Source organism: Flavobacterium sp. RHBU_3 (assembly GCF_046613565.1).
Taxonomy (GTDB): domain Bacteria; phylum Bacteroidota; class Bacteroidia; order Flavobacteriales; family Flavobacteriaceae; genus Flavobacterium.
In genome coordinates this window covers 345,282-402,952 of record NZ_JBKJHC010000003.1, presented here as the reverse complement: position 1 = coordinate 402,952, position 57,671 = coordinate 345,282, and the positions used below count along the sequence as shown (strand labels likewise).

General features: G+C 42.0%; 53 protein-coding genes and 1 tRNA gene (2 of these 54 cut by a window edge). 28 read left to right on the top strand and 26 right to left on the bottom strand.

Translation table 11 applies throughout. From position 1 onward, the window contains the following. The 6 genes in view from ACLI1A_RS06130 to ACLI1A_RS06105 are tightly spaced (at most 15 nt apart) and all read left to right on the top strand, a layout consistent with a single transcriptional unit that may run on beyond the window. Window positions 1-228: the end of a class I SAM-dependent methyltransferase gene (locus ACLI1A_RS06130; protein ID WP_411407175.1), read on the top strand. 1,149 nt of this gene lie to the left of the window's left edge; only the last 228 of its 1,377 coding nucleotides appear in the window; the start codon falls outside the window, past its left edge; it ends in the stop codon at window positions 226-228. Window positions 229-234: 6 nt separating this feature from the next. Then, on the top strand, window positions 235-1,695 hold the full coding sequence (locus tag ACLI1A_RS06125; RefSeq protein ID WP_411407173.1) for a hypothetical protein: 1,461 nt from the start codon (window positions 235-237) through the stop codon (window positions 1,693-1,695). A 3-nt stretch (window positions 1,696-1,698) separates the two neighbouring features. Continuing rightward, window positions 1,699-2,658 (top strand): GNAT family N-acetyltransferase, encoded by a 960-nt coding sequence (locus tag ACLI1A_RS06120; RefSeq protein ID WP_411407171.1) that lies wholly within the window; start codon window positions 1,699-1,701, stop codon window positions 2,656-2,658. A gap of 15 nt (window positions 2,659-2,673) precedes the next feature. Then, complete coding sequence (locus ACLI1A_RS06115; protein WP_411407169.1) at window positions 2,674-3,945, top strand: O-antigen translocase; 1,272 nt, start codon at window positions 2,674-2,676, stop codon at window positions 3,943-3,945. Continuing rightward, window positions 3,945-5,357, top strand: coding sequence for an MBOAT family O-acyltransferase (locus tag ACLI1A_RS06110; RefSeq protein ID WP_411407167.1), 1,413 nt, complete (start codon window positions 3,945-3,947; stop codon window positions 5,355-5,357). The genes ACLI1A_RS06115 and ACLI1A_RS06110 overlap by 1 nt, the downstream gene beginning before the upstream one ends. Window position 5,358: 1 nt before the next feature. Beyond that, window positions 5,359-6,294, top strand: a complete 936-nt coding sequence (locus ACLI1A_RS06105; protein WP_411407165.1) for a hypothetical protein — start codon at window positions 5,359-5,361, stop codon at window positions 6,292-6,294. On the opposite strand, the gene ACLI1A_RS06100 is transcribed toward ACLI1A_RS06105, so the two are convergent. Beyond that, window positions 6,263-7,414, bottom strand: a complete 1,152-nt coding sequence (locus ACLI1A_RS06100) for a glycosyltransferase (protein ID WP_411407163.1) — start codon at window positions 7,412-7,414, stop codon at window positions 6,263-6,265. The two genes, ACLI1A_RS06105 and ACLI1A_RS06100, sit on opposite strands and share 32 nt — an antisense overlap. Before the next feature lie 56 nt (window positions 7,415-7,470). Here ACLI1A_RS06100 and ACLI1A_RS06095 point away from each other — a divergent pair, with 56 nt between their 5' ends. The 3 genes from ACLI1A_RS06095 to ACLI1A_RS06085 are packed head-to-tail and all read left to right on the top strand — an operon-like array spanning window position 7,471 to window position 9,786. After that, window positions 7,471-8,283, top strand: a complete 813-nt coding sequence (locus ACLI1A_RS06095) for a glycosyltransferase (RefSeq protein WP_411407221.1) — start codon at window positions 7,471-7,473, stop codon at window positions 8,281-8,283. Continuing rightward, a complete protein-coding gene (locus tag ACLI1A_RS06090; RefSeq protein ID WP_411407161.1) occupies window positions 8,276-8,686 on the top strand; it encodes a sugar 3,4-ketoisomerase in 411 nt (136 codons plus the stop codon). The genes ACLI1A_RS06095 and ACLI1A_RS06090 overlap by 8 nt, the downstream gene beginning before the upstream one ends. Further along, window positions 8,683-9,786, top strand: coding sequence for a glycosyltransferase (locus ACLI1A_RS06085; RefSeq protein ID WP_411407159.1), 1,104 nt, complete (start codon window positions 8,683-8,685; stop codon window positions 9,784-9,786). The genes ACLI1A_RS06090 and ACLI1A_RS06085 overlap by 4 nt, the downstream gene beginning before the upstream one ends. On the opposite strand, the gene ACLI1A_RS06080 is transcribed toward ACLI1A_RS06085, so the two are convergent. From ACLI1A_RS06080 to ACLI1A_RS06070, 3 genes are read right to left on the bottom strand one after another with little or no spacing between them, the layout of a single operon-like run. Continuing rightward, window positions 9,769-10,644 carry a glycosyltransferase family 2 protein gene (locus ACLI1A_RS06080; protein WP_411407157.1) on the bottom strand — a complete coding sequence of 292 codons (876 nt, stop codon included), beginning with the start codon at window positions 10,642-10,644 and terminating at the stop codon, window positions 9,769-9,771. The genes ACLI1A_RS06085 and ACLI1A_RS06080 overlap by 18 nt on opposite strands. Further along, window positions 10,641-11,963, bottom strand: a complete 1,323-nt coding sequence (locus tag ACLI1A_RS06075; protein WP_411407155.1) for a hypothetical protein — start codon at window positions 11,961-11,963, stop codon at window positions 10,641-10,643. Before ACLI1A_RS06075 ends, ACLI1A_RS06080 begins: the two co-directional genes overlap by 4 nt. A gap of 9 nt (window positions 11,964-11,972) precedes the next feature. Next, on the bottom strand, window positions 11,973-12,656 hold the full coding sequence (locus ACLI1A_RS06070; RefSeq protein ID WP_411407153.1) for a cell division ATP-binding protein FtsE: 684 nt from the start codon (window positions 12,654-12,656) through the stop codon (window positions 11,973-11,975). Between the two features lie 272 nt (window positions 12,657-12,928). Between ACLI1A_RS06070 and ACLI1A_RS06065 the strand changes: the two genes are divergently transcribed. The 10 genes from ACLI1A_RS06065 (at window position 12,929) to ACLI1A_RS06020 (ending at window position 28,614) form a co-directional block, all read left to right on the top strand. Further along, window positions 12,929-15,943, top strand: coding sequence for a tetratricopeptide repeat protein (locus ACLI1A_RS06065; RefSeq protein ID WP_411407151.1), 3,015 nt, complete (start codon window positions 12,929-12,931; stop codon window positions 15,941-15,943). A gap of 15 nt (window positions 15,944-15,958) precedes the next feature. Further along, window positions 15,959-17,707 (top strand): TonB-dependent receptor, encoded by a 1,749-nt coding sequence (locus tag ACLI1A_RS06060; protein WP_411407149.1) that lies wholly within the window; start codon window positions 15,959-15,961, stop codon window positions 17,705-17,707. A 145-nt stretch (window positions 17,708-17,852) separates the two neighbouring features. Then, window positions 17,853-18,305, top strand: coding sequence for a hypothetical protein (locus ACLI1A_RS06055; RefSeq protein WP_411407147.1), 453 nt, complete (start codon window positions 17,853-17,855; stop codon window positions 18,303-18,305). Window positions 18,306-18,525: 220 nt separating this feature from the next. Then, window positions 18,526-20,142, top strand: a complete 1,617-nt coding sequence (gene asnB, locus ACLI1A_RS06050) for an asparagine synthase B (RefSeq protein ID WP_411407145.1) — start codon at window positions 18,526-18,528, stop codon at window positions 20,140-20,142. A gap of 227 nt (window positions 20,143-20,369) precedes the next feature. After that, entirely contained in the window at window positions 20,370-22,310 is a 1,941-nt protein-coding gene (gyrB, locus tag ACLI1A_RS06045) for a DNA topoisomerase (ATP-hydrolyzing) subunit B (RefSeq protein WP_411407143.1), read from the top strand. Continuing rightward, entirely contained in the window at window positions 22,291-23,331 is a 1,041-nt protein-coding gene (locus ACLI1A_RS06040; protein ID WP_411407141.1) for a DUF6588 family protein, read from the top strand. Before gyrB ends, ACLI1A_RS06040 begins: the two co-directional genes overlap by 20 nt. 180 nt (window positions 23,332-23,511) lie before the next feature. Then, window positions 23,512-26,472 (top strand): protein translocase subunit SecDF, encoded by a 2,961-nt coding sequence (secDF, locus tag ACLI1A_RS06035; RefSeq protein ID WP_411407139.1) that lies wholly within the window; start codon window positions 23,512-23,514, stop codon window positions 26,470-26,472. A 148-nt stretch (window positions 26,473-26,620) separates the two neighbouring features. Then, window positions 26,621-27,325: a MotA/TolQ/ExbB proton channel family protein gene (locus ACLI1A_RS06030; RefSeq protein WP_411407137.1), complete on the top strand. Its 705-nt coding sequence runs from the start codon at window positions 26,621-26,623 to the stop codon at window positions 27,323-27,325. Next, window positions 27,322-27,714, top strand: a complete 393-nt coding sequence (locus tag ACLI1A_RS06025) for an ExbD/TolR family protein (protein WP_411407135.1) — start codon at window positions 27,322-27,324, stop codon at window positions 27,712-27,714. Before ACLI1A_RS06030 ends, ACLI1A_RS06025 begins: the two co-directional genes overlap by 4 nt. Window positions 27,715-27,723: 9 nt before the next feature. Continuing rightward, window positions 27,724-28,614: an energy transducer TonB gene (locus ACLI1A_RS06020; RefSeq protein WP_411407134.1), complete on the top strand. Its 891-nt coding sequence runs from the start codon at window positions 27,724-27,726 to the stop codon at window positions 28,612-28,614. 28 nt (window positions 28,615-28,642) lie between these two features. Here the strand turns inward: ACLI1A_RS06020 and ACLI1A_RS06015 are convergent, their stop codons facing one another. The 7 genes from ACLI1A_RS06015 to udk form a co-directional block, all read right to left on the bottom strand. Further along, window positions 28,643-28,990, bottom strand: coding sequence for an iron chaperone (locus tag ACLI1A_RS06015; RefSeq protein WP_411407132.1), 348 nt, complete (start codon window positions 28,988-28,990; stop codon window positions 28,643-28,645). A gap of 2 nt (window positions 28,991-28,992) precedes the next feature. Further along, complete coding sequence (locus ACLI1A_RS06010) at window positions 28,993-30,366, bottom strand: methylmalonyl-CoA mutase family protein (RefSeq protein ID WP_411407130.1); 1,374 nt, start codon at window positions 30,364-30,366, stop codon at window positions 28,993-28,995. A 5-nt stretch (window positions 30,367-30,371) separates the two neighbouring features. Continuing rightward, window positions 30,372-30,665, bottom strand: a complete 294-nt coding sequence (locus ACLI1A_RS06005; RefSeq protein ID WP_411407128.1) for a type II toxin-antitoxin system RelE/ParE family toxin — start codon at window positions 30,663-30,665, stop codon at window positions 30,372-30,374. After that, entirely contained in the window at window positions 30,655-30,885 is a 231-nt protein-coding gene (locus tag ACLI1A_RS06000) for a hypothetical protein (protein ID WP_411407126.1), read from the bottom strand. The genes ACLI1A_RS06005 and ACLI1A_RS06000 overlap by 11 nt, the downstream gene beginning before the upstream one ends. Before the next feature lie 44 nt (window positions 30,886-30,929). Beyond that, window positions 30,930-32,306, bottom strand: coding sequence for a methylmalonyl-CoA mutase subunit beta (locus ACLI1A_RS05995; protein ID WP_411407124.1), 1,377 nt, complete (start codon window positions 32,304-32,306; stop codon window positions 30,930-30,932). Window positions 32,307-32,316: 10 nt separating this feature from the next. Beyond that, window positions 32,317-32,667, bottom strand: a complete 351-nt coding sequence (locus tag ACLI1A_RS05990) for an FtsB family cell division protein (RefSeq protein WP_411407122.1) — start codon at window positions 32,665-32,667, stop codon at window positions 32,317-32,319. Between the two features lie 101 nt (window positions 32,668-32,768). Continuing rightward, the gene (gene udk / locus ACLI1A_RS05985) at window positions 32,769-33,377 is read right to left on the bottom strand and encodes a uridine kinase (RefSeq protein WP_411407120.1); all 609 of its coding nucleotides are present in this window, start codon (window positions 33,375-33,377) and stop codon (window positions 32,769-32,771) included. Window positions 33,378-33,501: 124 nt separating this feature from the next. Here udk and ACLI1A_RS05980 point away from each other — a divergent pair, with 124 nt between their 5' ends. Beyond that, window positions 33,502-35,052 (top strand): alpha-amylase family glycosyl hydrolase, encoded by a 1,551-nt coding sequence (locus ACLI1A_RS05980; protein WP_411407118.1) that lies wholly within the window; start codon window positions 33,502-33,504, stop codon window positions 35,050-35,052. A gap of 206 nt (window positions 35,053-35,258) precedes the next feature. Here ACLI1A_RS05980 and ACLI1A_RS05975 read toward each other — a convergent pair whose 3' ends face one another. Together ACLI1A_RS05975 and ACLI1A_RS05970 are read right to left on the bottom strand one after the other, a co-directional pair. Next, complete coding sequence (locus tag ACLI1A_RS05975; protein WP_411407116.1) at window positions 35,259-35,558, bottom strand: GIY-YIG nuclease family protein; 300 nt, start codon at window positions 35,556-35,558, stop codon at window positions 35,259-35,261. A gap of 218 nt (window positions 35,559-35,776) precedes the next feature. Beyond that, on the bottom strand, window positions 35,777-36,820 hold the full coding sequence (locus ACLI1A_RS05970) for an aldo/keto reductase (protein WP_411407114.1): 1,044 nt from the start codon (window positions 36,818-36,820) through the stop codon (window positions 35,777-35,779). 354 nt (window positions 36,821-37,174) lie between these two features. Between ACLI1A_RS05970 and ACLI1A_RS05965 the strand changes: the two genes are divergently transcribed. Further along, complete coding sequence (locus ACLI1A_RS05965) at window positions 37,175-40,219, top strand: T9SS type A sorting domain-containing protein (protein WP_411407112.1); 3,045 nt, start codon at window positions 37,175-37,177, stop codon at window positions 40,217-40,219. Between the two features lie 175 nt (window positions 40,220-40,394). Here the strand turns inward: ACLI1A_RS05965 and ACLI1A_RS05960 are convergent, their stop codons facing one another. From ACLI1A_RS05960 to ACLI1A_RS05945, 4 genes are all read right to left on the bottom strand, one after another. Then, the gene (locus ACLI1A_RS05960) at window positions 40,395-41,987 is read right to left on the bottom strand and encodes a peptide chain release factor 3 (protein ID WP_411407110.1); all 1,593 of its coding nucleotides are present in this window, start codon (window positions 41,985-41,987) and stop codon (window positions 40,395-40,397) included. 176 nt (window positions 41,988-42,163) lie between these two features. Further along, complete coding sequence (locus ACLI1A_RS05955; protein ID WP_411407108.1) at window positions 42,164-42,394, bottom strand: hypothetical protein; 231 nt, start codon at window positions 42,392-42,394, stop codon at window positions 42,164-42,166. Between the two features lie 273 nt (window positions 42,395-42,667). Beyond that, window positions 42,668-43,291 (bottom strand): hypothetical protein, encoded by a 624-nt coding sequence (locus tag ACLI1A_RS05950; protein ID WP_411407106.1) that lies wholly within the window; start codon window positions 43,289-43,291, stop codon window positions 42,668-42,670. A 163-nt stretch (window positions 43,292-43,454) separates the two neighbouring features. Further along, the gene (locus ACLI1A_RS05945) at window positions 43,455-43,625 is read right to left on the bottom strand and encodes a hypothetical protein (RefSeq protein ID WP_411407104.1); all 171 of its coding nucleotides are present in this window, start codon (window positions 43,623-43,625) and stop codon (window positions 43,455-43,457) included. A gap of 199 nt (window positions 43,626-43,824) precedes the next feature. Here ACLI1A_RS05945 and ACLI1A_RS05940 point away from each other — a divergent pair, with 199 nt between their 5' ends. The 5 genes from ACLI1A_RS05940 to ACLI1A_RS05920 all read left to right on the top strand — a co-directional run bounded on the left by ACLI1A_RS05940 (window position 43,825) and on the right by ACLI1A_RS05920 (window position 48,351). Further along, on the top strand, window positions 43,825-44,364 hold the full coding sequence (locus ACLI1A_RS05940; protein WP_411407102.1) for an AAA family ATPase: 540 nt from the start codon (window positions 43,825-43,827) through the stop codon (window positions 44,362-44,364). Between the two features lies 1 nt (window position 44,365). After that, window positions 44,366-46,258 (top strand): ATP-dependent DNA helicase RecQ, encoded by a 1,893-nt coding sequence (locus ACLI1A_RS05935; protein ID WP_411407100.1) that lies wholly within the window; start codon window positions 44,366-44,368, stop codon window positions 46,256-46,258. Continuing rightward, window positions 46,258-47,205 (top strand): methionyl-tRNA formyltransferase, encoded by a 948-nt coding sequence (gene fmt / locus ACLI1A_RS05930; protein WP_411407098.1) that lies wholly within the window; start codon window positions 46,258-46,260, stop codon window positions 47,203-47,205. The genes ACLI1A_RS05935 and fmt overlap by 1 nt, the downstream gene beginning before the upstream one ends. A gap of 191 nt (window positions 47,206-47,396) precedes the next feature. Further along, window positions 47,397-47,672: an HU family DNA-binding protein gene (locus ACLI1A_RS05925; RefSeq protein ID WP_411407096.1), complete on the top strand. Its 276-nt coding sequence runs from the start codon at window positions 47,397-47,399 to the stop codon at window positions 47,670-47,672. 118 nt (window positions 47,673-47,790) lie between these two features. Then, window positions 47,791-48,351 carry a YqgE/AlgH family protein gene (locus ACLI1A_RS05920; protein ID WP_411407094.1) on the top strand — a complete coding sequence of 187 codons (561 nt, stop codon included), beginning with the start codon at window positions 47,791-47,793 and terminating at the stop codon, window positions 48,349-48,351. A gap of 10 nt (window positions 48,352-48,361) precedes the next feature. On the opposite strand, the gene ACLI1A_RS05915 is transcribed toward ACLI1A_RS05920, so the two are convergent. Both ACLI1A_RS05915 and ACLI1A_RS05910 read right to left on the bottom strand, forming a co-directional pair. Further along, window positions 48,362-49,201: an aminotransferase class IV gene (locus tag ACLI1A_RS05915; protein ID WP_411407092.1), complete on the bottom strand. Its 840-nt coding sequence runs from the start codon at window positions 49,199-49,201 to the stop codon at window positions 48,362-48,364. Window positions 49,202-49,255: 54 nt separating this feature from the next. Continuing rightward, complete coding sequence (locus ACLI1A_RS05910) at window positions 49,256-49,648, bottom strand: START-like domain-containing protein (protein WP_411407090.1); 393 nt, start codon at window positions 49,646-49,648, stop codon at window positions 49,256-49,258. Between the two features lie 159 nt (window positions 49,649-49,807). Between ACLI1A_RS05910 and ACLI1A_RS05905 the strand changes: the two genes are divergently transcribed. Then, window positions 49,808-49,881: transfer RNA gene (locus ACLI1A_RS05905), tRNA-Met, on the top strand. A 111-nt stretch (window positions 49,882-49,992) separates the two neighbouring features. On the opposite strand, the gene ACLI1A_RS05900 is transcribed toward ACLI1A_RS05905, so the two are convergent. The 6 genes from ACLI1A_RS05900 to ACLI1A_RS05875 form a co-directional block, all read right to left on the bottom strand. Beyond that, window positions 49,993-50,754: a LytR/AlgR family response regulator transcription factor gene (locus tag ACLI1A_RS05900; RefSeq protein ID WP_411407088.1), complete on the bottom strand. Its 762-nt coding sequence runs from the start codon at window positions 50,752-50,754 to the stop codon at window positions 49,993-49,995. A 111-nt stretch (window positions 50,755-50,865) separates the two neighbouring features. After that, a complete protein-coding gene (locus tag ACLI1A_RS05895; protein WP_411407086.1) occupies window positions 50,866-51,897 on the bottom strand; it encodes a sensor histidine kinase in 1,032 nt (343 codons plus the stop codon). Continuing rightward, window positions 51,890-53,107, bottom strand: a complete 1,218-nt coding sequence (locus ACLI1A_RS05890; protein WP_411407084.1) for an ABC transporter permease — start codon at window positions 53,105-53,107, stop codon at window positions 51,890-51,892. The genes ACLI1A_RS05895 and ACLI1A_RS05890 overlap by 8 nt, the downstream gene beginning before the upstream one ends. Window positions 53,108-53,128: 21 nt before the next feature. Beyond that, window positions 53,129-53,875 carry an ABC transporter ATP-binding protein gene (locus ACLI1A_RS05885; RefSeq protein ID WP_411407082.1) on the bottom strand — a complete coding sequence of 249 codons (747 nt, stop codon included), beginning with the start codon at window positions 53,873-53,875 and terminating at the stop codon, window positions 53,129-53,131. 144 nt (window positions 53,876-54,019) lie between these two features. Further along, window positions 54,020-55,240, bottom strand: coding sequence for an efflux RND transporter periplasmic adaptor subunit (locus ACLI1A_RS05880; protein ID WP_411407080.1), 1,221 nt, complete (start codon window positions 55,238-55,240; stop codon window positions 54,020-54,022). 6 nt (window positions 55,241-55,246) lie between these two features. Beyond that, the gene (locus tag ACLI1A_RS05875) at window positions 55,247-56,560 is read right to left on the bottom strand and encodes a TolC family protein (protein ID WP_411407078.1); all 1,314 of its coding nucleotides are present in this window, start codon (window positions 56,558-56,560) and stop codon (window positions 55,247-55,249) included. 360 nt (window positions 56,561-56,920) lie between these two features. On the opposite strand from ACLI1A_RS05875, the gene ACLI1A_RS05870 reads away from it, so the two are divergent. After that, the gene (locus ACLI1A_RS05870) at window positions 56,921-57,154 is read left to right on the top strand and encodes a hypothetical protein (protein ID WP_411407076.1); all 234 of its coding nucleotides are present in this window, start codon (window positions 56,921-56,923) and stop codon (window positions 57,152-57,154) included. 63 nt (window positions 57,155-57,217) lie between these two features. Here ACLI1A_RS05870 and ACLI1A_RS05865 read toward each other — a convergent pair whose 3' ends face one another. Then, on the bottom strand, window positions 57,218-57,671 hold the final stretch of the coding sequence (locus tag ACLI1A_RS05865; RefSeq protein ID WP_411407074.1) for a cytochrome-c peroxidase. It continues 563 nt past the right edge of the window; 454 of the gene's 1,017 nt are visible here — the last part of the coding sequence; its start codon lies beyond the right edge, outside the window; the stop codon is at window positions 57,218-57,220.

Here is a 57,671-nt window from a genome sequence, read left to right as displayed (position 1 = left end):
TCAGCTAAATACTTTGCTTCGCTTTCGCCTTATCTTATAATTGAATTCCCTGATAGAGAAGATTCATGGGTTACTTTCCTGCTGGACAGCAAGCGTGAGTTTAAAGAGCATTTCAGCTATTATAACCTTGATAATTTTGAGAAAGCCTATACTGAATGTTTTAGTATTGAAGACAAAATAGCCATACCTGGTACCCACCGTACCTTGTACCTTTTAAAACGACACTAACCCATTATGGAAAAAATACGGCAAAAACTCCTGGCATTTATCAGCAGTCCTAAAGATGGAATATTGCTGAGCGGAATAGCTATAGGGGTATATATGCTACTGTATTATTACTCTAAAAACTTTGGGCTGGCTTCGTCATGGGAACAACTGGGAGTATTTATAGCGTATTATTTTGTAGTGCCTACAGTAGTGTTACTTTTAGGTTACAGATTGTTTACATTGCCTACACTTTTAGGTTACAGAAAGCACTACCTGTTTATAGCGGTACCTCTTATCGTTGTGCTTTTTTTGTTGCAGCTAATTATTGCCGGACCACGACGCAAAAGTTTTTTTTTAGGGCTTGCCATTGTGCTTCTTTTCGCGGGAGCAAAAAAGTTTGCCCGCTACCATAAACTTTTTATAGTACTGCTTTTTGTAATGGCGGCCTGCAGCCTGCCTACATTCTTTGGTAACATTTATAATTATGCCACTGCTTCAGATGCGTGGAGAAAATTACCCGATGACCTAGAGCAGGTACAATTTAAAACGAAACCAAACATCTACTACATACAGCCCGATGGCTACGCAAGTCCTGCAAACCTGAAGGATGCTAATTATAATTTTGATAATAAGAATTTTGAGCAATTCCTTTCGGTAGAAGGTTTTACCGTATACCCAGATTTCAGGTCGAATTATAACTCTACGCTGTTATCTAATACGTCGGCATTTAGTATGCGCCATCATTATGCCCGCCAGGATATAGAAGACTTTTGGGCAAGGCGTATTATAGTAGGGGATAACCCGGTATTACATATTTTAAAAAACAACGGCTATACCACCCACTTCGTTACCGAAAAGCCTTACCTTATTATGAACAGGCCAAAGCTGGGTTACGACACTTGTAACTTTACTTATAACGAATTACCGTATCTTAAAGATGCTATGGGGCTTGAAAGGGATGTTTTTAAATCGTTAAAAGAAGTGAAGCCCACTGTGGGACCGCAGTTTTATTTTATAGAAAAAATGACCCCAAGCCACGTCTCGGTTTTTAGTAAAAGGGGGAAGGCTTCGGAAAAGGAATGGTATCTGGAGCGTTTGCAGAAAACAAATATATGGCTCATGCAAGTGGTGTCTTATATTGAGAAAAAAGACCCTGATGCATTGATAATTATTGGTGCAGACCATGGCGGCTTTGTAGGCTTTGACCATACATTGCAAAGCATGACACTTACAAAAGATCCACTGCTGGTAAAGAGCATCTTTGGCAGCATGATGGCTATAAAATGGGGGAATGAAAAAGCCCGGGAATATGATGGCAAGCTGCATACGTCTGTTAATCTTTTCAGGATTATATTTGCATATCTGTCTCAGGATAAAAAATATCTTAACCACACCGAAGCCAACGATAGTTATGTGCTTACCCATAGTCCCGGCGGACTTTACAAATACATAAACGACAAGGGTGAGGTGGTTTTACAAAAACAATAAGGCATGTATCGCATAGTACGCTACAGTAAAGAATATTACCATTTGTGGAACGAATTTGTTGCCGCTTCAAAAAACGGCACATTTTTGTTCCATCGTGATTTTATGGAATATCATGCCGACCGTTTTACGGATCATTCTCTCCTAATATTTGATGGTGAAAAACTCGTAGGGCTTCTGCCTGCAAATATTGAGGAAGATGTATTGTACTCGCACAGGGGGCTCACCTATGGAGGGTTGGTTTTACCCTTAGAAACCCGTCAGGAACGTGTGCTGGGTATCTTTAAGGCGTTACTGGAATATTGTAACAATATAGGCATTACAAAAATTTTACTGAAATGCATTCCCTATATCTATCATAAAAAGCCGGCACAGGAAATGGAGTATGCATTATTCTTAGCTAATGCTAACCTTTTACGGCGCGATACGCTTTCGGTTATAGAAAGTCCTGATAAAGCAGTTTTTACTACAAATAAAAATCAAAGTATTCAGAAAGGAATAAAACATAATCTTGAAGTACAGGAAACAGAAGATTTTGAAGGCTTTTGGAACACCATACTAATACCTAACCTTGAGGTTCGTCATCAGGCAAAACCTGTTCATACTGCCTTGGAAATGAAGCTTCTTAAAGACAGCTTCCCACAAAATATAAGACAATTTAATGTTTTTCAACAAGGAAAACTGGTAGCAGGGAGTACCGTTTTTGTTACCGATACTGTGGTTCATGTACAGTACATATCCGGAAATGACGAAAAGAATGTGTTGGGTAGTATAGATTTTCTATTTTCTGTATTAATAAAAGATATTTTTAGGGAGAGTAAGTATTTTGATTTTGGCTCTTCTAATGAGGATGGTGGCAGGTTTCTTAATGGAGGCCTTTCGTTTTGGAAAGAATCGTTTGGGGCTTCATCCGTAACTCACGATTTTTATGACGTAGCTACAGAAAATTTTGTATTGTTGCCATAACTTAAACAAACCCTATTGAGCATACTCAAAAAAATATCGGGTAATCAGCTGGTGCGATTGTCGTCGTTAAACTCCGTTAGTGTGCTTACGCGTATAGCCGGAGGCTTTTTGGCGAGTAAAATGCTGGCCACGCTGGGGCCGGCAGGTATGTCGCTTACCGGTGGGTTACGAAATGTGCTGGGATTTACCGATGTTTTTTCTATCCTGGGTATGCAAACCGGTATTGTAAAATACAGTGCCGAATATGAAGAGGATAAAAAAGAACTTTCGTATGTCCTGTCTACCGTTTTTGTTACGGTACTTGTAGCAGTAGCCTTTTTTGCACTGGTACTCTTTATTCCTGCTGCTTTTTGGAGCAAATGGGCTTTTAACGGTACTGCTCAGTACGCCTGGGTATTTCGAGTTCTGGCTGCGGCATTGCCACTTTATACCGGCAGTATTTTACTAACTGCTGTTTTAAATGGGCTGGGTAAATACAAAAGGGTTATTCTTATCAATATTTTTGGTAATACTATTGGGGTAACAATGTCGGCAGTGCTTATATGGTTCTTTAAGATAGAAGGTGCTTTTTTAGGGCTTATCTTTAGCCCTGTCGTTGTATTTTTTCTGGCTATTTATCCTTTTTATAAAAAGTTAGGAGGCTTTAGCTTAATTCGGTTCTCTAATTTTAAGCCTGATATGCTAAATAAGTTGTCGGCTTATAGTTTTATGGGCATATTTACTTCCCTGCTTAGTATCGCAGTTTATATTAACCTCCGTAACCATATTTCAGAAACTGTAGGTATGGAACAATCCGGCTATTGGGAGGGCATAAACCGTATATCGTCCTTCTACCTGATGTTTGCTGTTACATTGCAAAGCGTTTATCTGTTTCCTATGTTGTCTAAAGCCAAGACCGATGGAGAGATAAAAAAACTTTGGCACAGCTTTTATAAAATTGTTATACCTGTTTTTGCTTTTGGCTTACTTGTTATGTACATATTGCGGGGACTGGTGATTAAAACAATATTTTCAGAAGCTTTTTTACCCATGGAAAGCCTCTTTGTGTGGCAGTTATTGGGCGATTTGTTTAAGGTAGCGTCGCAAATTTTAGCTCAGGAAATATTGGCACGTAGGCTTATAAAACAGTATTTTATTACTGAGGTAATGTCTTTTAGTATATTTTATTTTGCAGGTATTTACCTTGTAAACCATTTTGCCGCAGAAGGTGCTGTTATGGCACATTGTCTCACGTATTTTGTATACTTCATTTATATGGTTGTTTATTTTAGTAAAAAAATATTCTAATGCTGTTTAATTCAATCGATTTCCCTTTTTTTATGGCGCTGGTATTTACCGGTTACTGGTTTATTTTTAAAAAGAGAGAACAGCAAAACGTATTTTTACTGGTAGCCAGCTATTTTTTTTATGCCTGCTGGGACTCGCGGTTTTTGTTTTTACTGTTATTTTCTACAGCACTTGATTATGCTACGGGACACCTGATATTTACTGCACAGCAAAACCGTAAAAAGCTATGGCTTACAATAAGCATAGTCATTAACCTTGGGTTTCTCTTCTTTTTTAAATACTATAATTTCTTTGCAGAGTCATTTTCGCAGGCCTTTACTTTTTTTGGTTACAAAATTTCTCCGTTATCACTTTCCATAGTGCTGCCGGTAGGTATTTCGTTTTATACTTTCCATGGGCTTTCTTATGTAATAGATATTTTCAAAGGTCGCATAGAACCCGAACGTAATTTTGGCACGTATGCATTGTTTGTCTCTTATTTTCCATTATTAGTTGCCGGGCCTATAGAGCGTGCCACGCATTTACTTCCGCAATTACTTAAACCACGTGTTTTTAGTTACGAGTTAGCCACCGATGGTTTGAGGCAGTTTTTGTGGGGATTGTTTAAAAAAGTGGTAATAGCTAATAACTGTGCCCACTACGCTGATAAAGTTTTTGTAGAGGGGCATCCGTATAATGGCAGTAGCTTGGCGCTGGGAGTTTTCTTTTTTTCTATCCAGATTTATGCCGATTTTTCGGGATATACTGATATGGCCTCGGGGGTGTCTAAGCTTTTGGGTATAAATTTGCTGCGCAATTTTAATTATCCTTATTTCGCTACAGATATTGCCGACTTTTGGAGAAGATGGCATATTTCGCTTTCTTCCTGGTTTAGGGATTATGTGTATATTCCGCTGGGAGGCTCCAGAGGAAGTGTGTTAAAACAATTACGAAATGTATTTGTCATCTTCCTGCTTAGTGGTTTTTGGCATGGCGCAAACAGCACCTACATAATATGGGGTTTTGTGCATGCCTGCCTTTTTATAACATTATTGCTTATGAACAGAAACCGGGCATCAGTAGGCAGTGTACCGCAATTACAAAACCTTGGCAGTATAGTGTTTACATTTGCACAGGTTTGTTTTGCGTGGGTGTTTTTTCGGGCAGAAAGCTTTACACAGGCAGTAACAATTTTAAAAGGAATTTTTTCGGCATCGTTGTTTTCTATGCCTGAGTTTTTACCAAAAAAACTATTGGTAATTATAGCTGCTTTTATAGTTGTCGACTGGCTGGGTCGCAGGGATGAATATCCTTTGGCTTCATTGCATAAGATTATGCCTGCATATGCACGGATAGGAGTATACTACGCTTTAATTGTAGTTGTTTTGTTGTTTATGGAATACGAGGCGCAGTTTATTTATTTCCAATTTTAGCATGAAAAAGTTTTTAAGAAAATCGACCCTTTTTTTATTACCATTCATACTGCTATGGGGGGCTATAGAGTGTATGTACCGCTTTGTGCCAAACAATTATTCTGAAAAATACAAGGGACTCATAGAATACAATAATGCTGAGGTGTACCTGTTAGGGAATTCACATGCTTTTTACGGTCTGCATCCTGAATATATGAAAAATAATGCATATAACGCCAGCAATATAAGTCAGCCATTACTCATTGATAAACTGATTTTTGATCAATATATCAGTAAAAATAAAGATGTGAAAGCCTTGGTGTTGCTGGTTGATTATTTTACATTGGGTGAGCGCCCTGTAGACGACCCCGAACTAATGTGGAGGCGTTATTTTTACAGGCATTTTTACAAGCTTGATGTACCCGGTATAAATTCATTAAACCCTCAAAATTATAGCCTTGCACTTTCGGTACGTTTTAACCTTACACAGGAGAATATTAAAATGTACCGAGCCAAAGGTACTTTGGCTGAGTGTGCAGGTAATGGTGCCGCCATGCACTATGGTACCAGTACTGAGTTTAGCAATCCGCACATGGGTGAGGTAATTGTAGAAAAGCACACGACGAAAGATGTAGTGCTAAAAGAAAATACGCTATTACTGGAGCAACTGATAACATCGGCAAAACAAAAAGGTATTAAGGTATTACTGGTTACTATGCCGGTATCAGACCATTATAGGGCTTATGCCGATGCTGCGCGCCTGAGAAAGATACAAGAAGTTTGTCATAGAATGGAACGCTTTGATAACGTAAAATACCTTTACCTGTTTGAAGACAAACGTTTCTCTAACACCGATTTTTACGACGTAGACCATTTGAATAGTGTGGGAGCAAAAAAATGTTCGGTAATTGTAGACAGTACGCTTACTACCTTGTTGACTGCTCCGTCCACACACTAACATATTTCTCTGCTACTTTTACATAGTTGTGTTCCTGTTCTATAAAATCTTTTGCTCTTTTGCCTATCGCGGTAATTTCAGCAGGATTTTCTATGAGGTAACTAAGGCTTGTAACCAAGGAATCTACATTAGGCAGTGCATTAATGTTTACAGGTTCGGTTAAGTTGTAGTGAGCATAAAATTCGGTTTCGGCACCGGTAAAAACCACTTTGCCTTTTGCCATGGCTTCCAGGGCGTTGTATCCCTGATCATACGCATACACCTGGTCCAGTAAAATATGGGCGCGGTTATACAGGTTTATATACTCCTGGTACGGCACGTTTTCGGTAACTATAATTTCAACTTTATCAGCATATTTTTTCCGGATTTGTTCCAAAGCCTGTTCAAAAAAAGTGATCCCTTTCTTTACGTAACTCAGCCTGTTTATCCCTAAAAATATAATCACCTTATCCTTAACTTCAGGCTGGTTAGGGGTAATCTTATCGGTATTAACAGGATTAGCTATAAAATGAGTCGTATAGCCCATAGCCTGCATGGGTATTTCATAATCAAGGTCAGACGTTATAATACTCTGCGCTCGTAAAACAATCCAGTTAAAAAGTTGCCTGTGGCCTTTTTCAATATATTTCAGTGAATAACTAAACTGTTTTTTCAGGCTGGTATCGTTTAGGTAGGGTGTAAGTATAGAGTACTTTAGTTTACCAGATAACGCGTATGCTATAACCGGAGTTTCATCGCCACATACCAGCAGGCTTATGGTACAGTTATTTTGCTTTAATAGCTTTTCCAGTAACAGTTTTGCCAGCCATGGTGCTGTTTCCAGGGCATCACTATTTATGAGCTGGATATGGTTAAAGCCCTTTAGTTTTGGTAACAACCTGTAAAAATGCCATGCCTGCTCCATGCGGCTTAGATCAGTACCGAAAAATTTTATAAACCCTTTGTTTGCCTTATGTAATAAAGGTTTCCTGAACCAGCTGGCTCCAAATGAATAATTAGTGGCGTATTTCTTAAATCCATCGCCACTGCTTATAATTACAGCTTCATGGCCCAGTTTAGCCAGGCCTTCTGCCAGTGTATTGTGCAACCCGCTGTATTCACCTATTAAAAGTATTTTCATTCGGCAGTGCCTGTATTTTTTTATATTTGCTGTAAAGATAAAATAATTTGGCCGACGTGTTTACATTGCAGGATGTTGAAATTTTGGTATCTACCATGTACAGGGACAGCCTTGTTTTTTTAGAAGGAATGTTTCCCGGAGGCAGTTTTTCTGATTACAACATTCTGGTTATAAACCAAACTGATGCCGAAAGGGAGTTAGTATCTTCCTACCCGAATGTAAAGGTTGTTAATTCTGCTGAAAGGGGATTGTCTAACAGCCGTAACCAGGCATTACAGCACGCATTAGGAAAACTATGTGTCATAGCCGATGACGATGTGGTTTTTAGAAAGGACTTTGCACAAAAAATAGTAAATGCCTATAATGAACAGCCTCATACAGCGTTAATGGTGTTTAGGGCTGAAGATGGAAACGGCAAGGCATATAAGAATTATCCGGTAGCAAAACACCATTCATTGTCTCAGTTACAACGGCTTTCGGTTATGTCTATAGAAATGGTGGTTAACCTCCCATTAGTAAAGCAGGCCGGGGTGGAATTTGACAGGCGTTTCGGATTAGGCAGTACATTTACTATGGGGGAGGAGGCTGTGTTTGTAAATGCATTACACAAAAAGGGACTGACCATATTAGCTGAACCGGAATTTATTGTACAACACCCAGCTGAAGATACACATAAGAGAGTGAGCGTATCTGAAAAGTATTATGTACAAGGAGCATTGTTTACAGCATTATTTGGCACAGCATGGCTGACTTGGACATTTATAAAAATAGCTTTTGAAATAAAGAACAAAAAATTAAGCCTGAGCCAGGTAGCTGTAGCATTAAAAGCAGCATATAAAGGCAGGAAGGCTTTACTGCGATATGAGTAAAACTACACTAAACGATATACAATATATTGACTTTCCGGTAATACACGATTACCGAGGTAACCTTGCTTTTATACAGGAAGGTATAGTGCCTTACAGTTTTAAGAGGGTGTATTACCTTTTTGATGTGCCCAGTGGTGCCGAGCGCGGCGGGCATGCACACATCGGACAAAAACAAATCCTTATAGCACTTAGTGGCAGTTTTGATGTGGTGCTTGATGATGGTAATCAACGCAAGTCATTTACACTTAATAAACCTTCGGTAGGGTTGTATGTGGTAGAAGGGCTGTGGCGCGAGCTGCAAAACTTTTCATCAGGGGCGGTGTGCCTTGTTATTGCTGAAGATGTGTATGATGAAGGTGATTATATAAGGGACTACGACGAATTTATCGCTACAAAAAGATGAAACTGCTATACATAGTACCCAGGCTGGGCGGGGCGGGCGGACTGCAAAGGATTTTGCTGCTTAAAGCCGGTTACCTTGCCAAGAAAAAGGGCTATGATGTTACCATACTGGTTACTAATCCTGATACCCAACCTATTCTTTTTCCGATGCCGGAAAGTATCGCTATAAAGCATATTTTACCGCAATCAGGCAATCCGTTGTCGTATTTTTTTGCGTATCGCAAAGCAATAGCAAAAAATGTAAGCGATGTACAGCCCGATGCAGTTGTAGTGTGCGATAACGGGCTTAAAAGTTTTTTCCTGAAGAATGTTATCCCTCTTGGGATGCCTGTGGTCTATGAAATGCATGCTTCTAAAGCACTTATAGAGGATGAGATTGGCAAAAATATAATAACCAGGTTATTTCAAAAACCAATTCTTGTCTTGTTTAAAAAACGCTTAGGAGAGTACACGAAGTTTGTAGCACCTACCGAAAACGGTGTGGCAGAGTGGGGGCTAACAAATGGCATGGTATTGCCAAATCCTTTATGGTTTCACAACAGCTTGGATAATAGTTTGGTTAATAAAAAGATTGTGGTTATGGGCAGGCATGCGCCACAGAAGGGATATGAGCGGATGTTTACTTTATGGAAGCGTGTAGCCCAAATTCATCCTGATTGGGTACTTGAAATTTTTGGTACAGATAACCCAGACCATAGCCTTAAGGAAATGGCAACTTCTTTACAACTTAAAAACATTGTTTTTAAAGAGCCTGTAAAAGATATTGAACACGAGTACCTAAATGCCGCATTAAGTATTATGACATCATACAGTGAACCCTTTGGTATGGTGCTTATAGAGGCTATGGCATGTGGAGTGCCGTGTGTAGCTTATGATTGCCCTTCAGGTCCACGGACCATAATAAGGGATGGTGAAAATGGCTTTCTAATTCCTGATGGTGATGAAGATACTTTTGTAAACCGACTGGAGCAACTTATGCAAGACCATGAATTGAGGAAAAAATTGGGTGTCGCGGCAAAAGAAACGGCTTCCCGTTATGATATTGAAACGATAATGGCGCAATGGGATAAACTGTTTAAATCGTTAATCAAGGGAGCATAAATACCCAAGCCTGTACAGATCAAATACTAAAAGATTGGGGTTTTTAGCAAAAATCATTTTTTTCATCAGTGGTGCAAATATTTGGAAACCAAATGCTGCAATCACTTTCAGTTTCCACTTTTTCAATCGAGTATACTGTTTTAACATACCATTAGTTTCCGCTATTTCGGGGTAATTCTGTAAAAGCGCTTTACGATTTTCCACAGCTTCCATGCTTTTTCTGAAAAACACCTCGTTGCTTTCCAAACCAAGATGATAAATAGGGTTATCTATATGTAAAACCTTTACATGATTTTTATACAGGCTATAACCAAAGTACAGGTCCATACCGTAAAAGTTATCATCGGCCGGATAATTGTTTTCATTGAAAAGTGCTTTCGAAATTAAAAAATTACCCGAAAACACTACGCTGTAGGGTTTATGATTCCGAACATCTGCCGGAATTTCTTCTCGCTTGCGGCCAAATTTTACACGTAGCTCTTTGCCTTGTACATCAATATCTTTTTTGTACGCATATCCTCCAAAAACGGCCATGTCTTTATCTGCATAAGGCAGGTAAGCGGTAATAAAATCATTACTAACGGGGATAACATCTGCATCAAGAAACAGTAGGTTATTATACCGGGCTGTTTCTGCCAGCTTTTTGCGGGTTAGTGTACGGCCCAAGTTGGTATCGTTTCTCAGATAGCGCAACTTCGGGTATGAAGCCAAAAAAGCATCCTGAAGTACGCCTGTTGTTGAAGCATCATCACATACAATAATTTCAAATGCTATATTAGCATCTTGTAACTGTGCATATACCTGCTGTACCAGTGCCGAAACATCGTAATTGTATGCGGGTATCAGTACAGAAATCATGGTTTGGGCTGGTTTAAAAGTTTATTGCCTGTGAATCTGCCGATAGTAAGGAGTAATGATGTAAATATAAGCGTCTCAAATGGGAATGAGTAGCGCGAGTTGGTGCCGAAGGTTATAATGGCCTGGAGTACTGAAGCTGCAAATACTAAAGCGTAAATAAGTAGTTGTTTATCAATCTTTCGGGTTTTCAAATATTGAAAAAAATAATACGGGGTAAACAATACAAATATTGCTTTCAACGCAATTACCAGCCATTTGGTACAGTACCATAATACAAGTAATGGTTTTCTTCCCCAGGAACAGTAAAAATCACCATAGTTCCAAAACATATCAGTACCCCAGAATTTTATCCATGAGGTGAAAACCTGTTTGGCATAAGCATCTTTGTTTTGGCTAATGGCGGCTTTGGCGTATTTACCTAACAAATCGTTGAGTGCGGCGGGTTTTAGTCCGGTATATTGCTTAAGGTCCTCGTATGCAAACCAAATGCTCATGGCTACATCCTTGTTTTCTTTTAAAGCTATGTCACGGTGTTTAGCATATATAAGCCCTATTTCTTTATACTCATCCGGTACGTTTTCTGCAAAGTACACGCAGTTTTGTGCGAGGTTCAGGCCGTAATAAGTAGTAGATACAAAGTATCCGGTATTAACTTTATTCACGTAACTCCACCCAAAAAATATTGTCAGCGAAGCCAGCACAGGTAATACTATTGGATTTATAACATTCCTGAAAGAGAAATTTTTAAGCACATACATGCCGTAAAATACAAAAGGAATAAAGGCATAAAACGGTTTTATAAACGTAAGGTATGCTGTAAAGAATGTTATAAGCACTATCTGCCAAACGTTTGTACTGCCGTTTAAGAACAACTTTAAAAAATGATAAAATGCCAGGGTAAGCATCAGCAGTGTAAGGCTTTCGGTAAGGATGCAAAACTCATTAAAAACCAGATGCAGCAGACAGTTTAATATTATGGCTGTATATGTAGCTGTGGCTTTTGTAAAGCCAATGAGTTGTAAGGTTTTGTATGTATAAAGTGCAGTTACTATGCCTGAAAGCAATTGTATTGCTACTACAAGTGGCTGGCTGTTGCCAAGTAAACTTATAAGCAGGGGGTAACCGGGAGTACGCTCACCTGTATAGCCATTAAGACGGCCGTGCGAAAGGATATCGGCAAGGGCTATATAATCTCCCGAATCTGGGAACAGGGTAACATCGCGGTATATAAAGGCAATGATTAAACGTACCAAAAGGCATACGGCCACTATGGCATATACCGGGTATGTGATTATCGTTTTATGGAGCCTTTGCAGCATTAGCGAAGTTTATACGGTGCGCTGTACTACTTCAAACAGGGTACCTTCGTCGCACTTCAGGGTTTTGGCCGGGAACTTCATAATCAGGGCATAGTCGTGCGTAGCCATAATAATGGTTTTCCCCAGCTGGTTTATCTGGCGCAGCAGTTGCATTACCTCCACACTGGTTTGCGGGTCCAGGTTACCGGTAGGTTCGTCGGCAAGTATTACCTCAGGGTCATTCAGCAGGGCGCGTGCTACGGCTATACGTTGCTGCTCACCACCCGAAAGTTGGTGCGGCATTTTACCCAGTGCCTGTTTCATGCCCACCTTGTCCAGCACTTCGGCTATTTTTACCTCCATTTCGGTTTTTTCCTTCCATCCGGTGGCTTTCAGTACAAACAGCATGTTTTCGTGTACGCTGCGGTCGGGTAGCAGCTTAAAGTCCTGGAAAATAATACCTATTTTCCTTCTCAGGTATGGTATGTCACGTTCTTTAAGTTTGCCCAGTTCATAACCTACAAATTCGCCTTCGCCTTTTTGCAGCTTCAGGTCGCCGTACAGGGTTTTCATAAGCGAACTCTTACCTGTTCCGGTTTTCCCGATGATGTATATAAACTCACCACGAGTTACATCAAGGTCAATATCGGTAAGTACGGCATTGTTTTCCTGATATATGGTTGCATTTTTTAGCGATAATATAGGCTGCGACATGGTGTTTTTTATGTTTTGATGTGTAAAAGTAATAATAAACTGCCGTTTTCAAAATTTATTTTGCTTACAACAGCCTCAGCAATATGGTTAATTTTGGGTTAAAGTTTGTGTTTAAAGACTAACGCTTTCGGGTGCCTAAGTATTGTAAATACGTTGTTTTAATGATTCGTTATTCTCGATGCGGATAGATTACTTACATACTAAAACCCAAAACCTGCCCGTTAGTTTATGTAAGAATTGGTATATTTGAAACCTACATAAAACACTAAATCATGCGCAGACTCCACAGGCTATTGCTGCTTTCTGTACCCTTTTCGGGGTTAAGCCTTTCGGCACAGCAGTCTACCATTTACACCCACCAGCTAAAGGACTTCGATAGGGCCGTTAGCCTCTATGACGACCAGCAGTTTCAGGCTGCACAAATCCTTTTTGAAAAGACAAAGCACGACAACGACGATACCGACGTTCAGGCGGATTGTGCTTTTTATATAGCCGAGTGCGCCATAAAGCTAAACCAGAAAAATGCTGATGTACTGATGCAGGATTTTGTGGAAGGCTACCCGGTAAGCCCACGCCAAAACCAGGCATATATAGATATGGCCGACTACCATTTTAACCATGGCAGCTATAAGCTGGCTATGGAATATTATGACAAGGTAGACGAAAGCAACATGTCTGTTACAGACAGGGAGCGTTACAACTTTCAGAAGGGGTACAGCTATTTTACCAATGGTGATAAAAAAGAGGCCGAGAAATACCTGCAAAAGGTTAAGGAGTCTAAAAAATATGGCTCGCAGGCCAAATACTACCTGGGCTTCCTGGCCTATGAAGGTGACGATTACAAAAAAGCCAATGCCTATTTTGAGCAGGTAGACGACAAGGAGAAGTACAGCGAAAAAATGAGTTACTTCCAGGCAGATATGGCCTTTAAGGAAGGTAACTTTAAAAAAGCCATTGAAGTAGGTGTGCCACAATTGCCAAAGAGCGATGCTAACGAAAAAAGCCAACTTTCGAAGATTATAGGAGAAAGTTATTTTAACCTTGGTCAGTATGATAAAGCCATACCATATCTTAAAGATTATAAAGGTGAAAAAGGCAAGTGGAGCAATACCGATTTCTATCAGCTTGGTTATGCCTACTACAAGCAGGGCGATTATGAAAGGGCGATTACCGAATTCAACAAGATTGTAGGCGGTAACGATGCCATTGCCCAAAATGCGTACTACCACTTGGGCGAAAGCTACCTGAAAGTAGGGAAGAAGCAGGAAGCGCTGAACGCGTTTAAGAACGCCAGCGAAATGACCTTTGAACCAAAAATTCAGGAGGATGCCGCACTGAACTACGCTAAACTGAGCTATGATATAGGCAATCCTTACCAAAGCGTACCGGAAGTATTGGGCGGTTTCATTGAAAAATATCCTGCCTCTCCGTTTAAAAAGGAGATACAGGAGTTGCAAATCGACTCATACATTACCTCTAAAAACTATACCGAGGCGCTTTCGCTTCTGGAAAAGAACAAGTCGCCGGAGAACAGGGCTGCCTACCAAAAAGTTACGTTCTATCGTGGTATGGAACTGTATACCGATGGCGGTTACCAGCAGGCATTGGCACTCTTTAAAAAGTCGATTGCCGAGCCACGTGATCCTCGCATTACCGCGCGTGCCACCTTTTGGCAGGGTGAGACCCAGTATGTACTGGACCAGTATAACGATGCGCTGATAAGCTTTAAGCAGTTTATGGGCAGCAGCGAAGCTAAGGCTACACCGGAGTATAAGAACATCAATTATAACATTGCCTATACGTACTTTAAGCTGAAGGAATACGACCAGGCAGCCAAGTACTTTGGCGATTATGTAGCAGGGGCTAAAGACGATAAGCTTAGGCTGAACGATGCTTACCTGCGCCTTGGCGACAGCCAGTTTGTAAGTGCCAAATACTGGCCTGCTATGGAAGCCTATAACAAAGCCATAGAAATGAACGGTATAGATGCCGATTATGCTTTGTTCCAAAAGGCGTTGAGCTACGGTTTTGTAGCGCGCAACGAGAAGAAGATAGACGACCTAACCAGTTTTATAGCGCGTTTTCCGAAATCTAAGTATGCTGATGATGCATTGTATGAACTGGGTAACACCTACGTAACCGAAAAACAGAATACTAAGGCCATACAGTCTTATGACCGCCTGATTGCCGAATACAAAAACAGCAGCTACGTAAGTAAAGCACTGATGCGCGAGGCGCTTATCTACTATAACTCTGAACAGGATGAAAAGGCCCTTGCCAAGTTTAAGGAAGTGGTAGCCAATTTCCCGAATACACCGGAATCGGTAGAGGCAGTACAAACGGCACGTAACATTTATGTAGACAACGGCCGTACAGATGAGTATGCTGCCTGGGTAAAAACACTCGACTTTGTAGATGTAACCGACAGTGACCTGGATAACACTGCCTTTGAAGCTGCCGAAAAGCAGTACCTGCAAAACAATACCAAGCAGGCTATTTCGTCATTGAGCAGTTATGTGAGCAAGTTCCCTAACGGCGCTTCGGCACTTAAGGCTAACTTCTACCTGGCACAGTCGTACTTTGCCGAAGGGCTGGAAAGTAACTCGGTGCCGCATTATGAATATGTGATAGTTGTCCCTCGTAATGAATTTACAGAGCAGGCACTGGCAAGGCTGTCGCAGGTGCACCTTAAAGCGGGCAACTGCGAAAAGGCCATCCCGGTACTGAAAAGGTTGGAAACCGAAGCCGACTATCCGCAGAATACCACCTTTGCACAAAGCAACCTGATGAAGTGCTATTACGACAGTAAAGATTATGGTAATGCCGTGATTTATGCCGATAAGGTATTGGCAAACAGCAAAACCGAAGACCGCGTAAAAAGCGATGCACAAATTATTGTAGCGCGTTCGGCTATAAAAACCAATGATGAAGCTAAGGCACGTACAGCGTATGCCAAGCTGCTTACCATAGCCAAAGGCGAACTTGCTGCTGAGGCGTTGTACTACGATGCTTACTTTAAAAATAAAGACGGCAAGTATGAGGATAGTAACAAGGTGGTGCAAAAGCTAAGCAAGGACTATTCGGGGTACAAGTACTTTGGTGCCAAAGGGCTTATCGTTATGGCTAAGAACTTCTACGGGCTTAAGGACAGCTACCAGGCTACCTATATATTAGAGAGTGTGGTGAAGAATTTTACCTCGTTCCCGGATGTGGTGCAGGAAGCTCAGGCCGAGCTGGATACTATTAAAGGAAAAGAAGCACAAAGGAACTCATCCATCAAAAACTAATTTCGACTATTCGCCATGAAGACACTATATAAAATAGCAATGATTACTGCCTTCGCTGGTATACAGTCGGCTTTGGCACAGAAGAAGGATGAAAATATAGGTACCGAGGTAGTAAACGTGGTTAAGCCGTATACGCCCACCATATCTGATGCCTTTAAAGTAAAAGAAACTCCCGTTATAGAAGACGATGAGAATACCAAAAAAGAGGAGATAAAGTATAATATTTTCTCTTATCCGGTAGCTTCTACTTTTTCTCCTGCCAAAGGGAAAGCTGCAACCGTAGACCGCGAGGAACGTAAAAAATACTTTAGTAACTACGTAACGCTTGCTGCGGGTAACTACGGTACCATAAACGGAGAGGCATTTGTAACCCATAACCTGGACGATACGCAGTATGTTGCGGCCTTGTTAAGGCACCTTTCGTCTCAGGGTAATATAGACGGGGTAGCGCTGGATAATAATTTTAGTACTAACGGGCTCGATCTTACTTATGGTAACCGCCAAAAGGAGTATACATGGAAAACCGACCTGGGTTACCAAAGGCAGGTGTACAACTGGTATGGTCTGGACTATACTTCGTTTGACGAAACCCTTATAAACAGTATAGACCCTAAGCAAACGTATAATACGGTATATGCAGGTGCGCAATTTTCGGCACGCAACAGTTTTTTCCATGAGGCGCAGATACAGTACAAACGCTTTTGGGATGGCTTTGATTCGGCAGAGAATCGCTTTTTCATCACGCCTGATTTCGATGTGAAAATAGGTAAGGAGAAAGTAAAAGTGGGTGTCGTGGCCGATTATGTAGGCGGTGATTTTGCAAAGGATTATACAGGTGTAACCGATTTGAGCTATTCTGTATTCAACCTTGGTATACAGCCAAGCATACTGTACCAGCGTGCTGATACTTCGGTGCAGTTTGGGGCAGGGGTGTTTTACAGCATAGGCAAGCAGAATGGTGCCAGCGATAACAAGTTCTTTATTTACCCGCAGATTAAAGCCTCGCACAAGCTGGTAGGCGACCTTATGGTGGTGTACGCCGGTGCCGAGGGCGGGCTGAAACAAAACTCGTATGCTGATTTTGTGGGTCAAAACCCATTTGTATCGCCTACGTTAACGCCTGTAACTCCTACAAACCAGCAGTACGACCTGTACCTGGGCTTAAAAGGTAAGTTGGCCAGCCCGGTTAGTTATAATTTAAGGGCATCGTACCTGAGTGAAGATGATAAGGCGTTTTTCTTGTCTAATAACCCGCTTGGGCTTGCCCCGGCTGCTGATTATTTTGGCTACCAGTATGGCAATTCGTTTGGACTGGTGTACAGTAACCTGAAAACATTCAGCTTCTTTGGTGAGTTGAAGGCCGATTTTTCTAATACAGTTACGGCGGGTATTAACGGAACTTACTATGGCTACAGCACCGACCTTGCCGAAGCCTGGAACATGCCGTCTATAAAAGTAGGTGCTACCCTGGATATAGACATTAATGAAAAATGGAATGCGGGTACTAACCTGTTCTTTGTGGGTGACCGTAAAGATGTTAAGTGGATAGCAAGTGTAGATGATACGGCTTTTTATACTTCAGAAGTAGTAACCTTAAAAAGCTATTTTGATGCTAATGCCCACGTAAGTTATAAGTACAGCGACCGCCTTACCGGTTTTGTAAAGCTGAACAACATAGCGAACCAAAACTACCAGAGGTGGCAAAACTACCAGGTACAGGGATTCCAGTTTTTACTGGGGGCAACGTATAAGTTTAATTTATGAGATTGAAAAATTGAATGGTTTAAACATTTAAACATTCGGTATCTATATAGAAGATTCTTCGTTTGGACTTTGGTTCACAATGAAGAATCTTTTTTACTTTTACATCCGCCCAAAATCTTTCAATTTTCAATCATTAAATCTTTCAATGGATTCTTTAAAACATAAAATACTTTCATACTACAAACAGCAGGTGGAGGATAAACTCGATGCTTTCCGTGATATGGTTGCCTCCCTGACCGAAGGCGCCGCTAACGATGCAAAAGGCTCGGCAGGGGATAAGCACGAAACTGCCCTGAGCATGATGCATATTGAACAGGAAAAACTCAACCATAAAATAGCGGAGTTCTTAGAACAGAAAGCTTTGCTCGATAAAATAAACCCGGATGCTGTAAACGAAAGGGTGGTGCTGGGTAGCGTGGTAAAGGCCAATACACACCACCTGTTTGTAAGCACTGCTTTGCCAAAAATAACAGTAGAAGGGGTTACGGTAATAGCGCTCTCGCCACAGTCGCCACTGGGTACTGCCATGCTGGGCAAAGGGGTAGGTGATGCATTTGAGGTAAACGGCACAAGATACACCATAGAATATATACAGTAAACAAAGCCATCCTTCGGGGTGGTTTTTTTATGGATTGTAATTTGGCAGTGCCCTAAAAGCCTACTTTGCTTATAGATTAATGTAATATTGGGTTGAAAAGTTTAAAATGTAAACAAGATAATGTTTTAGTGTTTTAAAATTGAAACCTAAAATGCAACTTTGTCTTGTTGAAATAAACCAAATACTGGTTTTTAACATGGAACTTTAACAGACGAGGAGTATGTGCGGAATATTATCAATTATAGGAAAAGGAAAAGACGAAGCGCTGGTAAAGCAGTTATCTAAAAGGATGTCGCACCGCGGGCCGGATGAAAGTGATTTGCATGTAACGGAAAAAGGCCACATCCTGAGCCATGAGCGTCTTTCTATCATTGACCTTAGTACCGGCAAGCAGCCGATACAGGGTACAAAAGATGCATGGATGGTACACAATGGCGAGATATACAACCACAAGGCGCTGCGTGAGAATGAACTGAAAGGGCACACGTTCCGCACTACATCCGATTCTGAGGTTATCGTTCACCTGTATGAGGAGTTTGGATATGATTTTTGCCACCTGCTGGATGGTATCTTCGGGTTTGTGGTGATAGATGGTGATGATTTCATTGCAGGCCGCGACCCACTGGGTGTAAAGCCGCTGTACTACGGGATTGATGACAGAGGGAGGATGTATTTCTCAAGCGAAATGAAGTCGATTGCCGATCAGTGCCAAACGTTTTCAACTTTCCCTCCGGGGCATTATTATACGCCAAAGACAGGTTTTGTAAAATATTACAAGCCACAATGGGAAGATATAACCAAAGCGGTGGAGCCGGTAGATTATGCTGCCATTCGCGAAACGCTTACACAGGCAGTAGAGAAAAGGCTGATGAGTGATGTGCCTATCGGGGTGCTGCTTTCGGGCGGACTTGATTCTTCGCTTACGTCGTCTATCGCGGCGAGGGCCATGAAGAAGATGGGTAAGCCACTGCATTCATTCTCTATAGGGCTTGATGCCGCTGCGCCCGATGCTGTTGCGGCACGTGCAGTGGCCGAATTCCTGGGTACAGAACACCATGAGGTGCACTTTACCATAGAGCAGGGCATAGAAATACTGGATAAGCTTATATGGCACCTGGAAACGTATGATGTTACATCGGTGCGTGCCAGTACACCTATGTACTTCCTGAGTAAGGCCATTACCGAAAAGGGTATTAAGGTAGTGCTTAGCGGAGAGGGTGCTGACGAAATATTTGGCGGTTACCTGTATTTCCGCAATGCGCCTTCGGCAGAGGATTTCCAGCGCGAAACCATGGACAGGGTGCAAAAGCTGTTTACAGCCGACCTGCTGCGTGCCGATAAAAGTACTATGGCACACGGCCTTGAAGCAAGGGTGCCGTTCCTGGATAAAAAGTTCCTGGAACTTGCCATAAAAATTAAACCGGAAGAAAAACAGCCAAAGACGTACGATGGCATTGAAAAATATATTTTAAGGAAAGCATTTGATACCCCGGAGCAGCCTTACCTACCAGACAGTGTGCTGTGGAGGCAGAAGGAGCAGTTTAGCGATGGGGTGGGGTATAACTGGATTGATACACTTATAGAATATTGCTCAGGTTTGGTAACAGACGAGGAGCTGGCAAGTGCGGCTGAAAGATTCCCGTATAATACCCCGGCTACTAAGGAAGCGTATTATTACCGTAGTGTATTCCATAAGCATTTCCCGCAGGTGAGCGCTGCGCAAACCGTAAGGAAATGGATACCGAAGTGGCAGGCGAACACCGACCCGAGTGGTCGTGCCAATGCCGCGCACGTACAAGCCGATACTGCCATAGCGCAACAGAAGATAGTAGTTTAATTTCAGGTTTTTGGAATTTAGTTTGTTTGTTTGTGGAGGCGCCCGCTGCGAAGCAGGGCGCCCTTTTTTTTGTAAATGGGTAAATACTGAACTTTGTGTTGTAAAAAAGTATTTTTTAATAAATTGTTAATAACTTAAAAGCTAATTAGAAGCCATTTGTAGCATTATCTGTCGCGTTTCCTTATATTTGTTCGTTAAACTGAAAATTTTGCAAAGGACATAAATTTATGAGCGAAGAAGCAAAGAAAAACAATTATTCGGCAGACAGTATCCAGGCCCTTGAGGGGATGGAACACGTAAGGATGCGTCCGTCAATGTATATTGGAGATGTTGGTCCGCGCGGTCTTCACCATCTTGTGTATGAGGTTGTAGATAACTCTATAGATGAGGCACTTGCCGGTTATTGTGATACTATTTCTGTTACAATAAATGAAGATAATTCTATTACTGTAGAAGACAACGGCCGTGGTATTCCGGTAGATATACACAAAAAAGAAGGTGTATCTGCGCTAGAGGTGGTAATGACCAAAATTGGTGCCGGTGGTAAATTTGATAAAGACTCATATAAAGTGTCGGGTGGTCTTCACGGTGTGGGTGTATCGGTAGTAAATGCACTATCAGATCACATGCATTCTACGGTTTTCCGCGATGGTAAGGTTTACGAGCAGGAATATGAGAAAGGTAAATCCATTTATCCGGTAAGGCAAATTGGCGAAACCGATAAAAGGGGTACTACACAAACCTTTAAGCCGGATGGTACTATTTTTACCCAAACCTTAGAATATTCTTATGATACGCTTGCTGCACGTATGCGCGAGCTTTCATACCTTAATAAAGGTATCAGTATTACCCTTACTGATAAACGCGAGGTTAAAGAAGACGGTTCTTTCCTTTCTGAGACGTTCCACTCAAGTGAAGGTCTTAAGGAATTTGTTAAGTTCCTGGATGGTAACCGTGAGCCTATCATTGCCCATGTAATAAGCATGGAGAGTGATAAGGGCGAAATCCCTGTAGAGGTGGCGCTTATATACAATACCAGCTACAGCGAGAATATCTTCTCTTACGTAAACAATATTAATACGCATGAAGGAGGTACGCACCTTTCGGGTTTCCGTAGGGGGCTTACCAATACCCTTAAAAAATATGCCGATAACTCAGGCCTGCTTGAGAAACTGAAATTCGAGATTTCGGGTGATGACTTCCGTGAAGGCCTTACTGCTATTATCTCGGTTAAGGTAGCTGAACCTCAGTTTGAGGGGCAAACCAAAACCAAGCTGGGTAACCGTGAGGTTGTAGCCCCGGTGAGCCAGGCGGTAAGCGAAATGCTGGAAAACTACCTTGAGGAAAATCCTAACGATGCCCGTACTATAGTGCAAAAGGTAATCCTTGCGGCACAGGCGCGCCACGCGGCTAAAAAAGCCCGCGAAATGGTGCAGCGTAAAACCGTTATGGGCGGTGGCGGACTTCCGGGTAAACTAAGTGACTGTTCTGAGCAGGATCCTGCAAAATGTGAGGTATTCCTTGTAGAGGGTGACTCGGCAGGTGGAACTGCAAAGCAAGGTCGCGACAGGGCTTTCCAGGCTATTATGCCGCTAAGGGGTAAAATCCTTAACGTAGAAAAAGCCATGCACCATAAGGTGTTTGAAAACGAGGAGATACGTAATATATTTACCGCACTTGGTGTAACCATAGGTACAGCTGAGGACAGTAAAGCGCTGAACCTTGATAAGCTGCGCTACCATAAAGTAGTGATTATGTGTGACGCCGACGTAGACGGTAGTCACATTAGTACATTGATACTTACGTTCTTCTTCCGCTTTATGAAGGAGCTGATAGAAAATGGACACGTATATATAGCTACCCCGCCACTTTACCTTGTTAAGAAAGGTAATAAGAAGGAGTACGCGTGGACAGAAGCACAACGCGATGATGCTAACGAGCGAATGGGCGGTGGTGCTACCATACAGCGATACAAAGGTCTTGGTGAGATGAACGCTGAGCAGCTTTGGGAAACAACCATGAATCCTGAATTCCGAACCCTGCGCCAGGTAAGTATTGACAGCCTGGCTGAGGCCGACAGGATTTTCTCTATGCTAATGGGAGATGAAGTGCCGCCAAGGCGTGAATTTATTGAGAAAAATGCCGCTTATGCAAAAATTGATGCGTAAGCCGGATTTTAAAATATTTAAATTACTTGCCGCAGGCCTGATGCTTTGTTCAGGCCCTGCGGCATTTTCACAAACCGACCCCGCACAAATCGTAGAGCAGATTAATTATCTTATAGATGATGCTATTTTCTTCTCAGATAAGTACGTAACTCCGGCTACTGATGCTGCCGTATACCAGGCTTCATCGGGCTGGATTTCTTCCCCAAAAAAAACAGAATTATGGGATGTGTCTTTCGGGATACATGCCAATGTATTTATGACTCCGCACAAGGATCGTAGCTTTGTAATACACAATAGTGATTTTTCTTTCTTCCAGCTTGAAGAGGGTACTTCGGCTCAGGTGCCTACGGCTTTAGGTAATGATGATAAGGTATATCTTACCGGTCAGCTTGGCGATAGTCAGGTGAGGCTTGAAACCCCTCAGGGTATGGATATGAACGTTGTAGCTTATCCGTATCTTCAGGGTTCGGTAGGGTTGCCGTTTGGTACGGAGCTCGTGGTAAAGTATTCTACACGCGTTAAGTTGAAAAAAAGCGAATACCAGGTGTATGGTGTAGGACTTAAGTATAACTTCAGTCAATACTTTGAAACACTAAACAGGCAAAAGATAAACCTGGCTGTGCTTGCGGGCTATGGCAGGGAAGATGTTTCCTTTGGTTTTCTTGATGTGCAGACTGATTTTGGTACTTTGGGTATTAATACCATAAATGGTAGCGTAGATACCTGGCAGTTTCAGCTCAGCGGGTCTCAGGAATTTGGTAATGTAGAATTTATGTGCAGCTTTATAACCAATGTAAGTGATGTAAAATACAATGTTAGCGGGCCTACCGGTAGTATAGAGGAAATTTTGCCACTTCAGCAAGTGCTTAATCAAAGGCTGCATGAAATATATAAGACACGTACTAATTATATAGGAGAAGTTTCTACAAAGTACAATTTCGGACATTTTGACCTACAGGGTATTGTGGCTTTTGGCAAGTTTGTAAATGCAAATGTGTCGCTGCACTACCTTATTAAATAGTAATACAACAGTTTTTGCATGGCTGTTATACATGCAGCAGACAACATAGAGCATATATTATTAGGGCTGCAACAATAGCCCTTTTTTTTATGATATAATTTGCAAATAAATTGGTTTAATATTTTTGAAATTATATATTTGCTCGTTTTTTAAAAAATGGAATAATTAATTTAAGTAATAATGCAGAATAAGGGACTCGTACAATTTTTCGCAATCCTCTTAGGGTTAGTATGTATTTACCAGCTTTCCTTCACGTTTGTGTCAAACAACATCCAGGCAGAAGCCAAGGCTGTTGCCAAAGGTGATGCAGGTAAGGAAGTGGCCTACCTGAATTCAATTAAGGATTCGGTAGTATATCTTGGTTACACATACGACGAAGTAAGGGATAAACAAATCAACAAAGGTCTGGACCTTGAAGGTGGTATCAACGTAATGCTTGAAATCTCTGTTAAGGACATCCTTAAAACCCTTTCAAACCACTCTCAAAACATCGTTTTCAACAAAGCGCTGGACAGGGCTGTAAGGGAAAGACAAGGTAACCAGAGCTATCTTGATGCTTTTTTCATTGCATTCCAGAAAGAGTCTAACGGAACCGTAAAACTTGCTTCACCGGAGATATTTGCCAATAAGGTAATGGGTGAGGAGATAAACACAGCAATGACTGACAGCGAAGTGCAGAAAGTTGTTGCTAAAAAAGTGAGTAAGTCAATAGACAGTGCCTTCGGTGTACTTGCCGAGCGTATCGATAAATTCGGTGTGGTACAGCCAAACATACAAAGGCTTGGAGAAACCGGCCGTATCATGGTAGAACTACCGGGCGCTAAAGATATAGACCGTGTAAAAAAACTACTTCAAAGTACTGCCCAACTTGAGTTTTGGGAAACGTTTACTATCCAGGATCTTCAGGGCTTCTTTGTAAGCGCTAACGAAGCGCTTAAAAAGACTGAGAAAGTTGCTGCTACAGAAACTGCCGAGACTAAAAACGACTCGCTTTCTAAGCTTCTTGGTAGTAAAGATACTGCTGCTCCAGCAAAGGGAACAAACCCACTACTTGAAAAAATACAGTTTTCACAAGGTGGTCCTGTACTTGGTTTAGTATCTGTAAAAGATACTGCTAAAGTATCAGAATACCTAAAAAGGCCGGATATCCGTAGCCTGCTTCCTGCTGAAGCCCGTTTTGCGCATTTTGTATACGGTAAGGAAGATGTTAAAAAATCTAAAGGTATCCTTGAGCTTTATGCGCTAAAAGGTAACAAAGAAAATATAGCTCCGTTAGGTGGTAATGTTATTACCGGTGCCAGCGATACATTTGACCAAAGCGGTAAGCCTGCTGTTTCTATGACCATGAACGTTCGTGGTGCTCAGAAATGGGAAGAAATGACCGGTAAGGCATACAGGGAGCAAGGTTATATAGCAATTTCACTTGATAACGTGGTGTACTCTGCACCGGGTGTTACTACAGGTCCTATCTCTGGTGGTAACTCTCAAATTTCAGGTGCTTTTGATGTAACTGAAACAAAAGACTTAGCTAACATTCTTCGTGCAGGTCAGCTACCGGCTGCTGCTGAGATTGTTCAGTCTGAAATTGTAGGTCCTTCACTGGGTCAGGAAGCTATTGATAACGGTATTAACTCATCAATCGCTGGTTTACTTATCGTATCACTTTGGATGCTTGTATACTACGGCCGTGCCGGTTGGTTTGCTAATGCTGCACTTGTAGTAAACGTATTGTTCCTGTTTGGCTGTCTTGCCAGTTTTGGTGCTGTACTTACACTTCCTGGTATTGCAGGTATCGTACTTACTATAGGTACTGCGGTAGATGCTAACATTATTATCTATGAGCGTGCTAAAGAAGAGATACGTCATGGAAAATCTCTTGAAGAAGCTGTAAAAACTTCTTTCAGCTGGAGGGGTGCTATGTCATCAATTATCGATGCTAACGTTACTCACGTAATTACAGGTTTGGTACTGTTTATTTTTGGTACAGGTCCGGTACGTGGTTTCGCTACTACACTACTTATAGGTATCTTTACTTCACTATTTACGTCAATATTCATCACCAGGATGTTCCTTGATCACTATGTGAAAAAAGGTAAAGAGCTTACGTTTGTAACCGGTCTTTCTAAAAACTGGTTTACTAATTTCCACTTTGATTTCCTTGGTGCTAAGAAATTTACATACATCTTCTCATCTGCTGTAGTTGTTATCAGCTGCGTGTCGTTCTACTTTAATGGTCTTGACCAAGGTATCGACTTTGCCGGTGGACGTACATTCCAGGTGAAATTTGAAACTGCAGCTCCTGTAGAGCAAATTAAAGAAGAACTTAGTTCTAAAAATGTATTTGACGATAACGTAGACGTTAAAGTATTCGGAAACGATAAACAGCTTCGTATTACTACTAAATACAAAGTAGACGAAAACACTGCTGAAGCAGATAAGGATGTTAACAGTAAATTATACGAATCACTTAAAAAATACTATCCTAAAGGTATTAGTGAGGATGAGTTTGTAAACACCAGCGAAGGTAAAACCCTTGGTATCCTTCAGGCTACTAAAGTAGGTGCTACTGTGGCTGATGATATTAAGACTAACTCTTACTGGGCTGTTCTTGGTGCTATGGGTATTGTATTTATTTACCTAATGGTAAGTTTCCGTAAGTGGCAGTACAGCCTTGGTGCAATTGCTGCTGTGGCGCACGACGTTGTTTTTGTACTGGGTCTATACTCGCTACTTTACAAATACATGCCGTTCCACATGGAAATGGACCAGCACTTTATTGCGGCTATCCTTACCGTTATAGGTTACTCTATGAACGATACTGTAATTGTATTTGACAGGATTCGTGAATATATTGCAGGTAACGAAAAAGGTTCGTTTAAACACATTGTAAACGCATCTATTAACACTACTATGTCGCGTACAGTAAACACCTCATTAACCATGATTCTTGTACTTGGTATCATGTTTATCTTTGGTGGCGATACCATTCGTGGTTTTGTATTTGCAATGCTTATCGGTATTGTTGTAGGTACCTACTCATCACTGTTCATTGCAACTCCTGTACTTGTTGATACAGTTTCTAAAGAAGACAAAGAAGCTATCGAAAAAAGGCACAACCAGTCAGCAGACGAAGTAGCCTAATTAAGATATTTCTGTTAAAATAAATGAAACCTGCTTATGCAAATAAGCAGGTTTTTTATTTATTTGCATACGTAAAAAAAAATATAGCCGTTATTACATTATAAAAAGGCATAGTTTTAGAAGGATTACATAAACCAAAACATTGGACATGACAAACCTAATTTTTTTATTGCAGGACACTATTCCTGCTGCAGTAGCAGATTCTACAGCCGTAGCTACAACGGCTGCACCTGAGACATCAGTTAATTACTTTTCTCTGCTTATGAAGGGAGGGGTAATGGTAGCACCCATTCTGCTGCTTTTGTTCTTTACGCTTTATGTAATTATTGAAAGGGCTTTATACATTAGTAAAGCCAGTAAGGATAGCGACAAGCTTATAGACGAAGTGCGTATGCATCTTACATCGGGCAAAATAGAAAATGCCCAGATGGCAGCTGCGCGTGCCGGTACAGCCTCTGGTAATATCCTGGAAAGCGGTATATCGCTTATAGGACGTCCGCTTAGCGAAATAGAAGGTATGATGGAGAAGCAGACCAATGTAGAGATTGGCTTAATGGAAAAGAAACTTGGCTGGCTGGGTCTTGTGGCCGGTATAGCACCTATTTTAGGTTTCATTGGTACCATATCAGGGGTAATCAAGATATTCTACACCATTTCGGTTACAGAGAACATCAGTATCGGTTCTATCTCGGGTGGTCTTTATGAAAAAATGATCAGTTCGGGTCTGGGGCTTATTGTAGGTGTTGTAGCATATTCGGGCTATCACTTCTTTAATATGTCTATAGACAGTTTTGCACTTCGCGTACAAAAAGCGGTAATTAAATTTGTAAACATAATAACTGTAGGTAAATGAGAGTAAGGAGAAACAAACGCTTCCATGCAGAAATCGCGGCCAGTGCGCTTAGCGATATCATGTTCTTTTTGCTGCTGTTCTTCCTTATTATATCTACCCTGGCTAACCCAAATGTTATCGATCTTAGCTTGCCTAAGGCAGAGTCTAACAAAACTACTGACAAGGCACACGTTACCATATCTGTAACGCCAGATAAGGAGTATTTTATAGACAAGCAGCAGGTAGCGCCTGAGGAGCTTGAAGGAGCCCTTATGGCAAAGCTGGGAACTACTAAAGATAATGTGGTAATTGTACGGCTTCCGAAGGATTTGCAGGTACAGGATATGGTAGATATATTACAGATAGGGCAAAGGAACAAGCTTAAGTTTTCTATTGCAACAACTAAATAGTAAAAGGTTATGTCAGTAAAGTTAAATCAGGACGAGAAGATTTCGCTTGCCATTACATCGGGCGTATTCCTGTTGTTATTGCTGGCGTTGTTTATCTTTAAATATACCGAAAAATCCGACCTTGTAGATCTTGAAGGTGGCGGCGGTGGCGGTGGTGTTACCGTTAACTTTGGGGACAGCGATGTAGGTTCGGGTGCCGATTTCCGTAGTGAAGTACTTGATGTAAGCCAAAAAACGCAACGCACACAGGCAGCTACACCCGATGAGGAGGAAATCGTGGCCAGTGACCTGGACGATGCTCCGGCGGTAGTGAATACCAAGCCCATAAAGAAAACGCCTAAAAAGGAAGATACAAAACCTAAACCTGAGCCGGTAAAGACTCCAAAACCGTCTAAGGCCACAAATGATGCCCTTTCGAGCCTATTGAATGGCAGTAACAGCGGTGGCGATGGCGATGATGCACAGGGTGGTAATAAAGGCCAACTAAACGGCGATCGTAACAGTAACGGATATTACGGTTCCGGAGGTAGCGGCGGCGGAAACGGATCGGGTAACGGAACCGGTACAGGCCCTGGCAGCGGAAGTGGCAGTGGTGGCGGTAACGGTGCCGGTGTAGGTACAGGAAACGGTAACTACAGGCTTGCCGGACGTAAAGTGCTTACAAAACCAGCCCCGCGATATACTTGTAACGAGCAGGGTACTGTAGTGGTAGAAATATCTGTAGATAAAGACGGGCGAGTAATTTCGGCAAGTCCGGGGGCAAGGGGTACTACAAATGCAGCCAAATGCTTACTGGATCAGGCTAAAATTGCAGCGATGAATACGAAGTTTGATTCTAGTAGTTCTGCTCCTGAAAAACAGGTGGGAACTATAGTATACAGGTTTACACTTACCGAATAAGATAAATAAACCCCAAATAAGTTAAGGCCTATTTGGGGTTTTTAATATGGTTTAATCTAAAGGTCATAATCTCTTTTATAAGCTCCAGAGGCATCGGTTCGGTTATGGGAAATTGCACTGAGCCTTTTCCCTGTTTATAACGGCTTAGCGCTTCTTTAAAGGCTTCATGGCCTGTGGGCGTAGCATAAAACCCGATGTGGTTTTTATATCCTGCAAAATATACCAGCGGCTTGCCTTGTAATTTGTAAGCAGGCATGGCATAGCTGATGCTTTCTTCGGCTTCTGGGCAGGTTTCTCTTATAGCCGTTCGTACCTGTTGTAATAATACTTGTGTTTCGGCAGGAAATTGCGCTATGTAGTCATCAACAATTTTCATGGCTAATTATTTATAGCACTATTTAGTTCTTCGGTAGTGGCTCCGTTGCGGGCGGCTTCTATAACCAATGTCAATAGATTAACGTTCCCTGATTGTGCCGTTTGTACTATAGCATTTAGGGCTTTTTCCAAGGCATCAATATTCCTTTCCTTTAAATCGGTGGCTTGTGGCTGCTTGTTTTCTCCACTTGTATAGGGTGCAGGTGTATCTTTTATATACTTGTATTTGTTTACGCCTACAACAATAGCTTCTCCATTCTCTTTCTGAGCCTTTTTCATGGCTATAGCATCACTTACTCGCTGTTGCGGTATTCCCGCCTCTATAAGCTTTAAAAAACCTCCTGAGGCTTCTATTTTTTCAATAAGCCTCCAGGTATTCTGGGTTATTTCATCGGTTAAAGATTCTATATGGTTACTGCCGGCCCAGGGGTCTACCGTTTTTGTAATTTTGGTTTCTTCCTGTAAAAATAATTGCGTATTGTAAGCCAGTTGAGTACCGACTTCAGACGGTTGTCCGGTAGCCTCGTCATAAGCAAAGGTTTGTAACGATTGGTTACCGCCAAATGCAGCAGCAAATGCTTCGGTACAAATGCGCCCAACATTGTTGTATGGATCGGTTTCGGCAAGATTCGAAATACTTGTTTGGCTATGGATGCGCATGGCTAACGATTTTTCATCTTTTGGGGCAAACTGTTTCATCAACTTGGCCCAAAGCATTCGGGCTGCGCGCATTTTGGCTACTTCAGTGAAATATTCCATACCCACCGACCATGAAAAACTAAGGTGTTGGGCAAGGTAGTCTACTTTTTGCCCGGATGCCACACCCGCCCGGATGTATTCTAATCCGGAAGCAAGTGTATACGCCAGTTCCACATCTACACTTGTTCCTGCTTCCTGTAATCCGCTACCCGATAGCGTCACTTCACAGAAATTAGGCAGGTTAGATGCGTTGTATTCTAGAATATCAAACAGAGTTTTGAACAAGGTGGGAACAGGTGTGCTATTGCCTTCTATAATCTTATATATGTCAAATTTCAGTGTGCCCAAAAGTAGCTCAGGTAGTATATCTTCTTCCTGAGCACCGGCAATTAAAAAAGCCATAACAGACAGCAGATTGTGGTCAATATCTATACATATAGATTCGCTTACATGCGATTTGTTAAACAACAGGGTTTTCATGTCTTCAACATTGTTTATACCCAAGCTGTCTATGCTGTTGTACTGTTTTATCTCCCAGGGTTTTCGTGTATACATAGAGGCATTAATTCCACGTAAATACGGGGCAAAGCCCGCACCGAAATCAACATGCTCCGGGTGATTTTGGTCGGCTTCAACCGTTCCCCTGTTTAGTTGTATATGTTGGAGGTTTTTTCTCATTCAAATTAATAAGGGTATTTGTGCGGATTTTTTGAAGTATGAAAACAGGATAGTACTATGACTTCAAAATTTTGTTCATCCACAATAAAAAATAATAGGTAGGGGAAGCCTTTTACGGGAATAGCTCTGATCTTATGGTATCGTATTCCAAAGAAAGGATCAACTGAAAGATTATGGTAAGCTTTCTGAATAGCACCAACGAATTTTTCTGGGACAATGGCACTAACATCGTTATAATAATCTATGGCATCGTAAAATTCTTCCTGAGCCTTAGGGGAGACAATAACCTTATAAGCCATACCGCTTTTTTAGTTCCCGGATAGATTCTTCCGCTGACAAATAATCTGTTGTAGGTTCGTTAATACGAATATCAAGTTCAGCTTTCATTTCATCACTAAGATAAAAAACATCAGTCTTAGGCAAAATAATCACCTCTACTTCATCGGCATAAAAATCGTCCGGCAAGGTAATGTTTATGGTTTTACCTTCTACTTTTATAAATTTCCTTATCGCTTCCATGGCCTCTACTTTTTTATAAATATACTGCTTTTAAGCTAAATTGCTTACTCTCCCTTTTCAGATTGAGCAGTTTCGCTTTCCAGTCTTTGCTGCTCCAGCTTTTCTGCTAGTCTTTTTTCTATAATGGGTACTATGAGCGTTTTGCGTGGTTTTGTTTTTACAAAAGGGTATAACTCAATGGCACCGGCCATCTGTTCGCTGTCTTCAGTATATTTATTAATACCCACGAGTACTTCTTTACCATTGTTAAACAATTCTTGCTCATGGGCTGCGCTCTGCTGTATTTTCCTTTGCAGGTTGCCGGTTTTTAGTTGTTGCAGCAGTCCGCCACCAGCCTCGATTTCCTTAAACAGTACCAATGCCTTCTCGGCCAGTTGTGCTGTAAGTTCCTCTATATAATAAGTTCCTTCAACGGGGTTAGGTGTTGTGCCCAGGTTGCTTTCGTGTTTCAATATCAGCAATTGGTTTCGGGCAATACGATCTGAAAATTCATTGCTTTTCCTGTACAGTACATCATAAGGCAGATTTACTACTGTATCGGCACCGCCCAATATGGCTGCCGTACATTCGGCAGTGGTACGTAACGAGTTTATGTTGCTTTCGTACAGGGTTTTGTTGCGTCGGGTAGGGGTAGCCAGTATATGACAGTTTGAGTCAGCATCGTATTCTTTTGCTAAAGTCGCATATAGAATACGCATGGCACGCAGCTTGGCAATCTCAAAAAAATAGTTGCCTCCTACAGACATTTCTAGTACTAATGGTTTTGTGCCATAGCCCAGGTTAAAATATTCATTGGCATGTGCAAGTGTGTAGGCCAGTTGCTGTACCATATTGGCTCCGGCATTTTGGTACAGGCTGCTGTTAACACTAACTACACTAATATTAGGGCAATTATTGGCTATCTCTTTTAATTGGGTGAAATTATCGCCACCACCATACCAGTTACCTTCTTTAGCTAAATACCCTATAGGGTCTGCCATAAGATAATACTGCGCCTGTTTAGTTGCGGCTACTGTATCAAGCTTTTTAGCAAAATCAGTAGAAAGGGATTTTAAATAGAAATAAGCAGGTATATTACTGTCCAGTCCTTGCAGTAATAGGGCTGCGTCAGTGTCGGTATTGGCTAAGGTAAAACGTATGGCTTCGGCACCGCGCTGCACAGTAGATTGTGCACGGGCAGCGCTTTTAGCTACATCCTGTACATAAATGTCTTGCCCAATTTTAAAAGGGGTGGTTATTACAAGGGTTGCCAAAGGGGCTTTCGCTTCGGCTGAATGGTAAAAGGGCTTTACTTTAATACCTTCGGCGCTTTCCCAAACTAGTGTTGCATTATAGTCCAAGCCTTCCAGTTCATACTGAATCTTTTGCTTCCAAAGTTTAGAAGACACTGCACCGAATTCATTGAAAAGGTTGCTGCCCATAGAAAATAATTTATAGAGATGTGGTGTCTTCTACCTTAGGGGCATCTTCTTCAAACTCTATGATGTATATATCCTCGTCATCGCGCTTCATATAATATTTTTCGCGGGCATAACGTTCGGTTTGGTCGCCATTTTTTAGTTGCCTTATGGCAGTGCTGTCTTCTTTTATTTCGTGGGTGTAGTATTCTTTTTTATCTTCAAGTTTCTGTATTTCCTTATTTAACGAACGATGTTCAAAATAGGAGTAATTATCCAGGAAAATAAGCCATAACCCCACAAAAACCATAACCAGCACATAGCGGTTACTCAATACCTTAAGTACCGGATATTTTGAAAATAAACTTTTTTTTTCTCCTTCCATGGTCTGTACTTCAAGATAGGTTTTATCGCTTTTGCTAATATATTAAATTTTTTATCGCTTTGCTTATCAGGATTGTGTTAAGCCAGATAATGGCCGTTTATTTATAATATCCTTTGGTTTATTACAGCACGCACCACATCAATAGCTACCGTATTGTATTTGTCATTCGGAATAATAATGTCCGCATAAGCCTTAGTAGGCTCTATAAACTGCTCATGCATTGGTTTTAGGGTGCTTTGGTAGCGGCTAAGTACCTCTTCCATATCACGGCCACGTTCGGCTATATCACGTCTCATACGGCGAATAAGCCTTTCATCCGGATCGGCATGAACAAACACCTTAATATCAAAAAGCTCTCTCAGTTTCGGGTCGGCCAGTATCAATATACCTTCTACAATCATTACTTTACGTGGATGTGTAAGTATGGTATCGTCTGTACGGTTATGCGTTACAAAAGAATACACCGGCTGCTCTATGGCTTTGCCTTCTTTCAGTTCCTTAAGATGGGTATACAGCAGGTCAAAGTCTATGGCACGTGGGTGGTCAAAATTGATTTTGGCACGGTCTTCATAACTAAGCGAACTGTTGTCCCTATAGTAGTGGTCCTGAGACAGTACACCCACTTCGGTAAGTGGTAACTGGTTCATAATTTGGTGTACTACAGTGGTTTTTCCGCTTCCGGTACCACCGGCTATTCCAATAACGAGCATTTTATTTTGGTATCTATGTTTTTGCAAAAGTAGCAAATATAGGAGTGTATTGGCAATGATTGTGAAATAAACTTATCTTTGGTATATGCAAAAGAAAAATTACCGTTTTTTACCTAAACCTGTTATGAAAAACCTGTTAACTGTTGTTTTCACTGTGCTGTTTTTTAGCCCTGCTATTGCGCAGCGTCAGCAACAGGAAGTTATTTACCACGTGTTCCAGCGCAGCTTTTTTGACAGCAATGCCGATGGAAAAGGCGATCTGGAGGGCATCCGCCAGAAGCTGGACTACCTGCAAAAAACGGGTGTTACCAGCATACTGCTTACACCACTGTACACTTCAGATTTTTACCATAGCTATTTTGCCGAAGATTTTGAGCATATAGACCCGGCATACGGTTCGCTAAAAGAATACCGTACGCTGGTGCAGGAGGTACACCGCCGTGCCATGAAAATATATCAGGACGTGGAAATGCAGTATGTTACTGCCGACCATCCGTGGTTTAAGGAATCGTACAAGAACCCGGCATCTAAGTATAGCCCTTATATTTTTTACCTCGACAAAAAGAACGAAAAGCCCTGGTATTTTATGGGGGTACCCGAATTTACCACCTACGACAATCAAAAACAGCAGCTTGTTGTAGTAAACATGAAAAGCCAGCAGGTAAAAGACTATACCCTGAAAATGCTGAAGTACTGGGCCGACCCCGATGGCGACGGTAATTTTAACGACGGCGTAGACGGTTTCAGGTTAGACCATGCCATGGACAACCTGGACAACGCAGGCAGGCTTACCAACCTGTTTAAGGATTTCTGGGCGCCGATACTGGCCAGCCTGCGTAAGCAAAATCCTAAACTTATTTTTGTGGCAGAGCAGGCCAACTGGGCTTCGTACGGATATGAGTACCTGAACAAGGCTACGGTAGACCGCGTGTTTGCCTTTCGCCTGTGGGCAGCGGTTTCTAAATTTGACAAGAACGAAATTATAAAGGCAGCCGACAGTACCTTTAACTATCTGCCGAAGGGTAAGGAACAGGTGGTGTTTATAGAAAACCACGACACCAAACGCTTTGCCACTACTGTTGGCGGTAACATCAGCAAGGAGAAGGTAGGTGCTGCACTTAATGTGCTGTTGGGTGGCGTTACTGCCATTTACTACGGCCAGGAAATAGGCATGCAGGGCGAACAGGGCAAAGGTGCTACCGATGGAAACGACATCCCGCTGCGTGAGGCATTCGACTGGTACAAGAGCAGCGAGGGTGCAGGTGTGGCCAACTGGTACAAAAATACCGGTTCGTGGTGGGACAATCGCAATGCAAAACCCGATGATGGTATATCAGTAGAGGAACAACAGGCCGACCCTAACTCACTATACAATTACTACAAGGAATTGTTGCGCATAAGGCGAATGGAAGAGGCATTTAGTGATACTAAGTTTACCAATGTACCGAATGCCAACCCTAACGTGCTTACCTTCATTAAAAAAGGAAGCCGCAGGCCAGTGCTGGTGATGATAAACCTGGGCGGTAACGAGGAAGCTGTAACGATAGACGACCCGAAACTGAACCTAAGCGCCACTAAAGTAATATTGGGTGATGATTTTAAATTCCCGATGGGCGGTACAACGGTAATCATAAAGCCCTATGGTGTACAGGCCTGGAGGTTATTGTTTGATTAGTGCTATTGCATCACTTTCTTCACGTCCTGTAATTACTTCGTCAGTTCGGGCACAGCCCTCGTGTTAAAGCGAAGCGCGGCAATCTTTTCAATAGTTTTTTGTTTTATCACTTTGTTCAATTATAACAGGCCGGTTCCGCGCGTTTATTCATTGCGTTTTTCAGGCTCTGTCATTGCGAGCGCAGCGCGGCAATCTATCTTTCACTGCTACAAAAATTCTTCAATCCTGAAGAATAAATCCTCCCATTCAGGATTAATGGATTCGATAAGTTGAACTTTCTTAGCCCTTGAGCCGGATTTAATTTGCTTCTCGCGTGCTATTGCATCTTCAATCATGAGGAATGATTCAAAGTACACGAGTTTGTTAAGGTTATATCTTGATGAAAAAGCATCAGGGTAACGTTTTTGTTTATGTTGTTTTATCCTTTCATGCAAATCACTCGTCACCCCTGTATAAAGGGTTGTATTGGTATAATTGGTTATTATATATACAAATCCGGGTTTCATTATTGGTTGATTTATCTGCAAAATACAAAAAAATATAGATTGCCTCGCTGCGCTCGCAATGACGGAACGTGAAAAACGCAGTGTTTAGCTAGTCCAATCCGGTGCGTCATTGCGAGCGCAGCGAGGCAATCTATTTTACAGTCACAACTTTAAACGACAAAGGCTGCCCGAAATAATCAACGGGCAGCCTTTGTTGGTTTATATACTACAGCAAAGCTCTATTTATAAAACTCAGGGGTAGGGTTAAGCGACTTGTTTTGCCACTGGTGCCAGTACGGGTAAATGGGCGGTACAGTACTCGCTTCATCCAGTTTTTTAACCTGTGCAGTGGTAAGGTTCCAGCCCACAGCGCCCAGGTTCTGGTGTAATTGCTCTTCCGTCCTTGCACCGATAATAATGCTCGATACCGTAGGGCGTTGCAGCAGCCAGTTCAACGCCACCTGCGCCACACTTTTGCCGGTTTCTTCCGCTACCTCGTGCAGGGCATCTACGGTGTTGTAAAATACTTCCTCATTTACCACCATTTCAGGTACGGGGCTGCCGCCCTGGGCTACGCGTCCGTCCTGAGGGATGGGTTTGTTACGCCCGTATTTACCGCCCAGCCTTCCGGCAGAAAGCGGCGACCATACCAGTGCACCCACCTTTTGGTCGATACCCAGCGGCATCAGTTCCCATTCGTACTCACGATTGGCTAGCGAATAATATACCTGGTGGCCTACGTAGCGGCTCCAGCCATATTTTTCGGCAATGGCCTGCGACTTCATAAGGTGCCATCCCGAGAAGTTAGAAGCCGCAATGTAACGCACTTTGCCGCTTTGCACTAAATCATCAAGGGTACGCAGTGTTTCCTCCACGGGCGTATTGCCGTCAAAACCATGCATGTGGTAAATGTCTATATAATCGGTGCCAAGGCGCTTCAGGCTGCCCTCTATCTGTCGGGTAAGGTGGAAGCGCGACGAACCCTGGTTGTTCGGTGCATCGCCAAAGGTAAAAGTGGCCTTGGTAGAAAGTAGCAACTTATCGCGCTGGTGCCCGGCAATAGCTTTGCCCAGTACTTCCTCCGAAATACCGTCTGAATAAATATCGGCGGTATCAAAAAGGTTTACACCCGCGTCCATACAAATGTCTACAAGGCGTGTAGCTTCCTCTGCCTGCGTGCTTCCCCAGGCTTTAAAAAAATCATTTCCCCCACCAAAAGTAGCGGTACCGAAACTCAGTACAGGAACCTGCAGGCCCGAAGCACCCAAAAATCTGTATTCCATTGTGTTTTGTGGTTTTAGTTTTTATTGTGATGTGTACTATTCAAATACAAATTTCAGCAACATAACTAAATTTAACTTGTAGTTTTATTACGTATACTTGTAAATTTATGATATGTATTAGCCTGATGTAAGTTCTCTAAAAAATCCATGAAAATTACATCTTAAAGATACTACTATCCATCCATTAAAAACGAAAAATTTACGCAAGTCTACAAGAAAACTTACTATTAAAGTTTTTGTTTCTTGTTGATTAACAATTGTTTAATTTAAGTTTTAAGTTTCTGAAACGATTTCGTTAGTCTAAACTTATATTTTTAGCTGTTTGATAAACCTAATTAAAAACCAGAGCTAAAAATGATTAAAATGTTGCTTTTGGAAAAGCGCTTCCTGGCGTTTTTCCTGATTTTTGCTGCTGTTTGCAGTGCACAGGTGCCCTACACCCTTACACACGGATTCGGCGGTCCTTCAGGCCTACCCACAGGTATTTCTATTGTTTCTTATGATGGTGTTACATCGTGTGTAACTACTTCTAACGGGGGCAATGCTGTAACCACCCTTGTATTGCAGGCGCAACCCGGGTACAGTTTTACAGTAACCTCTGTAAATGGTACAGGGGTACGTAGTAATTCAGGGCCAACTAATTTCAATTTTAAAGTTACTAATAACGGCGTAGCTACCGGCCCTGTAAGCGTGGTGGCTGGCTCATCGAGCTGTAGTGGTGGTACTGCTATTAGTGAACTTGCCGTGCCTGAAGCTAACCAGTTGGTTACATCGGGCAATACCATAACCATAGCCGTGCAGCGCGCGCCGGGCTCTACATCGGGACTTGGCTACAGCCATGCCAAGACACTGGTTATTGCAGGTGAGGTAAGCATAGCCCCACCTTTTGCAACACCGGCTACTGAGCTTACAACAGCAGGTTTTACAGCCAACTGGAATGCCGTAACCGGTGCCACAGGCTACCGTGTTGATGTAAGTGATACTCCAAGTTTTGCCAATATTCTGGAAGATTATGACAACGTAGCTGTTAACGGATTGTCTCTTTTTGTACACCTTGGTATACAACCAAACACTACCTATTATTACAGGGTAAGGACTGAGATAAACGAAATGATTTCGGCTAACTCTAATGTGATAACCGTAGTAGTGCCTGCCTGCGGTGTAGTAGAACAACCTGTTGCTGCTGCGCAGATGTTTTGTGGAAGTGCCACTGTGGCTAACCTTGTAGCCACAGGCGCCGGAACCATAAAATGGTACGGTAGCGAAACGGCTACCGAAGCACTTGCATCAACTGCGAGCCTAACTACTGCTACGTATTATGTTAGCCAGGTGATAGCCAACTGCGAAAGCGAGAAGCTTCCGGTGGTGGTTACCGTTAATGAGATACCGGTTGCCCCTGAAGTTGCTGCTACACAGTATTTTTGTGGTGCTGCTACGGCTAACCAATTGGTTGCAACCGGAACAGCCCTGCTTTGGTATACCGATGCTGCCGGGGGTACTGCCATTACTGCTGAAACTGCTCTTGAAACGGGAGACTACTATGTTTCTCAAACCATAAACGGTTGCGAAAGCCCACGCGCACTAACACAGGTTACCATTATCCCTATACCTGCTGCTCCGGTTGCAGAAGCCCAATTGTTTTGTGGTTCGGGTACTGTGGGCGGACTTATGGCTACAGGCGACAACCTGAAATGGTATGCTGCTGAAGCTGATACCACTCCACTTGCTGACGATGTAGCCCTTGCTACTGCTACCTATTATGTAAGCCAGACGGTAAACGGCTGCGAAAGCCCTAAATCTGCTGTGGCTGTAACGGTTAATGAAGTGCCTGAGCTTCCTGTGGCTGTGGCCCAACAGTTTTGTGGTTCCGGGTTTGTGTCTGGCCTTGTTGCCGAAGGTGCTGCCGTAGTGTGGTATGCTAATGAAACCGATACTACACCACTAACTGTAGATACCGCCCTTACTACTGCTACCTACTATGCTACGCAAACCATAGGCGGCTGCGAAAGCCCGCGCCTTGCTGTAGTGGTAACGGTATACGATATCCCTGCGGTGCCTACTATTGCCCCTCAGGTATTTTGTGGTGAAGCCCTTGTAAGCGACCTTGCCGTAACCGAAGGTGCATCGCCACTTTACTATACAACTCTTACAGGTGGTGAAGCCCTTTCTACAGATACTGCACTGCAAACGGGTATTTACTATGTATCTCAAACGGTGAACAATTGTGAAGGTGCCCGTGTGGCGTTCCTTGTTATTATAAATACAGTTCCTTCTGCTCCGGTAGCCCAGGCCCAATACTTCTGCGGAAGCGCTACTGTGGCTGAGCTGATGGCTTCGGGTAACGGTATACAGTGGTACGCTACTGAGGCCGATACCACCCCGCTTGCTGCCGATGCAGCCCTTGCTACCGGTACATACTATGCATCTCAAACCATTACGGCCTGCGAAAGCCCTAAAACTACGGTAACCGTTACCGTACACGAAGTTGCCACTGCCCCTGTGGTTGAAGCCCAAACGTTTTGTGGCACTACGCAAGTGAGCGATTTAATAGCTACAGGCGAGGATGTAATGTGGTATGCTACCGAAGATGCTGTTACACCGCTTAGCCCTGCTGCTGCCGTTGCTACCGGCACCTACTACGCTACCCAAACCACTAACGGCTGCGAAAGCCCACGTACGGCTGTTGAGGTTATTGTTAATACCGTACCTGAGGCGCCTGCTGATGCTACTGTAATACTTTGTGGTGATGCTGTTGTAAGTGATATTATAGTAGAAGGCGATAACCTGCAATGGTATGCACAAGCTACAGGTGGTGAGGCTCTTGCCGAAGATACTGCTATAGAAGCAGGACTTTCTTTATACTATGTTTCGCAAACGGTTAACGGCTGCGAAAGTGCCCGTACTGCTATTGCTGTGACTTTAACTACTGTTGCCCAGCCTGAAGGCGAAGCCGACCAAAGTTTTGTGTCGGGTGAAACTATTGCATCACTTGAGGTTACAGGTATTGCTATAGTATGGTATGCCGATGCAGACCTTATCATGCCGTTGACTGAAGATACTGTTTTAGAAGATAATACAATCTACTACGCCGTTTCGGTGCAGGGCGATTGTGAGAGTGAGGCTTTGGCTATAACTGCCCATATAGACCTTGGTACGGATAATGTGAACGGTAAACTGTTTACACTATATCCTAACCCGGTACGCAATGTTATGAACATTAATGCGCAGGACAATGTTCGCCGCGTGGTTGTGTTCAACCTGCTGGGCCAACAGGTACTGGAAGTTGCGCCCCAAACCACAAACGCTGCAGTAGACCTTTCGGCACTGCAACCGGCTGCTTACCTTGTAAAAGTGGAAACTGTTTCGGGTACGCGTACTGTAAAAGTGCTTAAGGATTAATTTTTTAGTTACCTGATTATAATAAACAAAGGCTCCTTTTTGGAGCCTTTGTTGTTATTTGCGCTTTTCCATTTCGAGCGAAACGCAGTGTAGTCGAGAAATCTCTTTAATTAAAGTCCTGAGATTTCTCCATTTCGCTTCGCTTCAGTCGAAATGGAAGGGGAGTTCCCTTATATTATCGTATTTCTTCAGACGTGAAGAACAGCTTTACGCTTGGGTATTTTTGCTGTGCCATCTGTATAGAGAATTCAGAGTCGGCAAGGAATACCAGCTGGCCGTATTTGTCTTTGGCCATAAACTTCTGCTTTATCCTTGCAAATTCCAGGAACTCGGCATTCTTAGGGTCTTCCGGCCTTACCCAGCATGCTTTATATGCCGGGAAGTTCTCGTAGCTACACTTGGCACCGTATTCGTGCTCCAGCCTGTACTGGATAACCTCGTACTGAAGTGCGCCCACAGTACCGATAACCTTACGGTTGTTCAGTTCCAGGGTAAACAGCTGCGCCACACCCTCGTCCATCAGCTGGTCGATACCTTTTTCAAGCTGCTTGGCCTTCATCGGGTCGGCGTTGTTTATGTATCGGAAATGCTCAGGCGAGAAGCTCGGTATCCCCCTGAAGTTCATGTTTTCGCCTTCGGTAAGGGTATCTCCAATTTTAAAGTTGCCCGTATCGTGTAAACCTACAATATCACCCGGGTAAGATATATCCACAACCTCTTTCTTTTCCGCAAAGAACGCATTCGGGCTACTAAATTTCAGGTTTTTGCCCTGACGCACGTGCAGGTACGGCTTGTTTCGCTCAAAGGTACCCGAAACAATTTTTACGAACGCAAGGCGGTCGCGGTGCTTAGGGTCCATGTTAGCGTGTATCTTAAATACAAATCCGCTGAATTTCTTTTCGTCGGGCTCTACAAGTCGAGTATCGCTTTCTTTAGGGCGAGGTGTAGGGGCTATTTCTATGAAACAGTCCAATAGTTCGCGTACCCCGAAGTTATTTAATGCCGAACCAAACAATACCGGTTGCAGCTTACCTTCAAGATATGCCTGACGATCAAACGGAGGGTATACTTCGTCTATCAGTTCCAGTTCTTCGCGCAGTTTTTCTGCAGGCTTGGCACCAATAAGCTCATCAAGTTCGGGGTTATTAATATCGTTAAACGCTATGGTGTCTTCAATATCCTTACGGCTATCGCCGCTAAACAGGTTAATGTTCTTTTCCCAGATGTTGTATATCCCCTGGAAATCATAACCCATACCTATCGGGAAACTCAGCGGGGTAACCTTAAGCTGAAGTTTTTGTTCCACTTCGTCCATTAGGTCAAAGGCATCCTTACCTTCACGGTCCAGTTTGTTTATAAATACCAGCATGGGAATATTCCTCATACGGCACACCTGCACCAGCTTTTCGGTTTGTTCCTCTACACCCTTTGCCACGTCTATTACCACAATAACACTATCTACCGCGGTAAGCGTACGGAAGGTATCTTCTGCAAAGTCCTTGTGACCCGGGGTATCCAGGATGTTTATTTTTTTGTCTTTATAGTTAAAGGCAAGTACCGATGTAGCCACCGATATACCACGCTGGCGCTCTATTTCCATAAAGTCGCTGGTAGCGCCCTTTTTAATCTTGTTGCTTTTTACGGCACCGGCCTCCTGAATAGCCCCACCGAAAAGAAGTAGTTTTTCGGTAAGGGTGGTTTTACCGGCATCGGGGTGCGATATGATACCAAAGGTTCGCCTGCGTGCTATCTCGTCTATAAAACTCATTTCAACTTATTTGTTTGAGAGTGCAAAAGTACACTTTTAAGTCATAAAGTCATAAAGTGTGAAGTTGTAAAGTAGGGGTGGAGAGATTAATACCGTTTATTGTGTATTAAAAAGTTTGGGACAAAAAAAAACCACCTAAAAATTTTAGGCGGTTTTTCTGATTTTTAGGCGGGTGGTTATGCCACTCCCAGTAATTTAACTTCATTTCTTGCAACAAATCCTGTTACGTCCTGAAGGATTTCGATACCGAGAATCTCGAAAGGGCGCTGTAGCAGCAGCCCGTTTGCATCTAGATAATCCAGTACAAGCTCATCGAAGCTTTCAGGATGCAACGAAATAGCAATGCTATCGGTCAGCTCGTTGTCAACAATGAAATTTTGCATAGCGTCAAGGGTAATTTTCTCCATAAGCTTTAATTTTAGGTTAAGGTAAAATTACATTTTTGCATGAATTATGTAAGGTGTAAAATGTTAAAATTTAATAATTTAACATTTGAATATCTTTTTTGTTGTTTTTTACGATGTGAATACTGTTAAAATTTCAAATAAAATTAAATTTTCACATCTTAAAATAATATCATTTTTTCAAACTTTTATGCAATAGGGTATCGTTTGATGAAATTTATTTAATAAATATATCGCCTCTTTACAATATTATTTAGAATTGTACGTTTCGGCGTTTTAAAACCTGAAATCTACAAGCCCCTTTCCTGTATCGCCTTTTTTAGGGGTTTGGTTTTCAGTGTTGTTCCAGTTTATTGTAGGATATTTCTTTTCAAATTGAGGCAAGTCTTTGCCAAAATAGTCCGCAACAAAAATTCTGGGCTCTCCTTTTACTACTTTATCTACATAATTTAGGTTGCCAAAATAGGTAATGCCACCTTTTTTTATCTCGAAAGGAATGGCAAATGTATCGCTGTAGCTAACTTCTCCTGTTGGCCCTAAACGGTTCAGGTAAGTATAGTTAGTAAAAGCATAGTTGCCTGCTTCGCGTTCTATAACAACAAGGTAAGTTTTAGTGTCATCAAAATCGCCTTTCCAGCCTCTTTGTTCTTTTTGTCGGGTAATAATCATTATTTTTCCGGCATTCTCTTTTTTAAAGGATTTATCCCCAGAGGTGGCTTCATAAAAAAAACGGTAAATTTCATTAACCGGTATATCCCCCTCAAAGGTAATGGTGCCTATAGCCAGTCCTTTTTCGGGAGAGGGCTGCAGTTGTATTGGCGACGCATAGGTGGTAGCCTCCTTACCGCCACATGATATCAATATTATAGATGCCGAGATAAGTGCAAATAGTTTTTTCATAATTAATGTGTAAAAATGGTATTTAGCAAATGTACAGTACTTAGGTGCTATCCCCAAGGTATAGCCGCTGTTAAAATTTCTGTTTATTATAAATGTAAAATATTCTTTTAAACAAAAAGCCCCACGCTTAGCGTGGGGCTTTCCTTTTCCATACAAGCCGTGCTTACAGGAAAATATACAATAACCTGATGCTTACGGCAACTGCTATAGCTACCTGTATGTAAACCATCATTGTATTTTTTGTCTTAAAAGAACGGTAATATGCATACCTCTTTTTGTTGTAGCGCTCGTCTACTGCCGCCTCAAATCCGGCAAATGTCATTAACTTCTTCATAGCGTTCTCCAATTATGCATTAAACTTCTCCATAAATATACGTGGAAAGTTTCTTAAAAGTATGAGGTTGTGAGATTTTTGTGAATTTAATGCTTGAATTTAACATTTTTTATGATTTTCTGTTTTTCATATAGCTTGAAAAGCTGTTTTTGTAATTAGACGGCTTTCAATTACCTTTGCGGCTTTATAAAACAAAACAGTGGGCAAACAGGTAGTGGTATTAATAGGTGGTCCCGGTAGTGGAAAAACCACACTAATAGAAAAACTTACAGAGCAGGGGTATATGTGCTATCCTGAAATTTCGCGCGAGGTAACACTTGAGGCGCGCAAGCAGGGGATAGAACAATTGTTCCTGGAAAAACCATTGTTGTTTAGCGAATTGCTTTTAGAAGGACGCAAAAAACAGTTTCATAACGCACTTGCCGAAGAAGCTGAGGTGGTGTTTATAGACAGGGGAATTCCGGATGTGCTGGCCTATATGCATTATATAGGAGACTCGTACCCACCGTTTTTTGACCAGGCGTGTAAAGACCATGTGTACCATAAAATATTCTTTTTGCCGCCATGGGAAGAAATATACACTGCCGATGAAGCCCGCTATGAAAATTATGAGCAGGCCAAGCTAATATCGCTACACCTGCAGGAAACCTACCGTAACTATGGTTACGATCTTATTGAAGTACCAAAAGATACGCCCGAAAGCAGAATTCTTTTTATCTTAGGGCATCTTTTTAAATAGTATGCAGCAGGCTTTACAAGTCCTAAAAAAATACTGGAACCACGATAGCTTCAGGGCGCCGCAGGAGGAAATTATAACCTCAGTGCTCAGCGGCCGGGATACTTTTGCCCTTATGCCTACGGGTGGTGGAAAATCAATTTGTTTTCAGGTGCCGGCCATGATGCAGGATGGGCTTTGCCTGGTGGTGTCGCCGCTTATTGCCCTGATGAAAGACCAGGTGCAAAACCTTCAAAAAAGAGATATTAACGCCATAGCACTTACAGGTGGTATTAGCGAAGATGAAATAAGTAACCAGCTTGATAATTGTAAGTTTGGCGGTTACAAATTCTTATACCTTTCACCGGAACGTTTAGAATCGGACTGGATTATAGACCGTATAAAAGAACTTCCCATAAATCTTGTGGCTATTGATGAAGCACACTGTGTATCACAATGGGGACACGATTTCCGTCCGGCTTATCTTAAAATTTCTTTGCTCAAAAAGCATTTGCCCAAAGTGCCTTTTATTGCGCTTACGGCTTCGGCTACACACAGGGTGCAGGAAGATGTAATAAAGCACCTGGGGCTAAATGATCCACAGGTATTTAAAAAGTCTTTCGCACGGCCTAATATTGCCTATATGGTTTTTGAGTGCGAAGACAAGCTTACGCGCCTGCAACAAATACTTACTAAGAATACAGGTTCGGCTATTGTATATGTGCGAAACCGCCGTGCCTGCCATGATGTTTCTCGTCAGATGCAGTCTATGGGGTTTACTGCTACTTACTATCACGGCGGGTTAAAAGAGAAAGAAAAAACGGCTAATATGCAGGCGTGGCTACAAAATGACTGCCAGGTGGTGGTAGCTACAAACGCTTTTGGAATGGGGATAGACAAACCAGATGTAAAAACCGTAACCCATATACAGCTACCCGAAAACCTGGAAAGCTATTACCAAGAGGCAGGCCGTGCAGGCCGAAACGGCGAAAAGAGCTTTGGTGTGGTATTGATGCATCCTACAGATATTACTATGGCTAAAGGTCAGTTTATAGATGGACTGGCAGACAGGGCTTTCCTGAAACAGGTATACCTTAAACTTAATGCCTTTTTACAGATAGCTTATGGCGAAGGTCCCGGTGAGGTGTATCCTTTTAATTTTAATGATTTTTGTAAAAAATATAATTTCCCAGCTGTAAAGGCATATCATACGTTACAGTTTCTAGACAGGCAGGGTGTGCTTACACTTTCGCAGGAGTTTACAGAGAAGGTGTATGTACAGTTTATCATCCCCAGTAGGGAAGTGGTGCGCTATACCAGCCTTAACCCGGCCGATGAGGAGGCCATACTGGTATTGCTGCGCAGCTATACGGGTATCTTTGATATGGAAACGGCTGTTAATGCCGGTATGGTAGCTGCAAAGGCTAAGATTTCGATTGATGTATTTATGCAAATGCTGCGCCGGATGGAAGCCCAGGGAGTACTTTCATTACGGGCATTGGGAAATGACAGTAGTATTGTGTTTAACGAAGTGCGAGAAGATGATCATACCGTAAACCGTATAGCCAAGTACCTTGAGCAGCAAAACAGTATCAAGAAAGAACAATTTGAAAGTGTGGTGCAATACATAACTGATACTACCCATTGTAAGAGCCGCCTGATACTTGAATATTTTGATGAAGAGGTAAAAGAGGACTGCGGTATTTGTTCGTATTGTATTACCCAAAAAAGGCAAATACAAAGCCCTATTGAAACTGCTACGGCCATATTAGGCTTGCTTGGGCAAAAGCCGCTATCTTCGCAGGGAATAGGGCAGGAGCTTGATTTATTGCCTGAAGAGGTGGTGCAGGCCGTACAACTGCTTTTAAATGCCAGGAGAATAACAATAAATACCAATAACGAATATATACTTGTATAATGAACAAGCTTAAGATAGTTTTTATGGGTACACCCGAATTTGCAGTGGGTATACTCGATGCCATTTACCAGCGTAATTATGATATTGTAGGTGTAATTACAGCACCCGATAAACCGGCAGGGCGTGGGCAAAAAATTAAGTACAGCGCTGTAAAAGAATATGCGCTGGAAAAAGGACTGAACCTGTTGCAGCCCACAAACCTTAAAGATGAAGGCTTTTTGGGCGAACTGAAATCACTTGGGGCAAACCTGCAGGTGGTAGTGGCATTCCGTATGCTACCAGAGGCGGTATGGAAAATGCCTGAATTAGGTACGTTTAATCTGCATGCATCATTATTGCCGCAGTACAGGGGGGCAGCTCCTATAAACTGGGCGGTAATTAACGGCGAAGAGCGTACCGGGGTTACTACTTTTTTCATAGACGATAAAATAGACACCGGTGCCATGATACTTAAGGAAGAGACTGAAATAGGTGCGAACGAAACCGCGGGTCAACTTCATGACCGACTTATGGAGCTGGGCAAGAATGCTGTGGTAAAAACATTAGTGCTTATAGAAGCAGGTAGTGTACAAACAACCCTGCAGCCGCAAGACGGAGATGTAAAAACAGCTTATAAACTTAATAAGGATAATTGTAAGATAGACTGGAACAGGCCCGGCCAGGAAATTTATAACCAGATAAGAGGGCTGTCGCCTTACCCTGCTGCATGGACATTTATTGCCGATAAGGGTGAGGAATGGAATGTAAAAGTATACGAGGCTGAGTTTGAAAAACATGAGCATTTATTCCCAGCAGGGAAGCTTACTGTTGTAAATAAAAAGATTGTTGTATATACAACTGACGGTTTTTTGGTTTTAAAGAGCCTTCAGTTTCCTGGAAAACGCAGGATGAATGCAGCAGAACTGCTTAATGGTATGGTGTTTACAGAAGAAGCAAAGGCGATTTAATACGATATTTTACGATGATTTTTAGAGAATTTTAATAAAACAAGTATGTTTATTAACATTATGGAAAAAGTTATCAACAATTAAAGTCAAATCATCATTATTTACTTGCGTCGTTCGTAAATCCTGTTAAATTTGTAGGACAGGAATTGGAAAAAAGATATTTTTAACCAAACAATTAATTACTTTTTATTATGAACAAATCAGAATTAATCGACGCTATTGCAGCAGATGCAGGTATATCTAAAGGCGCCGCAAAAAAAGCACTTGAGTCATTTGTTTCAAACGTGAGCAATGCTCTTAAAGATGGCGGTAGGGTATCACTTGTAGGCTTCGGCTCATTCTCTGTTTCAGGCAGGGCTGCAAGGGAAGGAAGAAACCCTCAAACAGGTAAATCTATCAGCATTGCTGCTAAGAATGTGGTTAAATTTAAGCCAGGTGCCGAACTAGACGGACACGTAAACGGTTAAACCTATTTACAAGATACTGAAAAGCTTCCCTCTAAAAGGGAAGCTTTTTTTTTAAAACTCTGTAATTTTTTTTTGAACCTGACTTTTTTTTGTTAAATTTAGTTCAAATTGCAAGAGTATGATTTCACTAAAACCCCAGAAAGGTTATCTGCTTGTGGCAGAGCCTTCAACAATAGGAGATCTTTCTTTCAACAGGTCGGTAGTGTTGCTGGCTGACCATAGCGCTGAGGGTTCGGTAGGCTTTATCCTGAACAAACCTCTCGATTTTACCATTAATGATCTCATTCCTGAGATTAATGCCCACTTTAAGATATACAATGGAGGCCCGGTAGAGCAGGACAATTTGTATTTTATACACAATGTACCCGAACTTATACCGGACAGTATTGAAATATCTAACGGTATATACTGGGGCGGCGATTTTGAACTGGCTAAGGATATGATAAACCAGGGAAAAATCAGTAAGGGTAATATCAGGTTTTTTCTGGGATACAGCGGATGGTCTGCAAACCAGCTTGAGGAAGAGCTGGAAGACAGTTCGTGGATTGTGTCGCACAACAGCTACCAGCACCGCATTATTGGAAAATCGAGCAATGCATTCTGGAAAGAAAAGATTTTGGAGTTGGGCGGCGACTACATTATATGGAGTAATGCCCCCGAAAATCCGGCTTTAAATTAACCAACAATTTTTAACCAAGTCTTACTTTGGCATTCAGGCGTTTAACAATTTCCGGAGAAAAAATAGCAGTAAATTCTTTTTTGCGGTAGCGCGTTATGGGCTGCACGCCTGTAATTACATTGGTTATAAACAGTTCGTCTGCCTTTTGCAGGTCAAACGGCGATATAGAAGCTTCTGCTACTTCAATTCCTTCTGTTTTACGGGCAAGTTCCAGTATTTGTTTGCGCATTATGCCGTTAAGGCATCCGTCAGTAATAGGTGGTGTTATCAGTTTATTTCCCGTAAGCATAAACAGGTTGCCGTGCTGTGCCTCAATTACATTTTTGTCGTCGTTTATCATCAGGCAGCTGGCATAGCCGTTTTCATGGGCAAAAATGCTAGCTGTAACGTTTAAAATGCGGTTGTTAGTCTTCAGGGTAGATATAAGCTGTTTTGAGATGTAGAAGTCCTTGTATAACTCTACTTCATACTCGGCCTCAGAAATACTGTAAAGAGCATCCTGTAGCGGTTCGGCTTTAATTATAAATTCAGTTTCGCGTGTGGCAGGCATATACTTTCCTCCGGGTTTCCTGAAAAAAGTAATACGCACGCGGTATGATGGAGCAGGGGCTAATTGAGATACAAGTATGCTTACCTGTTCCTGCAGGTATTCCATAGTGAAGTGTAGCGGAATTTCCATACGTACAATACGTACCGATGCCATTAACCTGAAATAATGGTCTTCCAGAAAAAGTATTTTTCCGTCCAGTACCTTAAAGGTGTCAAAAACGGCATCACCGTACAAAAATCCCCTGTTTTCTTCAATTGCTATGGCCGCATCATCAGTAAGGCCACCGTTGTAGTTAATCATAAAAAATGCCCTGAAAAAATTCAGGGCAAATATACTCTATAATATTGTAAAACCTTAAACCGATCCTAAAACATGTTTCAGGTCAGAAATCTGGTTTTCCCATAATTGCTTAGATTCCTGTACGTCGTCCTCTTCTGCAAAATCTACTACCAGTAACGATACGTCTTTTGTGATTTCGTCTACCAAAATACGTAGCTCAAAAAAGTAATCACCGTCGTTGTTGTTTTCGTCTACCCAACGGAATTTTACCTTTTCACCGTTCTTTTTAGAAGAAAGTCGTGCTTTTTCTTCTGTATCGTTCCAGATAAAGGTAAAAAATTCACCACGTGAGTTTACGTTATCGGCAAACCACTCAGAAAGGCCGGAAGGTGTAGATATATATTGGTAAAGCAGTTGAGGCGAAGATGTTATCGGAAATTCCAATTCATACTTTATTTTTTCGTCCATGCGTCAAATATTTTTGGAAATATATAATTTTTAACATTCAAAAAAAAACATTTGAAAAAATAATTTTTTTGCGACAAATATGTTTGGACAAATTGAATAAAGTACTATATTTGCACCCGCATTCAGCAAGCAAATAGCTTGTAAGAATAACCGAAAAATGGCGAGGTAGCTCAGTCGGTTAGAGCGCAGGATTCATAACCCTGAGGTCACGGGTTCAACTCCCGTCTTCGCTACTAAAATCCGAAAGAATTTTCTTTCGGATTTTTTATTTTATAGCATTCTGGTTATCAATGATTTCTTCCGGTTATCCCTAAAAATTGACAGCCGAATCATAACCTTCAAGGTCATCCAATAGAGTTTGTACGTATGTATTCCTGAAACTTATCCCGGTATTGGTCTGCCACTGTAATACGCTGTTTGTTTATTATTACCTGGTTGCGTTCTATAACCTCAACTTTGTCTAAGGCTATAATAAACGACCTGTGCACACGCATAAACTTATCAGCAGGCAGTTCTGCTTCCAGTGATTTAAGGCTCATTAACGTTAAAATCGCTTTCGGTTGGTTTACCAGCCATATTTTAATGTAGTCTTTAAGGCCTTCAAAATACAGTACCTCATTCAGCATTATCTTTAGCTGACGGTATTCTGATTTTACAAAAATAAACTCCTTAGCAGGTTCAGTTGTTACTGTTTCTGTAGTTATGGTAAGAGGTGGAGCAGTGGCAGACTGGTTTTCTACCATCTCAAACCACTCCTTGGCCCTGAGTGCCGCATTATAAAACTGGTCGAACCCAAAGGGTTTCATCAGGTAATCCAGCGCACGGGCTTTAAATCCATCCAGGGCATACTCATTAAAGGCCGTAGTAAAGATAACACGGGTACGTTGCGGCAGCGTTTTAGACAATTCTATACCCGTAAGCTCCGGCATTTGTATGTCCAGGAATACAAGGTCTACCGTTTCCTCATTTACCGCCTGTAATGCCTCAAACGCATTACTGCACTTGCGTACCAGTTGCAAGAACGGTGTTTTAAGCACATAGCTTTCCAGCAGTGCCAGTGCCATAGGCTCATCGTCAACAATAATACACTTTACAAGTCCGCTCATTATAGTAAAATTCTTTAGTACAAGTTAGTACTTTTTTGCCAATAGATAATATATAAAGGAACCCGCAGCAATTCCATAGAATGACTGCGGGCATAAAAAACCAACCAATTATTAACCTAATTTCAATGTAAGCCTTGCTGTATACTCATTTCCCTCTACCCCCTTGTTAAAGGTAAAACTGTCAGGGTAAATAAGTTCAAGCCGCTTTTGTATGTTTTTAAGACCAATGCCACTTCCGCTGCGGTCTGTTTCATTTTTAGGATGATTGCCGTTACGCGTTTCAAAGTGCAACCAGCCATCGGTAAACCGCATGGAAATGTGTATGCGGTTTTGCTTTGTTGCCGAAATACCGTGCTTAAACGCATTTTCTATAAGCGGAATAAGCAACAGCGGTGCTATTTGTGCCTCCTCCGGAATTTCTTCAAAATCGGTTTCTATAACCGTATTTGCAGAGGTGCGCAATTGCATTAGTTCTATGTATCGTAATAAAAATTCTGCTTCCTTGGTAAGGCTCACCTTTTCGGTATTTGATTCGTATAGCAGGTACCTCATCAGGGTGCTTAGTGCCAGTATGGTAACTTTCGCTTGTTCAGGCGATATGTCTACCAGTGCATAGATATTGTTTAGCGAGTTAAAGAAAAAGTGCGGTTGCAACTGGTACTTCAGGTGTTCCAGCTCCGATTGTAAACGCGCGTTTTCACTCTCCTTGCGCTCTGCTTCCGTTTTTATCCAACGTTCAAAAACGCTGGCTGCAACTGCTATTGCCCACGGAATAAGAAACGATATACTGTCAAAATAAATAAAGAATATTACCGGTGGCCTCTGTCTTGGGCCATTGTCATCGGGCACAAAAAAGAACTCGCGCGCCCACATCCTGAAGCTGACAAACAATGCTATAAGCGCTATGTTTATTAAGAAATACAACAACCTTTTTTTCCGGAACATAAGCCTATCCGTCAGCCACAGATAGTTGATGTAAAACAAAAGGGCAGATAGCACCAGCGGAACGATTACCCGCTCAGCTACAACCATTACATTCAGGTTTTGAGACGAGGCGAGCAAGTAAGGCAAGCAAAACAATGCCAGCCAAACCAGTGCGTGAAGCAATATCCTTAAAAACCTGTTTTTAATCAGTTTATTCATAGCGCAATGCGGTTATAGGATCGAGTGCGGCGGCGTTCTTAGCCGGGTACCAACCAAAGAAGATACCTGTTACAGCACATACGGCAAATGACAGTGCCAGTGAATATACCGTAACGCTTACCGGCCACCCGATGAGTGATATTACAAATGTAGCACCTAATCCTAAAAGTACACCTATAATACCGCCGGTTACGCTTATTATTACGGCTTCGGTAAGGAATTGCAGCAGTATGTCGCTGCCACGGCCACCTACAGCCATACGCAAGCCTATTTCGCGGGTACGCTCTTTAACCGATACGTACATAATGTTCATAATACCTATACCACCTATCAATAACGATATACCGGCTATGGCTACAAGTAGTACCGTAAGCATTTCGCTGGTAGAACTGAGTGTGGTGATCAATTCTTGTTGTGAGAACACGTTAAAGTCGTCATTTACGCCTTCGGCAAGTTTATGGTCGGCACGAAGTATGGTTGTTATTTCATCAACAGCCTTCTCGGCAGCATCTTCACTTACGGCGGATGTTACAATAGATTGCAGATAGGTTACTGCCAATATCCTTTTTTGTACCGAAGTGTAGGGCGCCAGTATTACGTCGTCCTGGTCCTGACCAAAAGTATTTTCGCCTTTTTCAGACAGTACACCGATAATTTTAAACGGAATGCTGTTAAAACGAATGGTTTTACCAATAGGGCTGCTGCCATCGGGGAACAGGTTCTCCGCCACCGTTTGCCCTATTACAGCCACCTTAGCCGATGACTTTACGTCCTGGTCTGTAAACATGGTGCCGTCTTTTACACTCAGTACGCGTACCTCTAAGTATTCGGGCGCGACGCCGTAAATGGTAGTAGGCCAGTTGTGCGAACCGTTAATGGACTGTCCGCTGCTGTTTACCATAGGCGATGTATTTTCTACCAGCTTAGCGTCTTTTTTAATGTTGTCAAAGTCGGTCATGGTAAGGGTTTGCATGCTGGAAGGATCCTGGCGTACACCACCCATCATACCTGCGCCTGGGCGTATGGTAATCATGTTAGACCCCATACTCGAAATTTGCGTTTTTATACTCTGCTTAGAGCCTTCGCCTATGGCTAGCATGGCTATTACCGATGCCACACCTATAATAATGCCCAGCATGGTAAGAAATGCCCTCATCTTATTTAGCTTAAGTGCTTTGAAGGCTATTTTTATAAGATTGCTAAAATTCATGATTGTGCATTTTTTTTAAGGTTACTCATGCTCATCTACCGGAAGTGCAGCAAGAGCGGCTGCGGCGTTTTGCCTGTTTTGTACCATTTCATCTTTAATAAGATTACCGTCTTTTAGTACAATGGTACGGCTGCTAAAGGTGGCAATATCTGGTTCGTGGGTTACAAATCCTATGGTTTTTCCTTCACTATTCAGTTTTTGGAACAGTGCCATAATTTCGTAGGAGGTGCGGGTATCAAGGTTACCGGTAGCCTCATCGGCAAGAATAATAACCGGATCGTTTATCAGAGATCGTGCTATGGCCACACGCTGTTGCTGTCCGCCCGAAAGCTGGCTGGGGGTGTGGTGCAAGCGTCCGGAAAGCCCCACCAAATCCAGTGCGTGCAGTGCACGCTCCCTGCGTTCTTTGGCAGAAACCTCACTGTTGTATAACAACGGAAGCTCTACGTTTTCTATGGCTGTGGTACGAGGCAGCAGATTGTAAGCCTGAAATATAAAGCCTATTTTACGGTTGCGTATACGCGCCAGTTCATTTCGGCTTAAATCTTTTACTGCTATACCGTCTATTTCATAGAGGCCCGATGTGGGTTGGTCTAAACAGCCGAGAATGTTCAGCATGGTACTTTTACCCGAACCGGAGCTACCCATAATGGTAACAAACTCGCCTTCTTGTATGGCATAGCTAATGCCTTTTAGCGCTCTTACGGTTTCACCACCCATGGTAAACTCGCGCTTAAGGTCTTGTATATTAATGATTGTCTTGCTCATGTTAGTAAGTTTTTAGAGAAAGTGTTTTTAAAAGGACAACCGGCGTAATACACATGGAGATTGATTACTTAAACCGTTGCCGGCTGCCCAGTAAAAACGTGACCTACTCAATTAATATCTATGTTCTTACGAAACTTTAAGACATTATTTCTTTTTACTTCCCGGTGGTTTTGGCATAAACGGGCTCGATGCCTGCCCAGCCGGTTGCGATGTATTTGTAACGGTAGCTTCCATATGGGTTACTACTTTTTCACCCTCGATAAGCCCGCCTTGTATTTCGTAATTAATACCGTCGTTACGGCCTACGGTTACTTCTTTTGGCTCCAGCCCGTTTGGTGTTTCTATCCAAACGGTTTTCTTAGTATCGTTACCGCCTTCCGCCTTTTTAGGAATACTTACCGGTTTGGCAGTAATACCGTGTATGGCATTGTATTGTTGTAGCAGTAATGAATCGGGTTGAAAGTTAAGCGCCTGGCCTTCTATTGTAAGTACATCTTTTACCTCCATTGTATAGATAGACACGGTAGCGGTAAGTCCAGGTTTCAGTTTTTCATTTTCATTATCAGCTTTAATAATTACCGTGTAAGTAACTACGTTAGATTCTACCGTACTGTTTAGCCTTACCTGCGTAACTGTTCCCTGAAACTCCTCACCCTGAAAAGCATCTACGGTAAAGGTTACCCTTTGGCCTTGTTTTACATTGCCTATATCGGCTTCGTCTACATCGGCCTCTACCTGCATTTGCTTAAGGTCTTGTGCTATGGTAAAGAGCGTAGGAGTAGAGTAGCTTGCGGCTACGGTTTGGCCTTCATCTACATCTCGGCTAAGTACCACACCGTCTATTGGCGAATAAATATTGGCATAACCTAAATTGGTTTGTGCCTTTTTAAGATCAGATAGCTTTTGTATAGCGGTACCTTTGGCTGTAGCCAAATTATATTCGGCCTCCTGAAAATCGGCCTGACTGATAACACTTGCCTGATACAACTGCTTTTGTCTGTTGTACAGTGTTTGCTTGTACTTTTGATCGTTCACAGCCACGTCATAAGCTGCTTTTGCCTGATCCAGTAGTTCGTTAAGGTTATCCTTATCAAGCTCTGCTATAAGCTGTCCTGATTTTACTCGGGAGTTGTAGTCTACATAAATCTTTTTTACCACACCTGATACCTGTGTACCTACTTCCACCTGTTTTACGGCTTCTATAGTACCTGTAGCGGTAACTACCGTGCTGATGTTTCCTTTTTTTACGGTGGTGGTATCTACCGTAACAGGCTGCTCTTTTTTGTTGAATACAAAGAAGTATAAACCAAGTCCCACGATTACCAGCGCTACAACGGCTATGAGTATTTTCTTGTTGTTTTTCATGGCGAATTATAATTTGATTTCGTTACCCTGATAAAATTGTAACAGTTGATGATAAAGTGCGTTTGAGAATTTTGTCTGAAGGTATTTCTGTTCGGCAGAGAGGTAGGTGTTTTTGCTTACCAGCAGATCAGTAGCACTAAGCGAGCCTAAATCCGACTTTTTCTGTGCCATTTCGTACGCCTGTTTAGACGAGTTACGTAGAGCTTCGGCTGCTTTCATTTCGCTCTGTACCGATACGGCGTTTTGCCATGCGCTTTCTACTTTCAGGTACAGTTGTTTTACCTCACTTTGTGTAGAGATTTTACTAAGTTCTACGCTTATTTTGGCTTTTTCTACCGCAGCCTTGTTCTTATAGTTGCTAAAAATGGGTATGCTAAGCGATAACCCGGCCGACTGGTAAAAGTTGTTGTCGAGCTGTGTAGAAAAGTTATAATCCTGACTGTTTGTATAACCAGTGTATAAGCCGGCATTCATGCTTAGGGTAGGCAGGTAACCTGCTTTTGCTTTTTTAATATCGTAGTTATAGATGTCTGTCTGTAACTTGGCACTTTTAATTTCGGGCATGGTAGCTACGGCATTGTTGTATACCTCATTAAGATTTGGTACTACATTAGTTTGCTCGGGCAAGTCGGGGGTAGCAATATCAAATTCCTGTGCCGGTTCTATTTCCAGTAGCTGTTTTAGTGTAATAAGCTGTTGCAGATAGTTGTTTTGTGCGGTAACCAGGGTGTATTCGTCGTTAGCCTGTTGTGTTTGCAAATCGGCTACGTCTATGCCCGCTACCGAGCCGGCTTTGAGTTTTTGTTGCATTTGCTTTACCTGTTCTTTAGAAGATTCCACAGCAGTCTGCGCCACGCTGATGCCCTCTTTGTAGTAAACAGCTTTCAGGTAAGCTTCTGTTACACTAAGTAAGATGTTGTTCTTAGCTTCGTTGATGTAAAACTCATTTTGTGCTACATAAAGTTCGTTCTGCTTTATGGTGTTGTTAATATAGTTACCGTTATAAAGTGTAACCTGAGCTCCCACTCCTGCCGAGGTAGAGTTAATGGTTTGTGTAAGAAACCTACTGGTAATAGGGTCTACACTACTACCGTTTTTTACGTTTTGGCTTGCCGTTGCACTCACGGTAGGAAACCTCGAGTACGTACTCTGGGTGTATGTTACTTCTGCGGTTTGCTTATTGTATTCGCTTTGCTTAATGGTAATATTGTGTTCAGTAGCATAGTCGATACAATCCTGCAGGGTCCAGTTTTTTTGCTGGGCAAAAGCCGAAGGTACTACAACGAGAATGGTGATGATTATTTTTACAATACTTTTCATATCCCTTGATTTACAGTTCAAAGGAACGGCACTGTTGAAAAATATGTGTAATAGAATCGACGTTTATCTATATTGTCCCGACGTAAATATGTTATATATAGAGCAGCATTTATGGCTTGCTTCCTGTGGAATTTTCAGAAGTATGTAAGAAATAAATACTTTATGCCTAATTGTACCCAAATTTATTCTTTTTGTTCGATGAAGGTGTTGTAATTCAGTGTGTTTACGGATCTTAGGGTCTTGTGTTACTATAGTTAAAAAAATATCAAAAAATTTTAAAAGTTTGATTGAAAAAGCTTTGTGTAAAAAAAAATAATATATATTTGCAGTGTATTATTAATAATTTAAACCCCAAAAGTTATGAAAAGTAGTATCTTAAAATGGTATAGTTTAGTCGTTCTATTCCTAGTGAATTTTGTAATGTTTGCTCAGACTGCGCAACCCGACAGTCCTGATTTCGGTAACCCTGGAGGTGGTAATACTGACACTGAAGATGGGTCGCCTATCAATACTTTTATTGTATTTTTAGCAATTGCAGGTATAGTGTTCGCGGCTCAATATTTCAGAAAGCCAAGTGCAGTAAAGATTAAATAGTTTATATAAAAAAGGCTGCTTAGATAAATGAGCAGCCTTTTTTATTTCTAAAAACTTCTATTTTTATTCTGTAAACTCTACATCGCTTAGGGTTTTCATAAATGCAATAAGGTCTGTCTTTTCCCGTTCTGTAAGTGGTATTTTGTTTTCATTATTTTTAAAAACCGGATCAAGGTTTTCAGAATAGAAAACACCGTTACTAAAATAATCCAAAACTGATTTTAAAGTAGAGAACTGCCCAAAACTACCATAAGGTGCCGTGTATTCCACATTTCTGAGTGACGGAACCCTAAAACTCATGTAGTCTGACGATAGCCCGGTTACCCTGGCACGACCAGCCTCATTAGAGTCCGGGTTTAATGGGAAACCAATGTTCCTGAAAGTTTGGTCTGTAAACAGTTCTGTGTTGTGGCAACTTATACATTTTTGTTGGAACACATTATATCCACGGGCTTCACTATCGGTAAACTGTTCACCTTCATTTCTCTTTACTTTATCATATTTACTGTTAGCCGAA

Bases quoted from the DNA above. Each gene is read 5' to 3' on its own strand.
- ACLI1A_RS06125 (WP_411407173.1), top strand. From the start codon at position 235: ATGGAAAAAATACGGCAAAAACTCCTGGCATTTATCAGCAGTCCTAAA.
- ACLI1A_RS06120 (WP_411407171.1), top strand. From the start codon at position 1,699: ATGTATCGCATAGTACGCTACAGTAAAGAATATTACCATTTGTGGAAC.
- ACLI1A_RS06110 (WP_411407167.1), top strand. From the start codon at position 3,945: ATGCTGTTTAATTCAATCGATTTCCCTTTTTTTATGGCGCTGGTATTT.
- ACLI1A_RS06105 (WP_411407165.1), top strand. From the start codon at position 5,359: ATGAAAAAGTTTTTAAGAAAATCGACCCTTTTTTTATTACCATTCATA.
- ACLI1A_RS06100 (WP_411407163.1), bottom strand. From the start codon at position 7,414: ATGAAAATACTTTTAATAGGTGAATACAGCGGGTTGCACAATACACTG.
- ACLI1A_RS06090 (WP_411407161.1), top strand. From the start codon at position 8,276: ATGAGTAAAACTACACTAAACGATATACAATATATTGACTTTCCGGTA.
- ACLI1A_RS06085 (WP_411407159.1), top strand. From the start codon at position 8,683: ATGAAACTGCTATACATAGTACCCAGGCTGGGCGGGGCGGGCGGACTG.
- ACLI1A_RS06080 (WP_411407157.1), bottom strand. From the start codon at position 10,644: ATGATTTCTGTACTGATACCCGCATACAATTACGATGTTTCGGCACTG.
- ACLI1A_RS06075 (WP_411407155.1), bottom strand. From the start codon at position 11,963: ATGCTGCAAAGGCTCCATAAAACGATAATCACATACCCGGTATATGCC.
- ACLI1A_RS06070 (WP_411407153.1), bottom strand. From the start codon at position 12,656: ATGTCGCAGCCTATATTATCGCTAAAAAATGCAACCATATATCAGGAA.
- ACLI1A_RS06065 (WP_411407151.1), top strand. From the start codon at position 12,929: ATGCGCAGACTCCACAGGCTATTGCTGCTTTCTGTACCCTTTTCGGGG.
- ACLI1A_RS06060 (WP_411407149.1), top strand. From the start codon at position 15,959: ATGAAGACACTATATAAAATAGCAATGATTACTGCCTTCGCTGGTATA.
- ACLI1A_RS06055 (WP_411407147.1), top strand. From the start codon at position 17,853: ATGGATTCTTTAAAACATAAAATACTTTCATACTACAAACAGCAGGTG.
- asnB (WP_411407145.1), top strand. From the start codon at position 18,526: ATGTGCGGAATATTATCAATTATAGGAAAAGGAAAAGACGAAGCGCTG.
- gyrB (WP_411407143.1), top strand. From the start codon at position 20,370: ATGAGCGAAGAAGCAAAGAAAAACAATTATTCGGCAGACAGTATCCAG.
- ACLI1A_RS06040 (WP_411407141.1), top strand. From the start codon at position 22,291: ATGCAAAAATTGATGCGTAAGCCGGATTTTAAAATATTTAAATTACTT.
- secDF (WP_411407139.1), top strand. From the start codon at position 23,512: ATGCAGAATAAGGGACTCGTACAATTTTTCGCAATCCTCTTAGGGTTA.
- ACLI1A_RS06030 (WP_411407137.1), top strand. From the start codon at position 26,621: ATGACAAACCTAATTTTTTTATTGCAGGACACTATTCCTGCTGCAGTA.
- ACLI1A_RS06025 (WP_411407135.1), top strand. From the start codon at position 27,322: ATGAGAGTAAGGAGAAACAAACGCTTCCATGCAGAAATCGCGGCCAGT.
- ACLI1A_RS06020 (WP_411407134.1), top strand. From the start codon at position 27,724: ATGTCAGTAAAGTTAAATCAGGACGAGAAGATTTCGCTTGCCATTACA.
- ACLI1A_RS06015 (WP_411407132.1), bottom strand. From the start codon at position 28,990: ATGAAAATTGTTGATGACTACATAGCGCAATTTCCTGCCGAAACACAA.
- ACLI1A_RS06010 (WP_411407130.1), bottom strand. From the start codon at position 30,366: ATGAGAAAAAACCTCCAACATATACAACTAAACAGGGGAACGGTTGAA.
- ACLI1A_RS06005 (WP_411407128.1), bottom strand. From the start codon at position 30,665: ATGGCTTATAAGGTTATTGTCTCCCCTAAGGCTCAGGAAGAATTTTAC.
- ACLI1A_RS06000 (WP_411407126.1), bottom strand. From the start codon at position 30,885: ATGGAAGCGATAAGGAAATTTATAAAAGTAGAAGGTAAAACCATAAAC.
- ACLI1A_RS05995 (WP_411407124.1), bottom strand. From the start codon at position 32,306: ATGGGCAGCAACCTTTTCAATGAATTCGGTGCAGTGTCTTCTAAACTT.
- ACLI1A_RS05990 (WP_411407122.1), bottom strand. From the start codon at position 32,667: ATGGAAGGAGAAAAAAAAAGTTTATTTTCAAAATATCCGGTACTTAAG.
- udk (WP_411407120.1), bottom strand. From the start codon at position 33,377: ATGCTCGTTATTGGAATAGCCGGTGGTACCGGAAGCGGAAAAACCACT.
- ACLI1A_RS05980 (WP_411407118.1), top strand. From the start codon at position 33,502: ATGAAAAACCTGTTAACTGTTGTTTTCACTGTGCTGTTTTTTAGCCCT.
- ACLI1A_RS05975 (WP_411407116.1), bottom strand. From the start codon at position 35,558: ATGAAACCCGGATTTGTATATATAATAACCAATTATACCAATACAACC.
- ACLI1A_RS05970 (WP_411407114.1), bottom strand. From the start codon at position 36,820: ATGGAATACAGATTTTTGGGTGCTTCGGGCCTGCAGGTTCCTGTACTG.
- ACLI1A_RS05965 (WP_411407112.1), top strand. From the start codon at position 37,175: ATGATTAAAATGTTGCTTTTGGAAAAGCGCTTCCTGGCGTTTTTCCTG.
- ACLI1A_RS05960 (WP_411407110.1), bottom strand. From the start codon at position 41,987: ATGAGTTTTATAGACGAGATAGCACGCAGGCGAACCTTTGGTATCATA.
- ACLI1A_RS05955 (WP_411407108.1), bottom strand. From the start codon at position 42,394: ATGGAGAAAATTACCCTTGACGCTATGCAAAATTTCATTGTTGACAAC.
- ACLI1A_RS05950 (WP_411407106.1), bottom strand. From the start codon at position 43,291: ATGAAAAAACTATTTGCACTTATCTCGGCATCTATAATATTGATATCA.
- ACLI1A_RS05945 (WP_411407104.1), bottom strand. From the start codon at position 43,625: ATGAAGAAGTTAATGACATTTGCCGGATTTGAGGCGGCAGTAGACGAG.
- ACLI1A_RS05935 (WP_411407100.1), top strand. From the start codon at position 44,366: ATGCAGCAGGCTTTACAAGTCCTAAAAAAATACTGGAACCACGATAGC.
- fmt (WP_411407098.1), top strand. From the start codon at position 46,258: ATGAACAAGCTTAAGATAGTTTTTATGGGTACACCCGAATTTGCAGTG.
- ACLI1A_RS05925 (WP_411407096.1), top strand. From the start codon at position 47,397: ATGAACAAATCAGAATTAATCGACGCTATTGCAGCAGATGCAGGTATA.
- ACLI1A_RS05920 (WP_411407094.1), top strand. From the start codon at position 47,791: ATGATTTCACTAAAACCCCAGAAAGGTTATCTGCTTGTGGCAGAGCCT.
- ACLI1A_RS05915 (WP_411407092.1), bottom strand. From the start codon at position 49,201: ATGATTAACTACAACGGTGGCCTTACTGATGATGCGGCCATAGCAATT.
- ACLI1A_RS05910 (WP_411407090.1), bottom strand. From the start codon at position 49,648: ATGGACGAAAAAATAAAGTATGAATTGGAATTTCCGATAACATCTTCG.
- ACLI1A_RS05900 (WP_411407088.1), bottom strand. From the start codon at position 50,754: ATGAGCGGACTTGTAAAGTGTATTATTGTTGACGATGAGCCTATGGCA.
- ACLI1A_RS05895 (WP_411407086.1), bottom strand. From the start codon at position 51,897: ATGAATAAACTGATTAAAAACAGGTTTTTAAGGATATTGCTTCACGCA.
- ACLI1A_RS05890 (WP_411407084.1), bottom strand. From the start codon at position 53,107: ATGAATTTTAGCAATCTTATAAAAATAGCCTTCAAAGCACTTAAGCTA.
- ACLI1A_RS05885 (WP_411407082.1), bottom strand. From the start codon at position 53,875: ATGAGCAAGACAATCATTAATATACAAGACCTTAAGCGCGAGTTTACC.
- ACLI1A_RS05880 (WP_411407080.1), bottom strand. From the start codon at position 55,240: ATGAAAAACAACAAGAAAATACTCATAGCCGTTGTAGCGCTGGTAATC.
- ACLI1A_RS05875 (WP_411407078.1), bottom strand. From the start codon at position 56,560: ATGAAAAGTATTGTAAAAATAATCATCACCATTCTCGTTGTAGTACCT.
- ACLI1A_RS05870 (WP_411407076.1), top strand. From the start codon at position 56,921: ATGAAAAGTAGTATCTTAAAATGGTATAGTTTAGTCGTTCTATTCCTA.